60 protein-coding genes (1 of these 60 cut by a window edge) are annotated in these 57310 nt (G+C 37.0%); 34 read left to right on the top strand and 26 right to left on the bottom strand.

Annotated features, from left to right (window positions below; translation table 11 throughout):
- The 4 genes in view from Q0X66_RS09440 to Q0X66_RS09425 are tightly spaced (at most 11 nt apart) and all read left to right on the top strand, a layout consistent with a single transcriptional unit that may run on beyond the window.
- Window positions 1-577: the end of a gluconate:H+ symporter gene (locus tag Q0X66_RS09440; protein ID WP_297705675.1), read on the top strand. The gene continues 740 nt to the left of window position 1, outside the view; the window shows 577 of its 1317 coding nt (coding positions 741-1317); its start codon lies off the left edge, out of view; its stop codon occupies window positions 575-577.
- A 9-nt stretch (window positions 578-586) separates the two neighbouring features.
- Entirely contained in the window at window positions 587-1051 is a 465-nt protein-coding gene (locus Q0X66_RS09435) for a RidA family protein (protein ID WP_297705673.1), read from the top strand.
- 11 nt (window positions 1052-1062) lie between these two features.
- Entirely contained in the window at window positions 1063-2175 is a 1113-nt protein-coding gene (locus Q0X66_RS09430; RefSeq protein ID WP_297705671.1) for a D-TA family PLP-dependent enzyme, read from the top strand.
- A gap of 8 nt (window positions 2176-2183) precedes the next feature.
- Window positions 2184-3251 carry a membrane dipeptidase gene (locus Q0X66_RS09425; protein WP_297705670.1) on the top strand — a complete coding sequence of 356 codons (1068 nt, stop codon included), beginning with the start codon at window positions 2184-2186 and terminating at the stop codon, window positions 3249-3251.
- A gap of 68 nt (window positions 3252-3319) precedes the next feature.
- Here Q0X66_RS09425 and Q0X66_RS09420 read toward each other — a convergent pair whose 3' ends face one another.
- The 4 genes from Q0X66_RS09420 to Q0X66_RS09405 form a co-directional block, all read right to left on the bottom strand.
- Window positions 3320-4099 carry a hypothetical protein gene (locus Q0X66_RS09420; protein ID WP_297705667.1) on the bottom strand — a complete coding sequence of 260 codons (780 nt, stop codon included), beginning with the start codon at window positions 4097-4099 and terminating at the stop codon, window positions 3320-3322.
- A 129-nt stretch (window positions 4100-4228) separates the two neighbouring features.
- The gene (locus Q0X66_RS09415) at window positions 4229-4606 is read right to left on the bottom strand and encodes a HEPN domain-containing protein (RefSeq protein WP_297705665.1); all 378 of its coding nucleotides are present in this window, start codon (window positions 4604-4606) and stop codon (window positions 4229-4231) included.
- Between the two features lie 69 nt (window positions 4607-4675).
- On the bottom strand, window positions 4676-8203 hold the full coding sequence (gene nifJ / locus Q0X66_RS09410) for a pyruvate:ferredoxin (flavodoxin) oxidoreductase (protein ID WP_297705663.1): 3528 nt from the start codon (window positions 8201-8203) through the stop codon (window positions 4676-4678).
- A gap of 307 nt (window positions 8204-8510) precedes the next feature.
- Window positions 8511-8861, bottom strand: a complete 351-nt coding sequence (locus Q0X66_RS09405) for a 4Fe-4S dicluster domain-containing protein (RefSeq protein ID WP_297705661.1) — start codon at window positions 8859-8861, stop codon at window positions 8511-8513.
- Between the two features lie 166 nt (window positions 8862-9027).
- On the opposite strand from Q0X66_RS09405, the gene Q0X66_RS09400 reads away from it, so the two are divergent.
- From Q0X66_RS09400 to Q0X66_RS09330, 15 genes are all read left to right on the top strand, one after another.
- Complete coding sequence (locus Q0X66_RS09400; RefSeq protein WP_297705659.1) at window positions 9028-10884, top strand: 2-oxoacid:acceptor oxidoreductase subunit alpha; 1857 nt, start codon at window positions 9028-9030, stop codon at window positions 10882-10884.
- 2 nt (window positions 10885-10886) lie between these two features.
- Entirely contained in the window at window positions 10887-11900 is a 1014-nt protein-coding gene (locus tag Q0X66_RS09395; protein ID WP_297705657.1) for a 2-oxoacid:ferredoxin oxidoreductase subunit beta, read from the top strand.
- A 13-nt stretch (window positions 11901-11913) separates the two neighbouring features.
- Entirely contained in the window at window positions 11914-12264 is a 351-nt protein-coding gene (locus Q0X66_RS09390; protein ID WP_297705655.1) for an NADH-quinone oxidoreductase subunit A, read from the top strand.
- Window positions 12255-12836 carry an NADH-quinone oxidoreductase subunit NuoB gene (gene nuoB / locus Q0X66_RS09385; protein WP_297705653.1) on the top strand — a complete coding sequence of 194 codons (582 nt, stop codon included), beginning with the start codon at window positions 12255-12257 and terminating at the stop codon, window positions 12834-12836. Before Q0X66_RS09390 ends, nuoB begins: the two co-directional genes overlap by 10 nt.
- 7 nt (window positions 12837-12843) lie before the next feature.
- A complete protein-coding gene (locus tag Q0X66_RS09380; protein ID WP_297705651.1) occupies window positions 12844-13305 on the top strand; it encodes an NADH-quinone oxidoreductase subunit C in 462 nt (153 codons plus the stop codon).
- Window positions 13306-13311: 6 nt separating this feature from the next.
- Window positions 13312-14433, top strand: coding sequence for an NADH-quinone oxidoreductase subunit D (locus Q0X66_RS09375; RefSeq protein ID WP_297705649.1), 1122 nt, complete (start codon window positions 13312-13314; stop codon window positions 14431-14433).
- A gap of 9 nt (window positions 14434-14442) precedes the next feature.
- The gene (locus Q0X66_RS09370; RefSeq protein WP_297705647.1) at window positions 14443-15384 is read left to right on the top strand and encodes a complex I subunit 1 family protein; all 942 of its coding nucleotides are present in this window, start codon (window positions 14443-14445) and stop codon (window positions 15382-15384) included.
- Between the two features lie 4 nt (window positions 15385-15388).
- Window positions 15389-15865, top strand: coding sequence for a 4Fe-4S binding protein (locus tag Q0X66_RS09365; RefSeq protein ID WP_297705645.1), 477 nt, complete (start codon window positions 15389-15391; stop codon window positions 15863-15865).
- Between the two features lie 2 nt (window positions 15866-15867).
- Window positions 15868-16392, top strand: a complete 525-nt coding sequence (locus Q0X66_RS09360; protein WP_297705643.1) for an NADH-quinone oxidoreductase subunit J — start codon at window positions 15868-15870, stop codon at window positions 16390-16392.
- Window positions 16389-16706: an NADH-quinone oxidoreductase subunit NuoK gene (gene nuoK / locus Q0X66_RS09355; RefSeq protein ID WP_297705641.1), complete on the top strand. Its 318-nt coding sequence runs from the start codon at window positions 16389-16391 to the stop codon at window positions 16704-16706. Before Q0X66_RS09360 ends, nuoK begins: the two co-directional genes overlap by 4 nt.
- An 11-nt stretch (window positions 16707-16717) precedes the next feature.
- Window positions 16718-18637, top strand: a complete 1920-nt coding sequence (nuoL, locus tag Q0X66_RS09350; RefSeq protein WP_297705639.1) for an NADH-quinone oxidoreductase subunit L — start codon at window positions 16718-16720, stop codon at window positions 18635-18637.
- 9 nt (window positions 18638-18646) lie between these two features.
- Complete coding sequence (locus Q0X66_RS09345) at window positions 18647-20134, top strand: NuoM family protein (protein ID WP_297705637.1); 1488 nt, start codon at window positions 18647-18649, stop codon at window positions 20132-20134.
- Between the two features lie 22 nt (window positions 20135-20156).
- A complete protein-coding gene (locus Q0X66_RS09340; protein ID WP_297705635.1) occupies window positions 20157-21584 on the top strand; it encodes an NADH-quinone oxidoreductase subunit N in 1428 nt (475 codons plus the stop codon).
- Between the two features lie 5 nt (window positions 21585-21589).
- Complete coding sequence (locus Q0X66_RS09335) at window positions 21590-21922, top strand: hypothetical protein (RefSeq protein ID WP_297705633.1); 333 nt, start codon at window positions 21590-21592, stop codon at window positions 21920-21922.
- A 121-nt stretch (window positions 21923-22043) separates the two neighbouring features.
- On the top strand, window positions 22044-22691 hold the full coding sequence (locus Q0X66_RS09330) for a hypothetical protein (protein WP_297705631.1): 648 nt from the start codon (window positions 22044-22046) through the stop codon (window positions 22689-22691).
- Between the two features lie 11 nt (window positions 22692-22702).
- Here the strand turns inward: Q0X66_RS09330 and Q0X66_RS09325 are convergent, their stop codons facing one another.
- Together Q0X66_RS09325 and Q0X66_RS09320 are read right to left on the bottom strand one after the other, a co-directional pair.
- The gene (locus Q0X66_RS09325; RefSeq protein WP_297705629.1) at window positions 22703-22873 is read right to left on the bottom strand and encodes a hypothetical protein; all 171 of its coding nucleotides are present in this window, start codon (window positions 22871-22873) and stop codon (window positions 22703-22705) included.
- 110 nt (window positions 22874-22983) lie between these two features.
- On the bottom strand, window positions 22984-23193 hold the full coding sequence (locus Q0X66_RS09320; RefSeq protein ID WP_297705627.1) for an alkylphosphonate utilization protein: 210 nt from the start codon (window positions 23191-23193) through the stop codon (window positions 22984-22986).
- A 151-nt stretch (window positions 23194-23344) separates the two neighbouring features.
- Between Q0X66_RS09320 and Q0X66_RS09315 the strand changes: the two genes are divergently transcribed.
- Window positions 23345-25081 (top strand): ABC transporter ATP-binding protein, encoded by a 1737-nt coding sequence (locus Q0X66_RS09315; protein ID WP_297705625.1) that lies wholly within the window; start codon window positions 23345-23347, stop codon window positions 25079-25081.
- A 59-nt stretch (window positions 25082-25140) separates the two neighbouring features.
- Here the strand turns inward: Q0X66_RS09315 and Q0X66_RS09310 are convergent, their stop codons facing one another.
- The 7 genes from Q0X66_RS09310 to Q0X66_RS09280 all read right to left on the bottom strand — a co-directional run bounded on the left by Q0X66_RS09310 (window position 25141) and on the right by Q0X66_RS09280 (window position 30137).
- On the bottom strand, window positions 25141-25380 hold the full coding sequence (locus tag Q0X66_RS09310; protein ID WP_297705623.1) for a NifU family protein: 240 nt from the start codon (window positions 25378-25380) through the stop codon (window positions 25141-25143).
- 2 nt (window positions 25381-25382) lie between these two features.
- Window positions 25383-26522, bottom strand: coding sequence for an Mrp/NBP35 family ATP-binding protein (locus Q0X66_RS09305; protein ID WP_297705621.1), 1140 nt, complete (start codon window positions 26520-26522; stop codon window positions 25383-25385).
- A gap of 157 nt (window positions 26523-26679) precedes the next feature.
- Window positions 26680-27027 (bottom strand): MGMT family protein, encoded by a 348-nt coding sequence (locus tag Q0X66_RS09300; protein WP_297705620.1) that lies wholly within the window; start codon window positions 27025-27027, stop codon window positions 26680-26682.
- Between the two features lies 1 nt (window position 27028).
- On the bottom strand, window positions 27029-27658 hold the full coding sequence (locus tag Q0X66_RS09295; protein ID WP_297705618.1) for a LysE family transporter: 630 nt from the start codon (window positions 27656-27658) through the stop codon (window positions 27029-27031).
- Window positions 27659-27661: 3 nt separating this feature from the next.
- Window positions 27662-28333, bottom strand: a complete 672-nt coding sequence (gene trmB, locus Q0X66_RS09290) for a tRNA (guanosine(46)-N7)-methyltransferase TrmB (RefSeq protein ID WP_297705616.1) — start codon at window positions 28331-28333, stop codon at window positions 27662-27664.
- Window positions 28334-28389: 56 nt separating this feature from the next.
- Window positions 28390-29451, bottom strand: a complete 1062-nt coding sequence (locus Q0X66_RS09285) for an ATP-binding protein (RefSeq protein ID WP_297705614.1) — start codon at window positions 29449-29451, stop codon at window positions 28390-28392.
- Window positions 29451-30137: a response regulator transcription factor gene (locus Q0X66_RS09280; protein ID WP_297705612.1), complete on the bottom strand. Its 687-nt coding sequence runs from the start codon at window positions 30135-30137 to the stop codon at window positions 29451-29453. Before Q0X66_RS09280 ends, Q0X66_RS09285 begins: the two co-directional genes overlap by 1 nt.
- Window positions 30138-30392: 255 nt before the next feature.
- Between Q0X66_RS09280 and Q0X66_RS09275 the strand changes: the two genes are divergently transcribed.
- From Q0X66_RS09275 to Q0X66_RS09265, 3 genes are all read left to right on the top strand, one after another.
- Window positions 30393-30704, top strand: a complete 312-nt coding sequence (locus Q0X66_RS09275; RefSeq protein ID WP_297705610.1) for a T9SS type A sorting domain-containing protein — start codon at window positions 30393-30395, stop codon at window positions 30702-30704.
- A 190-nt stretch (window positions 30705-30894) separates the two neighbouring features.
- Window positions 30895-31218 (top strand): T9SS type A sorting domain-containing protein, encoded by a 324-nt coding sequence (locus Q0X66_RS09270; RefSeq protein ID WP_297705608.1) that lies wholly within the window; start codon window positions 30895-30897, stop codon window positions 31216-31218.
- Between the two features lie 78 nt (window positions 31219-31296).
- The gene (locus tag Q0X66_RS09265; protein WP_297705606.1) at window positions 31297-32274 is read left to right on the top strand and encodes an acyl transferase; all 978 of its coding nucleotides are present in this window, start codon (window positions 31297-31299) and stop codon (window positions 32272-32274) included.
- A gap of 24 nt (window positions 32275-32298) precedes the next feature.
- Here the strand turns inward: Q0X66_RS09265 and Q0X66_RS09260 are convergent, their stop codons facing one another.
- Window positions 32299-33057: a sterol desaturase family protein gene (locus Q0X66_RS09260; protein WP_297705604.1), complete on the bottom strand. Its 759-nt coding sequence runs from the start codon at window positions 33055-33057 to the stop codon at window positions 32299-32301.
- 13 nt (window positions 33058-33070) lie between these two features.
- On the bottom strand, window positions 33071-34369 hold the full coding sequence (gene tyrS, locus Q0X66_RS09255; RefSeq protein WP_297705602.1) for a tyrosine--tRNA ligase: 1299 nt from the start codon (window positions 34367-34369) through the stop codon (window positions 33071-33073).
- Between the two features lie 100 nt (window positions 34370-34469).
- Between tyrS and Q0X66_RS09250 the strand changes: the two genes are divergently transcribed.
- Window positions 34470-35489, top strand: a complete 1020-nt coding sequence (locus Q0X66_RS09250; RefSeq protein ID WP_297705600.1) for an NAD-dependent epimerase/dehydratase family protein — start codon at window positions 34470-34472, stop codon at window positions 35487-35489.
- Here the strand turns inward: Q0X66_RS09250 and Q0X66_RS09245 are convergent.
- From Q0X66_RS09245 to Q0X66_RS09235, 3 genes are read right to left on the bottom strand one after another with little or no spacing between them, the layout of a single operon-like run.
- Window positions 35468-35851, bottom strand: coding sequence for a DUF4296 domain-containing protein (locus Q0X66_RS09245; protein WP_297705599.1), 384 nt, complete (start codon window positions 35849-35851; stop codon window positions 35468-35470). The genes Q0X66_RS09250 and Q0X66_RS09245 overlap by 22 nt on opposite strands.
- Window positions 35851-37185: a dihydroorotase gene (locus Q0X66_RS09240; protein WP_297705597.1), complete on the bottom strand. Its 1335-nt coding sequence runs from the start codon at window positions 37183-37185 to the stop codon at window positions 35851-35853. The genes Q0X66_RS09245 and Q0X66_RS09240 overlap by 1 nt, the downstream gene beginning before the upstream one ends.
- A gap of 3 nt (window positions 37186-37188) precedes the next feature.
- Window positions 37189-37911 carry a polyprenol monophosphomannose synthase gene (locus Q0X66_RS09235; protein ID WP_297705595.1) on the bottom strand — a complete coding sequence of 241 codons (723 nt, stop codon included), beginning with the start codon at window positions 37909-37911 and terminating at the stop codon, window positions 37189-37191.
- A gap of 133 nt (window positions 37912-38044) precedes the next feature.
- Here Q0X66_RS09235 and Q0X66_RS09230 point away from each other — a divergent pair, with 133 nt between their 5' ends.
- From Q0X66_RS09230 to Q0X66_RS09220, 3 genes are read left to right on the top strand one after another with little or no spacing between them, the layout of a single operon-like run.
- A complete protein-coding gene (locus Q0X66_RS09230; RefSeq protein ID WP_297705593.1) occupies window positions 38045-39709 on the top strand; it encodes a glycosyltransferase family 39 protein in 1665 nt (554 codons plus the stop codon).
- Window positions 39709-40365, top strand: coding sequence for a DUF4271 domain-containing protein (locus tag Q0X66_RS09225; RefSeq protein ID WP_297705591.1), 657 nt, complete (start codon window positions 39709-39711; stop codon window positions 40363-40365). The genes Q0X66_RS09230 and Q0X66_RS09225 overlap by 1 nt, the downstream gene beginning before the upstream one ends.
- 5 nt (window positions 40366-40370) lie before the next feature.
- Complete coding sequence (locus tag Q0X66_RS09220; protein WP_297705589.1) at window positions 40371-41117, top strand: uroporphyrinogen-III synthase; 747 nt, start codon at window positions 40371-40373, stop codon at window positions 41115-41117.
- 40 nt (window positions 41118-41157) lie between these two features.
- Here Q0X66_RS09220 and pckA read toward each other — a convergent pair whose 3' ends face one another.
- Entirely contained in the window at window positions 41158-42753 is a 1596-nt protein-coding gene (pckA, locus tag Q0X66_RS09215) for a phosphoenolpyruvate carboxykinase (ATP) (protein WP_297705587.1), read from the bottom strand.
- Window positions 42754-42845: 92 nt separating this feature from the next.
- Window positions 42846-43229 (bottom strand): DUF423 domain-containing protein, encoded by a 384-nt coding sequence (locus tag Q0X66_RS09210; RefSeq protein WP_297705585.1) that lies wholly within the window; start codon window positions 43227-43229, stop codon window positions 42846-42848.
- 81 nt (window positions 43230-43310) lie between these two features.
- Here Q0X66_RS09210 and Q0X66_RS09205 point away from each other — a divergent pair, with 81 nt between their 5' ends.
- Both Q0X66_RS09205 and Q0X66_RS09200 read left to right on the top strand, forming a co-directional pair.
- Window positions 43311-44684, top strand: a complete 1374-nt coding sequence (locus Q0X66_RS09205; RefSeq protein WP_297705583.1) for a saccharopine dehydrogenase family protein — start codon at window positions 43311-43313, stop codon at window positions 44682-44684.
- 48 nt (window positions 44685-44732) lie between these two features.
- Window positions 44733-45203, top strand: a complete 471-nt coding sequence (locus tag Q0X66_RS09200) for an Lrp/AsnC ligand binding domain-containing protein (protein WP_297705581.1) — start codon at window positions 44733-44735, stop codon at window positions 45201-45203.
- A gap of 27 nt (window positions 45204-45230) precedes the next feature.
- Here Q0X66_RS09200 and Q0X66_RS09195 read toward each other — a convergent pair whose 3' ends face one another.
- The 3 genes from Q0X66_RS09195 to leuS all read right to left on the bottom strand — a co-directional run bounded on the left by Q0X66_RS09195 (window position 45231) and on the right by leuS (window position 50192).
- A complete protein-coding gene (locus tag Q0X66_RS09195; RefSeq protein WP_297705579.1) occupies window positions 45231-45935 on the bottom strand; it encodes a zinc metallopeptidase in 705 nt (234 codons plus the stop codon).
- Window positions 45936-46027: 92 nt separating this feature from the next.
- The gene (gene ald, locus Q0X66_RS09190; RefSeq protein WP_297705577.1) at window positions 46028-47128 is read right to left on the bottom strand and encodes an alanine dehydrogenase; all 1101 of its coding nucleotides are present in this window, start codon (window positions 47126-47128) and stop codon (window positions 46028-46030) included.
- 229 nt (window positions 47129-47357) lie between these two features.
- On the bottom strand, window positions 47358-50192 hold the full coding sequence (gene leuS, locus Q0X66_RS09185; RefSeq protein ID WP_297705575.1) for a leucine--tRNA ligase: 2835 nt from the start codon (window positions 50190-50192) through the stop codon (window positions 47358-47360).
- 80 nt (window positions 50193-50272) lie between these two features.
- Between leuS and Q0X66_RS09180 the strand changes: the two genes are divergently transcribed.
- Genes Q0X66_RS09180 through Q0X66_RS09160 form a run of 5 tightly spaced genes read left to right on the top strand, consistent with a single transcriptional unit; the run spans window position 50273 to window position 53741 of the window.
- Window positions 50273-51151, top strand: a complete 879-nt coding sequence (locus Q0X66_RS09180) for a permease-like cell division protein FtsX (protein ID WP_297705573.1) — start codon at window positions 50273-50275, stop codon at window positions 51149-51151.
- 9 nt (window positions 51152-51160) lie between these two features.
- Window positions 51161-51433 (top strand): DUF3098 domain-containing protein, encoded by a 273-nt coding sequence (locus tag Q0X66_RS09175; protein ID WP_297705571.1) that lies wholly within the window; start codon window positions 51161-51163, stop codon window positions 51431-51433.
- Window positions 51434-52228 carry an undecaprenyl-diphosphate phosphatase gene (locus Q0X66_RS09170; protein ID WP_297705569.1) on the top strand — a complete coding sequence of 265 codons (795 nt, stop codon included), beginning with the start codon at window positions 51434-51436 and terminating at the stop codon, window positions 52226-52228.
- 37 nt (window positions 52229-52265) lie between these two features.
- Window positions 52266-52958: a tRNA pseudouridine(55) synthase TruB gene (gene truB / locus Q0X66_RS09165; RefSeq protein ID WP_297705567.1), complete on the top strand. Its 693-nt coding sequence runs from the start codon at window positions 52266-52268 to the stop codon at window positions 52956-52958.
- Between the two features lie 57 nt (window positions 52959-53015).
- A complete protein-coding gene (locus Q0X66_RS09160; protein ID WP_297705565.1) occupies window positions 53016-53741 on the top strand; it encodes a hypothetical protein in 726 nt (241 codons plus the stop codon).
- On the opposite strand, the gene Q0X66_RS09155 is transcribed toward Q0X66_RS09160, so the two are convergent.
- The 3 genes from Q0X66_RS09155 to Q0X66_RS09145 all read right to left on the bottom strand — a co-directional run bounded on the left by Q0X66_RS09155 (window position 53724) and on the right by Q0X66_RS09145 (window position 57291).
- Window positions 53724-54350, bottom strand: coding sequence for a thioredoxin family protein (locus Q0X66_RS09155; RefSeq protein WP_297705564.1), 627 nt, complete (start codon window positions 54348-54350; stop codon window positions 53724-53726). The two genes, Q0X66_RS09160 and Q0X66_RS09155, sit on opposite strands and share 18 nt — an antisense overlap.
- Before the next feature lie 183 nt (window positions 54351-54533).
- The gene (locus Q0X66_RS09150) at window positions 54534-55937 is read right to left on the bottom strand and encodes a TolC family protein (RefSeq protein ID WP_297705562.1); all 1404 of its coding nucleotides are present in this window, start codon (window positions 55935-55937) and stop codon (window positions 54534-54536) included.
- 1 nt (window position 55938) lies between these two features.
- Window positions 55939-57291 carry a biotin/lipoyl-binding protein gene (locus Q0X66_RS09145; protein ID WP_297705694.1) on the bottom strand — a complete coding sequence of 451 codons (1353 nt, stop codon included), beginning with the start codon at window positions 57289-57291 and terminating at the stop codon, window positions 55939-55941.
- Window positions 57292-57310: the final 19 nt, after the last annotated feature.

Here is a 57310-nt window from a genome sequence, read left to right as displayed (position 1 = left end):
CAAAGATTTCTATCTTAAGCCGATTATAGATTTTCTTGGCAATCCTGTAATAGCGATGCTTATCTCTGTACTGGTTGCAATCTACACCCTGGGATTAGCACGTGGTAAAAAAATGCCCGAAATCATGGGGTCTGTAGGCAGTTCCATTTCAGGAATTACAATGGTACTTTTGATTATAGCAGGTGCTGGTGCTTTAAAACAGGTCCTGGTAGATAGTGGTGTAAGTGATTACATAGCCTATATGCTGAGTGGATCTACGATTTCTCCATTAATATTGGCCTGGTTCATAGCAACGGTGATCAGGGTCTGTGTGGGATCTGCCACGGTGGCAGGATTAACTGCTGCGGGAATAATATTACCCCTCGTATCCAATACAGGTGTTAGTCCGGAATTAATGGTACTGGCCATTGGATCAGGAAGTTTAATGTTATCACATGTCAACGATGGAGGCTTCTGGTTGTTTAAAGAGTATTTTAATTTGTCTGTTAGAGATACACTTAAAACATGGACTGTTATGGAGACTATGGTTGGAGTAATGGGACTTATTGGAGTATTGATCTTAAACACATTCATTTAAAACAAGCATATGAACAATTTACCTTCACAACGAATAGCATCATTGGGGTTAAAATTACCTCCTGCTCCACCTCCTGCTGGACTATATAAACCCATCCTGGTAGTAGACAACTTTCTTTATGTATCCGGACAGGGACCTATGCAATCAGATGGAACATTAATCACCGGGAGGGTTGGTGAAGATCTTACCCTGGGGCAGGCCAAACTAGCTGCAGAACAGGTTGGTTTAACTATGCTCTCTACGATACAAACACATTTTGGAGATTTAGACAAGATTAAAAGAGTCGTAAAGGTATTGGGGATGGTGAACTCTACACCTGATTTTGGACAACACCCTTTAGTTATTAATGGTTTTAGCGAGTTAATGGCAGATGTTTTTGGTACCGATAATGGAGTAGGTGTCCGAAGTGCCGTGGGTATGATGTTGCCGGGTAATATCCCGGTTGAAATTGAAGCCATGTTTCAGCTGCATTAAACAGATTCAAAATGGCAGGTAAAAATTGGTATGAACTTAATAATCCCGAGGAAATTGTTTCTCCCACCTTGTTGGTATATCCGGATAGAATTGAAAAAAACATTGCATTGATGATTTCAATTATAGGAGATGTAACCAGGCTTCGTCCGCATATAAAAACCCATAAGACGGCCGAGATTATAGAGATGCAAATGCAACATGGTATACAAAAATTTAAATGTGCCACTATTGCAGAAGCGGAGCTTTTAGCACAATGTGATGCCAAAGACATTCTATTGTCCATGCAGCCTGTTGGTGCTAATTTAAACAGGTTCTTTAAACTGATTGCCACTTATCCCAATTCAGTATTTTCTACTATTGTGGATAATGAATTTACTGTTGGCCTTATTTCAGAAATGGCCGCTTTCAACAAGATAATTGTACCATTATTCCTGGACCTCAATACCGGTATGAACAGAACAGGGATAGAACCCAATGACAATGCCGTTAAATTGTTCAAGCAAATTGCAGTAGACCCAAACCTATATGCCCGTGGAATGCATGCATATGATGGCCATATCAGGAATACAGATATAAAACTTCGAAAACAGGCTTGTGATGCTGCTTTTGATTTGGTTATTAGTCTTAAAAACAAAATTAAAGCTTGTGGTTTAGAAGTAGAAACACTAGTTATGGGAGGATCGCCTACATTTCCAATTCATGCGGCAAGACAAAATATCGAAACCAGTCCCGGAACAACAGTGCTTTGGGATGAGCGCTATGGAACTTCTTTTAGGGATATGCCATTTTTACCGGCGGCGGTGTTACTTACCAGAATTATCAGTAAACCCAAAGAAGGAATTATCTGTTTAGATCTGGGGCATAAAGCCATAGCTCCTGAGATGGATTTACCTAGGGTGAAAATCTTTGGATTGGAAGATGCAGAACAAATTGGTCAAAGTGAAGAACATTTAGTACTTCGTTATTCCAAAAGTGAAAACTTAAGAATAGGTGATGTCTTTTATGGCATTCCCATGCATATTTGCCCCACTGTGGCTAAATATTCAAAAGTTCTGACGGTTGAGGACTCTCAGATAACAGGAGCATGGCAAATTGCCGCAAGAGATCATCAAATCCAAATATAAAAATACATATGTTTATTTTTGACGCACATCTTGATTTGGCAATGAACGCAATGGAATGGAACCGGGATCTTAGCTGGTCCGTTGAGGATATCCGTGCAAAAGAGACAGAGATGACGGACAAACCGGATAGGGGTAAAAATACAGTTTCTTTTGACGCTATGAGAAAGGGCAATATTGGCATTTGCATGGCCACTCAGATTGCGCGTTTTGTAAAAAAAGATAGTCATCTACCCGGATGGAATTCCCCTCACCAGGCCTGGGCGCAAACTCAAGGTCAACTCGCGTGGTACCGGACAATGGAAGCTATTGGAGAATTGACCCAGATTACGAACAAAGAAGAATTGAACAGGCATCTGGATCTCTGGAATTCTCCCGCTAAGCATAAAAAACCTATCGGATATATTTTAAGTCTCGAAGGAGCCGACTCTATTATTACACTTGATCATCTGGAGAAAAGTTATCAGCAAGGCTTACGGGCCATTGGGCCTGCTCATTATGGGCCCGGAACCTATGCTCACGGCACAAATTCCATTGGGGGAATTGGCAATAAAGGAAAGGAGCTTTTAAAAGAGATAGCACGATTAAATATTATTTTAGACACTACCCATTTATGCGATGAAAGTTTTTGGGAAACCATGAAGGCCTACCAGGGTCCACTTTGGGCCAGCCATAATAATTGCAGGGCTTTGGTAAACCATAACAGGCAATTTTCAGATGAACAAATCATTGAACTTATAAAAAGGGATGCAGTTATTGGTATTGCCCTGGATACCTGGATGATGGTTCCAAACTGGGTACGCGGTAAATCGACCCCTGAAGCCATGGGGGTAACCTTAGAAATAATGGTTGATCATATAGACCATATTTGTCAACTTGCAGGGAACGCCTTACATGTGGGGATTGGGACCGATCTCGATGGCGGATTTGGCAAAGAGCAAAGTCCGGCAGATATAGATACCATTGCCGATTTACAGAAACTCCCGGATTTGCTTCATAAAAGGGGTTATAACACCGGGGATATTGAAAATATTATGCATGTGAACTTCATTCGATTTCTTAGAAAAACCTGGAGTTAATTACAAAAAAATCCTCCCGGTAATTTGGGAGGATTTGAATCAAATAATAGTTAAGCTAATCTAAAAATTTAACGAACTTTTCTAACTAAAGTGGCCATAGTCACGGACTTAAGGTCCCTGAGCGCAGTCATTTCCTCATATGCTTTTTGTTGTGCGTCGGATGCTGGTGCATTGTTACCTGCATTAAAGAATTGATCATAACCCGTATACATATCCACTGTAATATGGGTGGCATATGACTCTGTTCCATAACCTAACATATTTCTTAACAATCCCCAGTTAGCCCTGCCTCCCGAATCCACATCACTTTGATGCATTGGCTTAAAAACTTCTGATTCCATTTTTTCATAGGCTGCTGCCTGCCCGGGTTTTGCCTTCATGAAGTTGATAATCGCTAAAGTTCCAATAGGCATATCAAAAGTATCATTAGTCTTATCTATTTCACTAAGATATACCACATGTGTAAGATCCCGGCTTTTTACTGTCATGGCCATTTTTTCCTCGCTTTCTGAATCTGACAGATTAGGGTAAGCATCATTCCACGCCTTCATAAAATCGCCTCCATCCATCATTTTAACCGGGTCATTGTACAGACTTACTGTCAAAAATTGAGCCCCCTGTTTTTGTCCACTCGGTTCAAGACGCCAAAGATCCCAACCTATACAGTCCCCATTTTTAACCCTTTGTTCGTGAACTTTTTCCCAAAATGCCTCTGTTTCCGCATATGCATCTTGCTGGTCTTCATCTACATGCATAAACCCGAATTGAAGGAACAGGGGTTTTTCATCCTGCCCGATTGCGATGGTAGTGAACAGGGCCATTACCATAATCATAAATAATTTTTTCATTTTCTTGAATATTAATGGTTTATTACAAGTAATGAAAAGATTATGGCAATATGAAGTATTCTAGGACGAATAGCGCATATTGTTGTCCCAAGTATAGGTTCTTTTTATCGAAAGAAATTACTATAGCTCTTAACTAATGATTTTTTCCTCCCTAAGAAATGTATCCAGGCTATCTGCAATGTCAAAACATCTACTAACGTTGGATAGACCACTGCAGAATCTTGAATCTAATTGATGAGCCTCGCATTCAAAGCCGGATAAATTTACTTTTTCAAAATTCCTGTTCACAGCTTTACATTGTTCATATAACTTATCAACAGATGCGCTTGCGTCCGGCTCTATATCATTTTCAATTAAAAACCCCTTTAGGTAATTATCGATGGCAATATGAGAATTCTGGCATACCATAAAAGCAACAACGTCTTCCTCAGGTCTGCACAATTCATCATTAGCCTCTTTCAGTTTTTGAATGGCAGTCTCATAGAGTCTTTTTGCTTTGTCTTCCATAAACTGTGTTAATTTAGAATTGACTTTAAATACTACATTTATATTTATTTAAATTTCTGAATAACAGAATTACATATCTCTAAAAAGTTCCAGGCGTTCCCATTTGGTTTCTACCTCTTCCTGAGCCTGCTTCAGGAGTTCTGCACCTAATTCTGCATTTTCTTTTACTACCCTTGTAAAACGGGTTTCGTTATACATAAAATCACTTAGCGGAGCAGTAGGTGCCTTCGAATCTAATCTAAACTTTTTTCCTTTAGGTTTAGAAGGATCAAACCTGAACAATGGCCAATATCCGGTCTCAACCGCTTTTTGCTGCTGCGTTGCCCCATCTTTTAGATCATATCCGTGTTCACCACAGTGCGAATAAGCTACAATTAGCGATGGCCCCGGATATGCTGCAGCTTCTTCAATGGCTTTGAGTGTATGAAGATCCTTTGCACCCATTGCTACCTGAGCCACATATACATTCCCATAAGAAACCGCCTGAAGTGCCAGACTTTTTTTACCTGTTCGTTTTCCGGATACCGAAAACTTAGCACTTGCCCCTAAAGGAGTAGCTTTAGATGTCTGACCTCCTGTATTAGAATACACCTCGGTATCAAGAACCATAATATTCACATCTTCACCTGATGCCAGGACATGATCAACGCCTCCAAACCCTATATCATAAGCCCAACCATCGCCACCAAGTATCCAGACTCCCTTTTTACGGAGATATTCTGTAAGTTGACTTAGTTTAACAGCAGCGGGATTATCTTTTTTCTTTGACAATACTTCTTCAAGTTTATCAATATCAGCAAATTTCTGGCTTCGTTCCGCTTCCGTTTCTTCCGGATTGTTAAGAATGGCTTCTGTTAATTCAACCCCTACTACATCTTTAAGCTGCTTTAACATATTAACTGCAATTTCCTGCTTCTTGGTTAAGGCCAGTTTCATTCCAAAACCAAATTCGGCATTGTCTTCAAATAAGGAATTTGCCCAAGCAGGACCTCTTCCCTCCTTGTTGGTTTTATAAGGAGTTGTTGGAAGATTCCCTCCATATATTGAGGAACAACCTGTTGCATTGGCTATGAGAATACTATCACCGTATAATTGGGTTAGCATTTTAATATAAGGAGTCTCACCACATCCAGAGCAGGCACCTGAAAATTCAAACAGCGGCTCTAAAAACTGAGAACCTTTGACATTGGTGATTTGTAAGGCCGTTCTGTCATAGTCCGGCATATTGATAAAATAATCCCAGTTTACATTTTCCACCTCATCAAAATCGAGTTTCTTCCTCATATTGATGGCTTTAAAATTCTCGATTTCCTTACTTTCAGCAGGACAAACAGCTACACAAAGGTCACACCCTGTGCAATCTTCAGGAGATACCTGTAATACATAAGATTCTGTATCTGCGGTAAATGGCCTTCCCTTGGCAGGAACTGATTTCAAACTACCCGGAGCATCTGCCATAACCTTATTAGGGACGACTTTGGCTCTAATTGCAGCATGTGGACATATGGCCACACACTTATTACACTGAGTACACAGTATTTCATCATCCCATATAGGAATAAAATTAGCTATTCCGCTCTTCTCATATTGCGTAGTACCGGTCGGGAAGGTTCCATCTACGGGAAATGCACTGACTGGCAATTCGTCTCCATGCCCTCCTAATATTTTTTCAAGTACATTCTTAACAAAACCATCCGGCGCATTTGTCATTGCGGAAAGTAAACCTTTCTCACTACTCACTTCTTTTGGATAGTCTACCTGATATAAATTCTCTAGTGATTTATCAACTGCATTAAAGTTCATCTGAACTACAGCATCACCTTTGTGAGCATATGATTTAACAATGGCATCTTTTATTTTCTGAATGGCCTCATCCTTTGGCAGGATACCAGATATTGCAAAGAAACAAGTTTGTAATACCGTATTTGTCCTTTTGCCAAGATCGGCTTCTTGCGCCACTTTTGTAGCATCTACTACATAAAATTTTGCCTCTTTTTCAATGATTCCCTCCTGCATCTTTTTGGGAAGTTTGTCCCAAATTTCCTCTTTGGAAAAAGGAGAATTTAACAAGAAGGTTCCTCCGGGTTTTAAATCGGCAAGCATATCATATCTTTCAATAAAATTAAATTGATGACTTGCTATAAAATCGGCTTTATCAATTAAGTAGGAGGAATATATTGGTTCCGGGCCAAAGCGCAAATGCGAAATAGTTTGTGCACCTGCTTTTTTTGAATCATAGACAAAATAGCCCTGAACATAATTATCCGTGGTATCACCAATTATTTTAATGGAGTTTTTGTTTGCTCCAACCGTACCATCTGATCCAAGACCATAGAACATACAATTGAAAGTTGTACTTTTCACTTTAAAATTATCATCGGATTCCAGACTGGTATGAGATATATCGTCATTTATACCAACGGTAAAATGATTTTTGGGTTTTTCCTTCGTTAGTTCATCAAATACACCTTTTACCATCTGAGGTGTAAATTCTTTAGAAGACAAACCGTATCTGCCTCCTGTAACCGCTATATTTCTGTCGCTCTCTGCAAGGGCAGTAATCACATCCTGATACAATGGTTCCCCGATGCTTCCCGGCTCTTTAGTTCTGTCCAGAACTGCAATTTTCTTTACAGATACAGGTAGACTTTCTATAAAATGAGTTACAGAAAATGGTCTGTATAAACGAACAAACACTACGCCAACCTTCTCATCTTTATTTGCCATTGCCTCAACAGCTTCTCTTACAGCCCCCTGGCCAGATCCCATAATTACAATAACCCGCTCGGCCTCAGGGTGTCCCAAGTAATAAAATAGGCTGTACCTTCTTCCGGTATGCTTGTAAAATTCATCCATTACTTCCTGAACAATTCCAGGCACTTTTTCATAGAAGGGATTAGATGCCTCCCTGGCCTGAAAGAAAACATCAGGGTTTTGAGATGTTCCTCTTATAACAGGATGATCTGGATCTAAAGATCTTTTTTTATGTTCCATGATCTTATCCTCAGGCATCATTGCTACAATTATATCATCCGGAATTGCATCAATCTTGGATATTTCGTGTGAGGTCCTGAAACCATCAAAAATATTTAAAAAAGGAACCCTAGTGCGCAAAGACGCTATTTGAGAAATTAGAGCAAAGTCCATGGCTTCCTGAACAGACCCTCCAAACAGCATGGAAAAACCAGTTTGTCTTGTTGCCATTACATCAGAGTGATCACCAAAAATAGACAGGGCATGGGTTGCAACTGTTCTAGCTGCCACGTGAATTACAGAAGGCAACAATTCACCTGCAATTTTATACATATTGGGAATCATTAGAAGTAAACCCTGGGATGCAGTAAACGTAGTGGTTAATGCCCCTGCCTGCAAAGAGCCGTGTACCGCACCGGCAGCTCCCCCTTCACTTTGCATTTCAACTATGCGGGGAATATTACCCCAAATATTATTTTGCCCTTTAGAACTATAAACATCTACATGTTCCCCCATAGGCGAAGCCGGGGTTATAGGATAGATTGCACATACTTCATTGGTTTTATGAGCAACACGCGCAACAGCCTCGTTAGCATCACAAATTAACTTTGGAAATTTTTTCATCATCGTGATTTTATTAATGCAGAAACTAGCAGATTAGGAAAATTTAAGTGCATTTATAACAAATTTTTGTTCCTACAACTACAAGTAGTATTAGTTTTAGATTTTGGATAAAATTAGGGCTATTACCAAAGGTATTCTATGACAAATGTCAGGTATTATTTTACCAAAAAAAGTAGATTTAAGAATGTGAATTCTGAGAAGAAAAGGGCGAGCGCTATCTCAGATGATTTGATTAATCCATTAAATGAGAAACGCCCGATTGAAATTCAATCGGGCGTTTGTTTAGATTTATGTTAGAAACAAAGTGTTATTCACCATGCATCCAAACTTTTTTTGCTAATAGTTCTTCTTCAGTTTCAACGTGGTCCTCATCAGGAACACAACAATCCACCGGACAAACAGAAGCGCACTGAGGTTCGTCATGAAAACCTTTACACTCTGTACATTTATCGGTAACAATAAAATAAAACTCGTCCGAAACAGGTTCATTTTCGGCATCAGCATCAACTTCTTGTCCTGCTGGAGTTTTTATCATCCCACTCAAAGCGGTTTCGTCTGAATACGACCACTCCTGATCTGGTTCATAAATTGCGTTATTAGGGCATTCTGAAACGCAAGCATCACAGTTAATACATTCATCGGTTATGATAATAGCCATAATTATATGTTTTTGAAATAATTGTCCGTAAATTTAATGTACCACAAATACCCGTCTAATGATAAAAGTCATATTTCTTTATAAATGTCCAATTTATATTTGGCACCAATATTTTTGATAAGACGGCATTGTAGGTTAAAAATAAGCAAAAAATAAACATGTATAGATGATTGCTACAAAAACAAAACAAAAACAAGAGGTACTGGAAGCCGTAGTTGTAAGATTTGTTGGTGATTCCGGCGATGGTATGCAATTGACCGGAACTCAATTTTCTGACACATCTGCGATGTTCGGTAATGATATTGCCACTTTCCCTAACTACCCGGCAGAAATTAGAGCCCCTCAAGGGAGCCTTTATGGTGTATCGGGTTTTCAGGTCCATATTGGCAGTGTTGAAATAAGTGCCCCCGGCGAAAATGTCGACCTTTTGGTTGCCATGAATCCTGCAGGGCTCAAAACTAACTTACATGCGTTAAAACCAGGTCATACCGTAATAGTTGATACAGATGCCTTCTCCAAAAAGAATTTAGAAAAAGCGCAGTATGAATCCAACCCCTTGGAAGATGGAAGTTTGGAGAATTATGTGGTCATAGAAGTTGCCATGACCTCACTCACAAAAGAAACGCTAAAAGAGGTTGAGGGACTAGACAATAAAAGTATCACCAGGAGTAAAAATATGTTTGCCCTGGGAATAGTCTATTGGATGTACAACAGATCTACAGAGCATACCATAGAATTTTTCAATAAAAAATTTAAATCCAAACCAGAATTAATAGAAGCGAATACAAAGGTGTTAAATGCAGGTTTCTTTTTTGCGGAAACCCTTGAATTAATTCCCAATTCGTATACAGTTGCTCCTGCTAAAATGGCGGCAGGTACTTACAGAATAGTAATGGGAAATACGGCCACTGCCTGGGGATTTTTAGCTGCTGCTGAAAAATCTGGTCTGGAACTATTTTTGGGTTCATACCCCATTACTCCTGCTTCTGATATTCTTCATGAACTGGTAAAGCATAAACACTTTGGAGTTAAAACCTTACAAGCGGAAGATGAAATAGCCGGAATCACATCTGCAATTGGTGCGGCTTTTGCTGGTGATTTAGCGATCACGACAACTTCTGGCCCGGGTTTGGCTTTAAAAGGTGAAGCTCTGGGATTGGCCATGATTCTGGAATTACCATTAGTTGTGGTTGATGTTCAAAGAGGAGGGCCATCTACGGGCCTGCCTACTAAAACTGAACAGTCAGATTTATTCCAGGCGTTGTATGGTAGAAATGGTGAGAGTCCGGTTATTATTATAGCAGCCAGTACTCCGTCTAATTGCTTTAATTATGCATATGAAGCAGCAAAACTGGCTATTGAACATATGACTCCGGTAATCCTATTGACCGACGGTTATATTGCCAATGGTTCTGCACCCTGGAAAATACAATCTGTATCTGAAATGCCCGAGATAAAAAGCAAGCTGATAAAAGAAGCAAAAGAAACATGGAATCCTTATGAAAGAGATGAAGAAACTTTAGCACGCGACTGGGCAATTCCGGGAACATTTGGATTGGAACACAGAGTAGGTGGCCTGGAAAAAGATAAAGTGACTGGTCAGGTTTCTTATAACCCCGAGAATCATGAACACATGACCAGTGTCAGAGCTGAAAAGGTAAAGAGAGTTGAAAATTATATCCCAAAACTGAAAACTGAATTTGCTGATGAAGGCGATTTACTGGTAATTGGATGGGGTGGCACTTATGGCACCTTATATTCTTCGATAAAAGAGTTAAAGCAGGAAGGCTTTTCTTCTGTTGGGCTTGCACATTTTAACTATATAAATCCCTTACCTAAAAATACGGAGGAGGTCTTAAAAAGATTTAAACGAATAATCGTGTGCGAATTAAATACAGGCCAATTTGCTTCAGTTTTAAGAATGAATTTTCATGGCATTGAGTTTTTACAATATAATAAGGTTCAAGGATTACCTTTTGGCAATAGTGAACTTATAGAGGAATTTAAAAAAATAATGAAATAGAAATGGAGACAACAGCGACAAAGAAATATACATTCAAAGATTTTTCGAGTGACCAGGAAGTAAGGTGGTGCCCGGGTTGTGATGATTATGTCATTCTCCGTGCCATGCAAAAAGCGCTTCCCGAAATGGGACTTAAAAAAGAAGATGTCGTATTTATTTCGGGAATAGGATGCTCCTCCCGTTTTCCATATTATATGGATACCTATGGGATGCACAGTATTCACGGCAGGGCTCCGGCTATTGCCTCTGGTGTTAAACTTGCCAACCCGGACCTAAGCGTCTGGATCATTACGGGAGATGGAGATTCAATGGCCATAGGTGGTAATCATTTTATTCATGTATTAAGACGAAACCTGGATCTAAATATTGTATTGTTCAACAATGAAATTTACGGATTAACCAAGGGGCAATTCTCCCCAACTTCGCTGGTAGGGCAAAAGACAAAATCATCGCCTTATGGCAATACCCAACCACCATTTTTACCGGGTGAATTGGCTATTGGTGCACAAGCTCGTTTTTTTGCCAGAATTGGGGGAAATACTCCAAAAGAAATGACAGACATGTTCATTAAATCCGAAAAATTTAAGGGTACTTCTTTAATCGAAGTCCTTCAAAATTGTCCAATTTTCAATGATGGATGTTTTTCCAAATATACGGACAAGGCAGTGCGAGAAGACAAACAATTATTTGTTGAACATGGAAAACCAATGATATTTGGTAAAGAACGAAACAAGGGTCTGGTCTTAAACGGTTTAAAATTAGAAGTGGTGACCCTGGGAGAAAATGGAATTACCGAAGCGGATTTGATTGTTCATGATGCTGAAGAACAAGATCCAACCTTACATCAAATGTTGGTAAGGTCTGAATATCCGCTGATAACCGGTATCATTAGAAGTTTTCCTGATGTTACTTTCGAAGAACGGGTTGATGAATTAACGGCAGCCGTTAAAGCTGATTCGAGCTTTACAAAGACTGATGATTTATTCTTCTCCGGAGAAACTTATGAAGTGAAATAACGTAAATTAGCCTATGGGTTCTGAAGCCATTATTGTATTTTTTCTTGCTGGAATTGTCCTGGTTGCAGGGGCGAATTTTTTATCAAATTTAATTTCTCACAAGTCTGATAACCCTCAGAAACGGGAACCTTACGAGAGTGGCATGACCACTATCGGCCCAACATGGGTTCAGTTTAAGGTGGGATATTATTTATTTGCTATACTATTTTTAATTTTTGATGTTGAAGTTGCCTTTTTAGTTCCATGGGCTGTAGTGTTTAAAGATATTGGAGCAATTGCATTTTTTGAAATATTAATCTTTCTTGTCATTTTAGGGTTGGGCTTATTATATGCATGGAAAAAAGGAGCATTAAAATGGGAATAGATAAGACAAATGAGCCAATGAGTCAACCGGGCAAAGTTCCTGAAGACTTTCCGGGCAAAGTAATCCCGGCAGGCAACGGTGCCAATGTTATCGTAACCTCTTTAGATAAAATAATTAACTGGGGCAGATCCAATTCCTTATGGTCTTTATACTTTGGAACAAGTTGTTGTGCAATTGAAATGATGCAGACCGGTGCATCGCGCCATGATTACTCCAGATTTGGATTTGAAGTTGCCAGGCCTTCACCCAGACAAGCCGATTTAATAATAATAGCAGGGACAATAGTTAACAAAATGGCCCCTGTACTAAGACGCTTATACGATCAGATGGCTGAACCAAGATATGTTATTGCTATGGGAGCCTGTGCAATTTCTGGAGGCCCTTTTTTCTATAACACTTATTCAGTGGTAAAAGGTGCAGATCATGTAATCCCTGTTGATGTATATGTGCCTGGTTGTCCTCCCAGACCTGAAGCATTGTTGGAAGGTATGCTGATGCTGCAGGACAAAATAAGAACAGAAAATATGAAACATAAAATAAATCCAATTGATGGGTTTGATGAAGGCTTATAAAAAATAGATGAAGAACGAAGAATTACAGGAATTAATAGGCAGTTGGAGTCCCAATTTGGTATTTACTGAAGAAGGGTCCCAATACCTCAATGTAACGGTTCCTATAGAAGAATTGCATTCAATTATGTCTAAACTAAAATCGAATGATCAGACATGTTTTGATTATTTATTTTGCTTAAGCGGTGTTGATTGGGGTGAAGAACTGGGTGTAGTTTACCATTTGGAATCTACAAACTTCAGACACAGTCTTGTAGTAAAAACGCAAACCGCAGAAAGAGAAAATCCTGTTATAGATTCAGTTTATGATATTTGGGCAACTGCTGAGTTTCACGAACGTGAAGTATTTGATTTTTTTGGAATAAAATTTACAAATCATCCTAACCTTAAACGACTTTTCCTAACAGATGATTGGGATGGTTTCCCATTGCGAAAGGATTATGAAGACAACATTAATATGATTATCAAATAATCAGTTATGGAGACAGTCACCGTAAATAGCAACTTTAAATCTGAAGAATATTTCATAAACATGGGGCCGCAACACCCCGCAACGCATGGCGTTCTCAGACTTTTACTTACAATAGATGGTGAGATTATAAAGAAAGTTGAACCGGACCTGGGTTATATTCATCGTTCTATTGAAAAAATGTGCGAACGCGATAGTTATCAGCAAATAGTTCACTTAACGGATAGAATGGATTACTTGTCCGCTAACATTAACAATGAAGCTGTTTGCCTTACCGTTGAAAATGCCTTACAACTGGAAATCCCGGAAAGGGTTAAAGTAATAAGAACTATTATTGGTGAACTTACAAGAATATCCTCACATTGTTTATGGTGGGGAGTTATGGGCATGGATGTAGGTGCTTTAACCACTTATTTTTATGGATTTAGGGACCGCGAACTCCTTAATGATATATTTGAAGAAACCTGTGGTGCCCGCCTCACTATGAATTATAATGTCCCTGGTGGATTAATGTTCGATATTCATCCGAATTTTGTAAAAAGGGTTAAAGAATTTATTACACATTTCAAGACCAAACTTCCGGAATACGACCGTCTGCTCACAAATAATATCATTTTTCAAAAAAGAGCCATTGGTGTAGGTGTCCTAAGCAAGGAAGACGCTATATCTTACGGAGCCTCAGGGCCTGTAGGCAGAGCTTCCGGGTATTCCTGTGATGTAAGAAAACACCATCCATACAGCGCTTTGGATAAGGTTACATTCAATGAAGCATTGAGAACAGAGGGCGATACATATGCACGCTATCTGGTAAGGATTCAGGAAATGTGGGAATCTATGTCAATTGTGGAGCAATTAATAGACAACATCCCGGAAGGAGAGCACAGGGTAACAACAAATGCGGTAATAAAATTACCAAAGGGAGAATATTACCAAAAAGTGGAAACAGCAAGAGGTGAATTAGGTGTTTATATAATAAGTACCGGAACTAAAAGTCCGTATCGCTTAAAATTCAGATCCCCCGGATTTTCAAATCTTTCATTACTCAACCATATTGCGGTTGGTGGTAAAATAGGAGACCTGGTAGCGACTATGGCAACACTAGATCTTGTTATACCGGATATAGACAGATAAAAGAATAATATGAATAGTGCTTTAAGTATCACAAAAAATATTCACGATTGGCTCTTTAGCATTATGCCCGAAGCGGCAGCCAGTATTGCTGAGATGGTATTGATCGCGCTTGTTTATGATGCCATAAAGCTTCTTTCCAAGGAGTTAACCGGTACTACCAGGGCAGATAAATTCCTCTATAATTTAGCGCCGTACTTTGTGATAATTTCTTCGTTAATGGCCTTGAGTGTATTTCCTTTTACCAAGGAGTTTCAGGCATTCGACATTAATATTGGACTCTTTTTTTTAATAGCTGTTTCATCCATAGGAGTTATTGGTATTTTATTAGGTGGATGGAGTTCCAACAACAAATTTGCTATGATCGGTGCAATGAGAAGTGGAGTACAAACTATTAGCTATGAACTCTCAATTGGGCTGTCACTCCTAACCATGGTTTTATTAACTGGAAGCCTTCAGCTTTCGGAGATTGTAGAAGTTCAAAAGTCGGGTTGGTTAATTGTCCAGGGGCATATCCCTGCAATTATAGCCTTTATGATATACATGATTGCTGGTACTGCTGAAACCAACAGGGCGCCTTTTGATATGGTTGAAGCCGAATCAGAATTGGGGGCCGGATTTCATACGGAATACTCAGGAATGAAGTTTGCATATTTCTTTTTAGCCGAATTCATTAATATGTTTATTATTGCTGCCATTGCTACTACTGTATTTTTTGGTGCCTGGTTGTCACCTTTTGGTATAACAGAATCTATTCCTATGTTGGGAGTATTTTGGTTTTTACTTAAAGCTCTTATCCTGGTTTTCCTAATGATGTGGTTTCGGTGGACGTTCCCCAGGTTAAGAATAGATCAACTTCTTACATTGGAATGGAAGTATCTATTGCCCTTAAACCTGGCAAATATCGTAATAATGGCCTTATTGGTATGGCTCAATTTAACTATAAGTTTTTAAGATTATGAGTTACTTTTCAGATATCTACAGAGGCATAAAAACCTTGCTCACTGGTATGAGTGTTACCGGGAAATATTTTTTGACATCCAGAAAAGGTGCCATTACTCAACAATATCCCGATAACAGAGAAACTCTTAAGATGTTTGATCGTTTTCGCGGTGAGGTGATTATGCCCCATAATGAAGATAATGAACATCGATGTACAGGCTGTCAAAAATGTGAAATAGCCTGTCCAAATGGAACCATTGAAATCATATGGGACAGAGGTATTAATGAAAATACTGGTAAAAAGAAGAAAAAAATAGATCAGTTTGTATATCATTTAAGTATGTGTACCATGTGCGGACTCTGTATAGATGTCTGCCCTACAGATGCAATTAAATGGGGTCAGAATTTTGAAAATTCCGTATATGACCGAACTGCACTTACAAGAGTTTTAAACGAACCGGGATCCGAATTACAAGCCGGTGTAGAAGATTAAGTATGGAGAGAATTATTTTTTATTGCCTGGGCGCAGTAATCATCGCATTTGGCATAGCTTCAGTAACGAGTAGAAAAATGCTTCGTTCTGTGATTTACCTATCTTTTGTTCTCGTAAGTATCGCGGGGATTTTCTTTTTAATAGATTATAACTTTCTTGCTGCAATTCAACTCACAGTCTATGCAGGTGGAATTGTTGTACTCATTATATTTTCAGTATTACTCGTACATCATATTGAAATGGAATTGGAAATGGCCAAAGCAACAAAAAAAATAGTTACAGCTATTGCGTGTTTAATTGGGTTGGGCGTTTTTTTAACAGCTATTTACTCCTATGATTTTAATGTGATCAATATGGCTTTAACCACCACCACTGCCGATATTGGCACCGGACTACTAAGCTATGAGGCCGGCGGATTTATATTGCCGTTCGAGTTAATTAGTGTGCTCTTATTGGCAGCAATGATAGGAGCCATAGTAATTGCCAAAGGGAAAAAATTAACCGAGAAAGATAATCAACCACAATGATAACAGGAATAAGCATATATGAAATTCTTACGGTAACTTCAATCCTATTTTTTATAGGAGTATATGGCTTTATCACAAGAACCAATCTGATCTCCATTTTAATTTCCGTTGAATTAATTCTGAATGCCTCAGTAGTAAACTTCGTGATCATCAATAAATATTTGTTTCCTGAAGTCCTTCAGGGCGTTTATTTTTCAATTTTTATTATCGCCGTAGCAGCCGCGGAAACAGCTCTTGCCGTCTCTATTATCATTAATCTGTACAGGCAAATTAGCTCAGTGGAAGTCAAGGACATTGAAACTATGAAATACTAATACGACCGAGTATGAATCTGAATCACATCATCTTAATTCCACTAATACCTCTGGCGGTATTTTTGATCCTCGGGCTTTTTTATAACAAAATTAAACCAGCGGTTTCCGGATATGTAGGAGTTTTAGGTTTACTTATCTCTACCTCCCTGGCTTTTTATTCAGCCTATAATTACTTTTTTATAATCGGAAAAACAGACGGGGTCTTTCAAACTATTGTAGAAAAAACAGTTTGGATGAACTTTACAGATAGCCTTCATATTGATATGGGAATTCTGGTAGATCCCATTTCTGTAATGATGCTGATTGTAGTTTCTGTAATATCCTTAATGGTTCATATTTATAGCAGAGGATATATGAAGGGCGATCCGGGTTACACCAAATACTTTGCCTTTCTATCCTTGTTCACATTTTCCATGTATGGCTTGGTTTTAGCAACCAATCTATTTCAAATCTATATCTTCTGGGAATTGGTTGGCGTATCCTCATATTTATTAATAGGTTATTATTATACCAAGGAATCAGCCGTTGCCGCAGCTAAAAAAGCCTTTATTGTTACTCGTTTTGCAGATCTGGGCTTTCTCATTGGAATCTTGATTATTGGCTACTATACAGGAACATTTGATTTTGAAACTTTGAACAATCCTGAAGGAGCCAGTATTTTAAACTGGGCATCCACTTCGTTCATGGGACTATCTGCACTTACCTGGGCGCTGATTTTGATCTTTATTGGAGGAGCCGGAAAATCGGCCATGTTTCCATTACATATCTGGTTACCGGATGCTATGGAAGGACCAACCCCGGTTTCGGCATTAATCCACGCAGCAACTATGGTCGTTGCAGGTGTTTATCTGGTAGCTCGTTTATTCCCTATGTACTATTTTATTGAAGATGGCTTTGCATTAAATATTGTGGCCTTTGTGGGAGCTTTTACTGCTCTTTTTGCCGCTGTAATTGCAATCACGCAAACAGATATCAAACGGGTCCTGGCATTTTCAACCATGTCACAATTGGGCTATATGATGCTGGCTCTGGGAGTTTCGGGATACGAAGGCCATGAAGGTTTGGGCTACATGGCATCTATGTTCCACTTGTTTACCCATGCCATGTTCAAAGCATTGCTGTTTTTGTGTGCTGGTTCTGTGATTCATGCTATCCATAGTAATTTCCTTAAGGACATGGGGGGATTGCGAAAATACATGCCAGTTACAAATATTACATTTTTAATAGCGGCCCTGGCCATTGCCGGGGTACCTCCTTTAGCCGGGTTTTGGAGTAAAGATGAAATTCTCGTAGCAGCTTTTGAACACAATAAGTTCTTATATATAATTGGATTATTCGTTGCCGGTCTTACAGCATTTTACATATTTAGAATCTATTTTGGAATATTTTGGGGAAAAGAAGGTGCTTATAAAAATAAACCACACGAATCTCCATGGTCTATGACTACTCCCCTTTTAATATTAGCCTTTTTAAGTATAGTTGGTGGGTTTATTCCATTTAGTGAGTTTATAAGTGCAGATCAGGCTGGATTTGAAACTCATATGAATTATCCGTTAGCTGCCATTGCAGTGTTTGCGGGACTCATTGGAATTGGTCTTTCCTGGCTATTTTATAAAAAAGAAAATGAACTGGCAGATAAATTTGCAAATCGTTTAGGAGTACTCTTTACATGGGCTTTTCATAAGTTCTATTTTGATGAACTCTATCTGTTTGTCACCAAAAAAATACTGTTCAATATTATTGCAAGGTCCGCGGCAAGATTTGACAAAAAATATGTGGACGGGACAATGGTCGGAATTGGAAATCAAACTGTTAATACATCTGAGAATATTAAAGGTCTGCAGTCTGGTAAGGTCCAGGATTATGCTTTCGCATTTATTGCAGGAGCTGTCGTAATTGCTATAATATTCATTTATATATGGACCAAATAAATTAATAATATGGATATTTTATCCCTTTTCATTGTAATGCCCGCATTGACTGTTTTGGTTTTGATTTTTACAAAAAATCTAAAACAGGCCAGAATAGTTGCTTTGGCAGGAAGTCTGGTTCAACTCGGAATGGCTATTAACTTATTGTTTTCTTATATCAAAGAGAGGGAGATAAATGAAGCCATTATGGTTTTTACAAAAGATGTGATTTGGTTCAAGAACTTCAATATTCATTATAATATTGGGGTCGATGGGATTTCGGTGGCGCTTTTGTTATTGACAGCGATTGTAGTATTGGCCGGAGTCTTTATTTCCTGGAAAATGGAAGACTTACCCAAGGAGTTTTTTATATCACTACTCGTGCTTTCCATTGGTGTTTATGGCTTCTTTATTTCCATTGACCTCTTTACAATGTTTGTATTCTTTGAGATCGCGGTTATCCCTATGTATTTACTAATAGGCATATGGGGTACCGGCCCAAGGGAATTTTCTGCAATGAAACTAACGCTCATGCTAATGGGTGCGTCTGCTGTACTTCTGGTTGGGATATTGGGTATTTACTTTAACTCAAATGCAGATGGAGGTGCATTAACCTTTAATATCCTGGAAATAGCTAAAGTGAACATTCCTGTAGAAGCACAAAGATTATTCTTCCCGATTACTTTTATCGGATTTGCGGTAATTGGAGCCTTATTTCCGTTCCATACCTGGTCTCCGGACGGTCATGCATCGGCGCCTACTGCGGTCTCTATGTTACACGCGGGTGTCCTTATGAAACTTGGCGGATATGGTGTATTTAGAGTGGCTATCTTCTTGTTGCCGGAGGGAGCATTACACTGGTCATGGTTCTTTATTATTTTGTCTGCCTTTGGTGTCATTTATGGAGCATTTGCAGCTATTAAACAGACAGATTTAAAGTACATTAATGCGTATTCCTCCGTGAGCCATTTAGGACTGGTACTATTTGCATTGCTTATGTTGAATAAAACTGCCTGGAATGGTGCCATTCTGCAATCACTCTCACATGGTTTTATGACAGCACTTTTCTTTGCCTTAATAGGGATGATTTACGGAAGAACGCATACTCGTGATGTTACCAAATTAGGAGGACTATTAAAGGTAATTCCTTTTATATCGGCGGTTTATGTTGTTGCCGGTTTAGCCTCATTGGGATTGCCTGGCTTTAGTGGTTTTGTCGCTGAAATGAACATCTTCGTTGGTGCCTTTGAAAAGGACGATATCTTTTATAGAATTGCTACTGTGGTAGCTGTCTCTGCTATTGTAGTGACCGCCGTATATATATTACGTGTCGTGGGCATCATGTTAATGGGCCCTGTAAAAAATGAAGCATACTTAAATCTTGAAAGAGTACGATGGTATGAAAAACTAGGTATTTTATTACTCCTTTTACCAATAATAGCCATTGGCGTTGCGCCACTATGGTTAAGCGAAATGATCCTGAAAAGTCTGGATCCGTTTTTAAAAGGAGTTTTATAACCTGTAAATTAAATAACCAATAATGAATTTTAGCAGCCTTTTATTAATGAGACAAGAAATTGCTTTGCTGGCAATTATTCTGGTCCTGGTTATAGCCGAGATTTTTATCCCTCAAAACAGAAAAACAAGCATTGTGCACCTTGCCATATTTTTGTTTGGTATACACACAATTGTCGGATTTTTTGAGATTGAGGAAAGTAATTTATTTGGAGGAATGTTTCGCACCAACCACCTGATTCATTTTTTCAAAAACGTATTGAACATCGGAGTCCTTATCCTGTTGCTGCAGTCTGCAGACTGGATAAAGGAAAAAATAATGAATCAAAATAAGGGTTCTGAATTCTTTATCTTATTGTTCTCCTCGTTGCTGGGAATTTATTTTATGATATCTGCAGGTGATTTTTTAATGTTCTATCTTGGGCTTGAGCTATCCACACTTCCTATAGCTGCTCTTGCCGCTTATGAAACAACGAAAAGGATTTCAAGTGAATCAGGGATTAAACTAATACTTTCGTCCGCTTTTGCTTCCGGCATTACGTTATTCGGTATTTCAATGCTCTACGCTACCACAGGCTCTATCTATTTCAGTGAAGTTGCACAGATGCTCACTTCAGCAGACCTAACCCTTCTGGGTGTTGTATTGTTGTTTGCTGGAATTAGCTTCAAGATTTCTCTCGTACCATTTCATTTTTGGACTGCCGATGTTTATGAAGGAGCCCCTATTAGTGTTGCCTCTTATTTATCTGTAATATCAAAAGGTGCGGCCGTTTTCATTTTAATGATATTATTATTTACAGTTTTGCAGTCATTGGTTCATTTTTGGGAAAACATAATTTATGTAATTGCCATCGCCACAATGTTCATTGGAAATTTATTTGCCTTGCGGCAAGAAAATATGAAGCGCTTCTTGGCATTTTCATCTATAGCCCAGGCCGGGTTTATTTTACTTGGATTAATAGGTGGATCTCAATTGGGCACAGCCACAGTGGTTTACTTTGTACTTGTTTATATTTTCTCAAATTTAGCAGCATTTGGCGTGGTACAGGCCATTTCTTTGCAAACGAATAAAGAGAACATAAAAGATTACGAAGGATTATACAGAACTAATCCAAATCTGAGCTTGGTACTCATGCTTGCACTTTTTTCATTGGCTGGTATCCCTCCGGTAGCTGGGTTTTTTGGGAAATTCTTCCTATTTACAGCAGCAGCTAGTAAAGGGTTCTACTTTCTTGTATTTTTAGCTGTAGTGAATGTAACTATTTCCTTGTATTACTATTTGTTGGTGGTAAGGGCAATGTTTTTACGTAAAGGTGATAATCCAATTCCCTTTTTCAGAAATAAAATTTATATGAGAATTGGGCTGGTAATTACTGTCCTTGGTATTTTGTTACTTGGAATATACAGTCCTTTATACGATTATATTTATGAACTAAGTAGTGCTTTTAATTAATGGTTATGAGTTTAGGAGGTAAACATTTATTCGGTAGTATTGATGAAACGAGGGTAACTTTTGTTGAAAAGAAAGTAACTGCAGATCGAGTAGAATTTTTAAAAAAACTATTGGAACATAACGGGTTTGAGGTCCTTATTCAGGAGGAAAAACGCATTTCGGAAGAAGTTCCACAATTGTATACGATAGGAGTAACCGATATGGTATTCAATCCTACTATTTGGATATATCAACGTAAACTCAAGACATTTGACGGACACAAAGTTTCACCCGATTATTGGAATCAACGCACAGAAATTACGCCACCACAATATTGGAAAACCCCTAAAGATAATTAGCATATCTAGCAGTTTAATTGATGATTCCCGCCGTACCAAAATCTTCATTTCATCGATTTTAACAGCAAATTAAGCCCCTATGGCAAGGTATTTGCTAAATTTACCCTGTAGAACTAGGGTTATGAAACACCAATATTTACTAACATTATTTCTTTTATCAGTTATTTGCGTGAAGGCTCAATCTGATTTTCCAAAAACCCAGCCTTTAAAAATAGAGGCTGATAATAATTTGGATTTAAAGAGTAATCCCAATAGTGGAACAGCCCTGAAAATGCCATCACTGCTGGATTATAACCCCAATGCAAGTATTAAAGAAACCAAAAATTCGAGGAATGTAAAAATGCTTCCTGAAAAGGAATTGAAACAAGCAGGCTTTGATTTAAAATTGGACACTAAAGTTGGTGAACGTCAGAATACCAAATCCAAAAAGCACTTTGGCAATATGTATTTGGGTGATGTTAAAACTGGCGGTAATTTTGTGGGGATAGTTTGTCGCGATCATGAATATGTTGATGGTGATCGCGTAAGAGTCTATGTAAATGGTGAAGTTGCTGAGCACAATATCCTTCTTACCGGAGGTTTTAAAGGGATAAATATAGACCTGGAAAAAGGCTTTAACCGATTAGACTTTGAAGCTTTAAACCAGGGCTCTTCCGGGCCAAATACAGCTCAGGTAAATGTTTATGATGATAAAGGGGCATTAATTCATTCTAATCAATGGTTACTTTCAACAGGCTCTAAAGCGTCTTTAATTGTTGTCAAGGAATAAAATTCTGGTCCTTATCTTATCCCCGGCTTATATGAAATCCTTGCTCTTTTAAGTACATCTTCTTTGTAATATGCCGTTCCTTTAAACTTTACCTTTGCGTAAGGAATTGCCTGATCATTAAAATGTAGTGATTTGGGATTACCGCTTTTATTCCTTAGCAGTTCAATGGCATAAATGCCCATTTATAGTTTTACAAGAATTGTTAAGTACCAGGAATAGAATTAAAGCATATTTAATCAGAGGAAATTTCAAAGACATTTTCTGTATTATTTTAGAGAAAATAAAAGCACATTTAAGCTTTTTTCAAAAACTGGGTTTTAAGTACAATTTGACTTTTACCTATTCTACATTCCACTGCTTGTGGATCGTTTGTTAGCCTTATATTCTTTATGATGTTACCTCGTTTTAGAGTTTTAGACATCCCCTTAATCTTCAAATCCTTGATAACATGTACATTATCTCCATCTTCAAGAATATTTCCGTTGCTATCTTTTGATTCCATAATTTAATTTAAGTATTTGTGAAATTAAAAGTATTAAAACTTATATGCTAATACTTCCTTAAAATATGACCAGGGCTTATCGAATTGGCTAATGGATGGCAATTTTACTGTAAATTGCACCATTTCGTAATAAAATATAGCTAAATCTCCAATGTCTGATAAAAGAGTAAGTATCCTAAAAGCCTTCAAAACCATCATTTGGCCCAGAAGGAATTTGGTTTTTATAGGTTTGGCATTGATAATAGTGAGCAAGGCTGCCAGTTTTGTTGCACCATTGTCCCTTAAATATTTAATGGATGACATTATTCCGAATAAAGACATGGAATTCCTTAAAATTCTATTGGGGGTAGTCATATTTGCTATTTTAGTACAGGCCGTAACTTCCTTTCTGTTAACCAAAATACTTAGTGTTCAGGCCCAATATATGATCTCTGAATTACGGGCTCAGGTACAAAAGAAAATTTTGTCTTTACCAATTCGATTTTTTGATAATACAAAATCAGGTGAACTAGTATCCAGAATAATGACTGATGTGGAAGGCGTACGAAATCTAATTGGGACTGGGTTGGTGCAGTTGGTAGGAGGAACTATTACTGCAGTGGTTTCATTGATTCTTCTTCTGAATATAAGCCCCAGCATGACCTTGTTCGCATTAGTCCCCCTGGCTATTTTCGCCGTTATAGCACTAAAGGCCTTTAAAATAATTCGACCAATATTCCGCAATCGGGGGAAAATTAATGCGGAAGTTACAGGCAGACTTACAGAAACACTAGGAGGAATTCGGGTTATCAAAGGCTTTAACGCCGAAGCCCAGGAACATGGCGTTTTTGAAGAAGGTGTACTGCGCTTGTTTGAAAATGTAAAAAAAAGTCTTACCGCAACAGCCTTTATGACCAGCTCTTCTACCTTTCTCCTGGGGCTTGCTACCACGGGTATAATGGGTATGGGAGGATATAAAATTATGATCGATGAACTCACAATCGGTGAATTTTTAACGTTTACCTTCCTGTTGGGATTGATGATTGCCCCAATAGTGCAAATGAGCAATATTGGTAGTCAACTTACTGAAGCACTGGCCGGGCTTGACAGAACAGAGGAATTAATGAACATGCAACCTGAATCTAACAAAGAGGTCCGCACTTTGGCATTGAACGGAATTAAGGGAGATATGATATTTGACTCCGTTTCATTCGCATATGAAGAAGAAAAAGAAGTATTACATGACATCAGTTTTTCGGTAAACGCAGGTACCGTTGTAGCGCTTGTAGGAAGTTCAGGGTCTGGTAAGAGTACCATTGCCGGGCTTGCTGCAAGTTTTTTAACCCAGCAGAGTGGTACAATAACAGTAGATGGCAAGGATCTGTCAAAGGTAAACCTTAACAGTTTTCGCAAACACCTGGGCGTGGTGCTGCAGGACGATTTTTTGTTTGAAGGAACCATACGTGAGAATATTTTATTTCCCAGACCCAATGCTTCGGAAGAACAATTACAGGAAGCTGTTAAAGCGGCCTATGTTGACGAATTTACAGATCGTTTTGAAGATGGTTTAGGCACACTAATTGGCGAGCGAGGCATAAAGCTTTCAGGGGGTCAAAGACAGCGAATAGCTATTGCCAGAGCGGTTTTAGCCGATCCCCGCATATTAATTTTAGACGAAGCTACATCAAATCTAGACACAGAAAGCGAAGCTTTGATTCAGAAAAGTTTATCGCACCTTACAGAAGGAAGAACAACTTTTGTAATTGCCCATCGATTGAGTACAATAAGAAAAGCTGATCAGATTTTAGTAATTGAAAACGGCAGAATTGTTGAACAAGGTACACATGAATCACTTATTGCAAAAGAAGGGAGATATTATAATTTATTTACCTACCAGGCAAGAATTTAGTTGTGCAGACTGTTCTGAATATAACTATCATGTTAGTAACATGCTAAAAGGAGCATATTCTAATCAATATTGATAACCTTTTCTATCTGTGGAGCATGTTTTTTAATTGTCATTTCCACCCCGCTCTTCAGCGTCATTTGGTTAACACTGCACCCTACGCAATTTCCTTCCAGTTTTACTGTAACCAAATTACCGTTGTCAATAGATACTAATGAAATATCTCCCCCATCACTTTGTAAAAAAGGACGAATTTCATCCAACGCTTCTTCAACAGTACTTTTGAGTTCATCAGATGTCATGATCATTTCTTTTTAACAGCAGCGCAACCCGCCATTGTAGTTATCTTAATTGCTTCGGTAGGTGGTAAACTTTTGTTTCGTGAAACAACTTCCTGAACCACATTCTTTGTAAGTTCTTCAAAGGCCTTTTCTACCTGAGTAGCTGTTTGAAGAGCAGCAGGCCTTCCAAAATCTCCAGCCTCACGAATACTTTGAACTAAAGGTATTTCTCCTAAAAATGGAACATTCAGATCAGTGGCCAGATTTCTTGCCCCGGCTTTTCCAAAGATATAATATTTGTTGTCCGGGAGCTCCTCCGGAGTAAAGTAAGCCATATTTTCAACAATTCCTAAAACAGGTACATTGATGGCTTCCTGTTGAAACATTGCCACCCCTTTACGCGCATCGGCTAATGCTACCTCCTGAGGTGTGCTTACAACTACAGCGCCTGTAATCGGCATAGATTGCATAATACTTAAATGTATATCACCTGTACCCGGTGGTAAATCGACCAGCATAAAATCTAATTCTTCCCAGTGCGCGTCAAAGATCATTTGATTTAAAGCTTTTGACGCCATAGGTCCTCTCCAGATTACTGCCTGATCAGGTTGAGTGAAAAAACCTATAGATAAAAGCTTTACTCCATAGTTTTCTATAGGTAACATTTTTGAATTTCCATTTACATTAGTTGCCAAGGGCTTTTCACCTGCTACATCAAACATAATGGGCATAGAAGGACCGTAGATATCTGCATCCAGCAAACCAACTTTAAATCCCATCTTTGCCAGCGTTACGGCCAAATTGGCTGTCACTGTAGATTTTCCCACACCACCTTTCCCGGAAGCGACGGCAATTATATTTTGTATTCCGGGTATTGGTTTCCCTTTAATTTCATTAACCTCAGGCTTAACCGGAGCATCGACCTTAATATTTACTGTGATTTTTGCCTTTTCATAAACCTTCCGGTGAATTGCTTTTAAAATTTCTACTTCGGTTTTCTTCCTTGCCTGGAGACTTGGATTATTAATAGTAATATCTACAATAACCTCATCACCAAAAACCTGAATATTATTAACAGCGCCGCCTTCAACCATATTCATCCCCTCACCCGGTACAGTAATAGTTTCAAGGGCTTTTAGTATTTCTTTCTTATCCAACTTCATTAATTGTGGCTTTTATATCTTTATGTAAAATGATTCTAAACAACAAAGATAAGTTATAGGTGTGAAACTTTAAAGTTGTGGTATTGAAAAGGACAATATCAATATAAATTTACCATATATGGCGTAGGAAGTATTCTAAATTTTAGCAGAAACAAAACTAATAGATCTCCGTAGGCAATTCTTTTGCCGGATCCCAGAAGTATTTGTCAAAATTCACAATTTGATTGTCCTTTATTACGAGGCCTTCATTTTCTAACAATTGTTGCATTAAGTTAGTACCGTCAAAGTGATGTTTCCCTGTTAATAAACCCTTTCTATTTACAACTCTATGTGCGGGAACACCTTCAATTGACCCTGCTCCATTCATAGCCCAGCCTACCATCCTTGCACTCCTGGCCGCTCCCAAATACGTGGCAATTGCTCCATAAGAAGTAACCCTTCCAAAAGGAATTTGCCTGGATACCTCATAAACTTTCTGAAAGAAATTTTTGTTTTCCGGATTCATATTATTTATTAAATATCCTGAAAATTGTAATTACCAATAAAACCATCATTAATGCGCTAAGTATGTAATTCGAATTTTTAGAAAAGCGATCAGTTTTGGCTTCTAATTTATAAAAGTATACGGTGTACAAATACAGTACGGTAAAAGTTCCACTACCTGCTGCTATAATGAACGTTAGAATATCCCAAATTTCAAATTTAATCCAGCCAGATGCATTCCACATGGCGTTAAGCCCACTATAGTAAGGAATGGTAAGTAAATTAAGAGTAGCGAGGAGCATTCCTTTAAAATAACTATTCCTTTTACTAACCTTTACGATTTTTATTTTTTTGGCTTTTTCGCGCTTAGCTGAAATAAAAAAAAATACTGCAAAAAAAGTAAACACAACAAGTGCGATTTTAAGAAGTAAATCTATGACTTCAGGATGTCGGAATAGAAATTTTGAAATCATAACCGCAATGTACGCCTGCATCATGATCATGGTAGCAACCCCCAGACTAAACATAATTCCGTTCAGTTTCCCCTTTTTAACGCTTGTTTGGGCCGCATTCATATTTAGTAAACCCGGAGGAACAGTTGCCATAAAAGCAGCTGAATAAGTCACGAAAAAAAGTATGATTAAATGCGTCATTGGTTAATTGACAGTAAACTTTATGTATGTTATTGGTTTTCCCTTTTCAAGATACTGCTTTTCATAGAAAGTTTGTATATCCATCACTTCTTTTGGACTCCCCTCGTTCTTGTAAATATCATGATTTGCATATAAAATTTCACAATCCAGGCCTTGTAACAGCCCTATAGTGTACCCATGCATAAATTCACTATCCGTTTTTAAGTTGATTACACCTTTATCTTTAAGTATAAACTTGTATTTATCCAAAAAGGTCTTATTTGTAAGCCTGTGTTTTGTTCGTTTATACTTTAGTTGTGGGTCTGGAAATGTAATCCAGATTTCATCTACTTCATTTTCGGCAAAGATTAAATCTAATAGTTCTATCTGAGTTCTCAAAAAGGCAACATTACTTAAATTCTCATCCACAGCAGTTTTTGCACCTCTCCACAACCTGGCTCCCTTAATATCAATACCTATAAAATTCCTCGATCTATCCAGCTTCGCCAGGCCAATGGTATATTCTCCTTTACCACAACCCAGTTCCAAAACTATCGGATTGTCATTATTAAAAAAACTCTTCCATTTTCCTTTTAAAGGAAATTTACCCTCCAGTAATTCTTCCCTGCCAGGTTGAATAACATGGCTAAAAGTCTTGTTTTGTTCAAATCGTTTGAGTTTATTTTTACTTCCCAAAGCAAAGGGTATTGAGTTGTTTCAGCAAAACTAAGGAATTCTTTTGGAGAGCAGGTTTAGCCAGCTTTATGTTTAGTCTTTTCTAAGGTAAATGAAAATTCAGATCCAACATCTACTACACTTTCAACATATATTTTTTCTCCATGTGCCTCAATTATGTGTTTTACAATGGACAAGCCCAAGCCAGAACCACCTTCTTTTCTGCTTCCACTTTTATCAACCCTGTAAAAACGTTCAAAAAGTCTGGGCATATGTTCTACTGGAATACCTTCACCGTTATCAGTGATTCTAACAATCACTTTATTCCTTATAAGGTTTTCCACACTTACTTCGGTAGTACCATCACGATGACCATATTTTATAGAATTCACTATCAAATTGGACAACACCTGCTGTATTTTATCCCTATCGGCCTTTACATAGATGGGAGATTCATAATTCATGTCAAAAGTAAGCGAGATGTTTTTTTTGCCTGCCTTCATCTCTACCAGTTCAAATACATTGTTTATAAGTTCAATTATATCGAAATCACTTAATTCTAAATTGAGGTCTCCAACTTCTAATTTAGTAATCAGATCAAGGTCTTTGATAATATAGATAAGCCGCTCTACACCTTTTTGGGCCCGCTGTAAATATTTTTTCCTAACCGCTTTATCCTCCAAGGCACCATCGAGAAGTGTAAGAATATAGCCTTGTACCGTAAACAGTGGAGTCTTAAGTTCGTGTGAAATATTACCTAAAAAGTCCTTCCGGTATTCCTCACGGATTTTTAATGTATCTATTTCAATTTTTTTGTTCTTAGCAAATTTTTCTATATCCTCTGTCAGAGTTTTCATATCTGTAGTAACAGGATCGGCAGTAAAAGAAGACGCTTCCAACAAAGAAACATCGTCATAAATCTTCTTAATCCTTCGGTAGATATATTTCTGGACACGGACCTGAATTATACTAAAAGCTATTGCAAAAGTCATTATTGTAAAAACCAGTAATACAAACCAAGTGTCTTCTAACTGTTTTTTATACAACAGAAAAAGACCTAAAGATAATGCAAGAATAATCGTAATTAAGAGTGAGGAACGGAATGCAAACTTATATGATTTTTTTAACCTAGTAGACATCACAATACAAACTTATAGCCTACACCTTTAACCGTTTTAAAATGATTGTCACCAATTTTTTCGCGTAGTTTTCTAATATGTACATCAATTGTTCTGCCTCCCACAACTACTTCCTGACCCCAGACTTTATCCAATATAACTTCACGTTTAAATACCTTGTCTGGTTTTGAGGCTAGTAAGGCCAAAAGCTCGAATTCTTTCCTTGGAAGAATAATCTCTTTGCCGTTGTTGATTATTTTGTATTCTTCGCGGTTAATTTCAATATTTCCGACCTTCAGTATATCTTCATCCTCGTTCTTTTCTTCATTCAATCGCCTTAACAAAGCCTTTATCTTACTTACCAATAGTTTTGGTTTTATCGGTTTAGTAATGTAATCATCTGCACCTGCGTCAAAACCTGCTACCTGAGAATAATCCTCTCCTCTGGCGGTTAAAAAGGTAATTAAGGTATTTTCCAATCCTTTTGTATTTCGAATAATATCACAAGCTTCGATCCCATCCATTTCGGGCATCATGACATCCAAAATAATCAAATGGGGAGTTTTTTTCTTTGCTTTTTCTACACCCTCAATTCCATTCTTAGCAGTAAAAACCTGATATCCCTGAGAAGATAGATTATATTTGAGAATCTCCAAAATATCTGGTTCATCGTCCACCAATAGAATTTTAATGTCCTGCTTTTTCATGGGTTTATTCTTTGATCATTCAGACCAAAAGTAAAGATAATACTAATATGCTTTAATTACTTAACGTTGATTTAATGATGATAACATTAAAATAACACCAAAGACTCACCTAATAGAATTTTTAAAAGAGCTATTCCAATTTAACCGCACTTATTGATGCATTTTATCGAATATTAATGATTTAACAAATTCATGGAGCATAATGGAGAACTAAAATTTCTATATTTGTGATAATTACTTTATTGAATAATGTTTATGAAGCAAATCTACTTTGTTTTATTCTTTCTTTTTATCTCTTTTAGTTACGGCCAGGAAGTGCAAAACGTTGGTGGCGAAATAGAGGGTTTTAAGATATATCCAAATCCCGTTTCCAATGGGAAAGTTTATATCCAGACTGCATTGAATGCCCCGAAAAGAATACTCATCTTTGATATTTTTGGCACCCAAAGACTTGAGACAACAATTCTAAGAAAGGAGTTAAATGTCTCTAATTTAGTTGCCGGTGTATACGTACTTCGAGTATTTGAAAAAGATAGGGTAGCGACTAGAAAGTTAATAATTAAATAGATTTACTTCCTAAAAAAATAGCCGCTTAATCCTCCTTATAAAATTTATTATTTATCGATTAAATGCACAATTCATCGATGAATGTTACAGCTATAAAAGTTTACCTACAAAAAGTTAGCTTTCACAACAATTTTTACCAGGAGAAACGCTATTATCCTATATTTACTTAGTTGATCCCAAATCAATGTTGATGCAAAAAGCCTACTTATTCTTTTTACTGGTCTTTACTCTAGCACTTTCCGGACAGGAAAAGGTTCCGGCTATAGATGAAAAGGATCAAGAATCTTCTAATTTTACGCTTTATCCAAATCCGGCTATTGGTGGTATAGTTTACATTAAAACTTTAAATAATCAGAGTAAAGATATAACGGTATACGATGTCTTTGGTAAAATAGTACTTCGGGATCGGATTTCAACACATATGCTCAATATAGGACGGCTTTCACCAGGTGTTTATGTAATTCAGGTAGTAGAGAATAACAAAACGATGACCAGAAAACTGGTTGTAAAATAACATTTCACATATATCCATAATTGTGCTCCCGGGAGGAGCCTTTTTTATTTTAACTATTTTTGTAGTCTTCAAGTCGATATGGATATCAATAGAATTTTTGAGATTAAAACCTCATCTCAGTTCAACAAGCTTACATTGGAAATTTTTAATTTTCAATATGACAACAATCCTGTTTACCAGAAGTTTTGCAATTATTTGGGTAAAACTAAGTCCAACGTAAATGCAGTAGAAGATATTCCATATTTACCAATTGAATTTTTCAAATCCAAAAAGGTGCTGGCTAAGAACCAAAAACCACAGATCGTTTTTGAAAGTAGCGGGACAACGGGACAACTTGTTAGCAAACACTATGTGGCCAGACTGGCTATTTATGTAAAAAGTTATTTGAAAACCTTTGAATATTTCTATGGGAATATTGAAGATTATTGTGTGTTGGCATTATTACCTTCATATATGGAACGTGAGGGCTCTTCACTTATCTATATGGTAAAAGACCTTATTAAGAAAAGTGGGAATCCGAAGAGTGGATTTTATCTGGATAACAAATCCGATTTATTAAAGACTCTTGAAAGCGTAGATCAATCTGCTGGTAAAGCTATCCTTATTGGTGTTTCATATGCTTTGATAGACTTTTCTGAAAATCATTCATTGAATCTAAAAAATACCATTTTTATGGAAACAGGTGGGATGAAAGGGAGGAGAACTGAATTGGTGCGTGATGAGTTACATAGTATCCTTAAAAATAGCTTTTGCCTTGATGCCGTTCACTCGGAATACGGCATGACTGAACTTCTTTCTCAGGCTTATTCCAAGGCTAACGGAATTTTCAATTGTCCTCCCTGGATGTCCGTCTCTATCCGCGAAACAGAAGATCCTTTGACAACTGAACCTTTTGGCAAAATAGGAGGTATAAACATAATAGATCTCGCCAATATTTATTCCTGTTCGTTTATTGCAACCCAAGATCTTGGCAGGGTTTATAAAGATGGAAGTTTTGAAGTATTAGGCAGGTTTGATCATTCAGACGTTCGCGGTTGCAATTTAATGGTGCTTTAGTTTCGTGGATAAAAATTACTCAAATCACTTTCCAATACTTTCAGGACTTTCTGTTCCCATCCACTTATCCCAAAATGTAAAGTATAGCCCAAAGTTATAATTAAACTTTCTGTGATGCTGATCGTGATGAGTAGCGCCAATGATCCAATGTCCAAACCACTTTCCATATTTTCCTGAAGGGTATATTTCAACTCCGGCATGATTAATTGTTGCTGAAATAGTCATGATCAATAGCATAAAAAGTAAGGCGTAATAATGCATAGGTATAAACAAAACTATTAAGGGAAGAATAATAGCCTGTAACACTGTCTCCAACGGATGAAATGAGAAAGAGGTTAATACTGAAGTGTGTACACTTTTATGATGAATCTTATGAAAATACCTATAGACAGATGGCTTGTGCATCCAACGGTGTATCCAATAATAATAAGTGTCCTGAATAAATAGTGTTAATAATACACTAATTGGCAAATACCACAATGAGTAGGCGTTTAAATCCACATAGATTGCCGTAACCCCTTTAGACCATAAAAAATATATCAATATTCCAAAAATCGCAAAAATCAACCCGCTTATTGCCGACCAATACAATTCCTTGTATAATTGCTTCTTCTTTAATGCAGTATGATCTAATATCCTTTTATCAAATCTTTTTCGGAACAAAAAGAAAAATGCATAATGATATGCTCCTGACACAATCAAAAAGCGAATAAATATAATCAGAAACAGAACAAAGGTTAAAAGCAGTACTGCACTGAAGTCAAAAAAGTTAATTTCCTCCATTTATATTCCCAAGTTATGATTTTACAACCAGGATAAAATAATTCTTTTTACCACGCTGAAGTAAAACATATTTGTTGTTTATCAAATCTGTTTCCGTTATCAAATAATCTTCTTTTACCTTTTCCTTATTAACGGAAATAGCATTTTGCTTTAGTTCCCTCCGCGCTTCACCATTAGAACCTAAAAACCCTGTTTTGGCAGCCAATGCTGCAATCATATCCAATCCGTTGTCCATTTCAGATTTGGAAATTTCTGCTTGAGGGACTCCGATAAAAACATCTAAAAAAGTATTCTCATCTAAGCTCCTAAGATCTGTAGAAGTTGATTTTCCAAAAAGAATAGCACTAGCAATCACTGCATTTTCGTATTCTTCTTTGGAATGAACCAGAATGGAAATTTCTTGCGCCAGGCGTTTTTGCAGTATTCTTAAATGTGGTGCCTGAGACTGTTCTATAATCAAATCTTCAATTTCATTTTTAGACAAAAAAGTAAAGATTTTAATGTATTTTTCTGCATCTTCATCTGATGTATTTAGCCAATACTGATAGAATTTATAAGGCGAGGTTCTATGCGCGTCCAACCAGATATTACCTCCCTCAGTTTTTCCAAATTTAGTTCCGTCGGCCTTAGTAATGAGAGGACAAGTGAGTGCATATCCTTTACCCCCTCCAATTCTGCGAATTAGTTCTGTTCCGGTCGTAATATTTCCCCATTGGTCACTCCCACCCATTTGAAGTGTACAATTATAATTCTGAAACAGATATAAAAAATCATACCCCTGAACAAGCTGATATGTAAACTCAGTAAAAGACATACCTTCTTTTTCATCTGGTGAAAGCCTTTTCTTGACAGATTCTTTGGCCATCATATAGTTTACTGTAATGTGTTTCCCAACATCACGAATAAAATCCAGAAAGGTGAAATCTTTCATCCAATCATAGTTGTTAACCAGTACCGCAGAATTTTCTCCCAGGCTATCAAAATCAAGAAAGCGGGACAATTGCTCCTTAATTGCCTCCTGATTTAATCGCAACGTAGTTTCGTCCAATAAATTTCTCTCAGTTGATTTGCCGGAAGGATCGCCTATCATCCCTGTTGCTCCACCAATGAGAGCGTAGGGTTTATGTCCTGCGAGCTGAAAGTGTCTTAGCATCATTACACTCACCAAATGACCAATATGAAGTGAATTTGCGGTTGGGTCTATCCCAACATAGGCAGATTGCATCCCGGTTAATAAATGCTCTTCGGTTCCCGGCATAGCATCGTGTACCATTCCCCTCCATTTTAGTTCCGAAACAAAGTTTGAAGTCATTTTGTAATCTATTAATATAGTTGCTGCAAATATAATAGAAATAGCCAGCAGCTTGACTCACTGAACAAATTTATCCAACCGAAATGAGTAAATTAGGCCCATGGTTTTAGTCACAGGAGGAACTGGGCTTGTTGGGTCCCATCTATTACTGAATTTGCTCACTCAGGGGGCATCTGTCAAGGCAATTCATCGAAAAAATAGCGATATCCAAAAAGTAAAGGAGATATTCTCTTATTATCATGATAATTCTGAGGTATTATTTAATAAGATTCAATGGATAGAAGCTGATATTAACGATATCCCTGCTCTTGAATTGGCATTTAAAGAAGTTACTCTGGTTTATCATTGTGCAGCCTTAATTTCATTTGACCCCGGCGATTTTAAGTCGTTACAAAAAATAAATAAGAGAGGTACGGAGAATATTGTAAATCTATGTATTGATAAGAATATCAAAAAATTGTGTTATGTCAGTTCTATTGCAACAATAGGTAAATCTACTACAGGTGAACTGGTCAATGAAGAAAATGAATGGAATGACACCTATGCAAATGTATATGCAACTTCAAAACACTTTGCCGAAATGGAAGTTTGGAGAGGTGCTCAGGAAGGTCTCTCTACGGTAATCGTTAATCCTGGTTTTATCCTGGGTCCCGGATATTGGGAAAGTGGTAGTGGGTTACTTTTTAAAACGGCTGCAAAGGGTATGCGCTTTTACTTTCCGGGTGGTACAGGATTTATTTCAGTGGGTGATGTCGTTAAAATAATGGTTCAACTTATGGATTCTCCCATTAAAAATGAGCGCTTTATTGCTGTAGCAGAAAATTTGTCCTATAAAAGTATTTTGGGGACAATCTCGCTCGGGTTAAACAGACCAACCCCCAAGATAGGTCTGAAATTTTGGCAATTAGAAGTTTTCTGGAGAGTGGAATGGGCTTTAAATAGGTTTACATCTAAAAAAAGGAAGTTGACTAAAAAAGGGCTAGAATCTTTACGTTATCCACAAAAATATGACAATTCAAAAGTAAACGAAGCACTCAATATGGAATATGAATTAATACAATCATGTGTAAATTATTCATGTGAAAAATATCTGGAAACTCATTTCACAACTTTGTCCTGATTAAGACTGTTCATTTTTTCCTCTTTCACTTTTTCAAAATACTCTTTTTCTATTTTAATCCTATTTTCTATTTTTCTGTAAATATCTTCATATTCCAAGGGTAGTGAAGCATAGTATAGATCACTTGATATAAATTGTATACTGTCAATATCATATTTGTCGTAAATAAATTGCATGGGAACAAAATTCCTATTTTCCAATTCCTGGGGCTTGGTAGCCTTAGCTGAATTTATAATAGCCATATCGTAAAGGACATCAATCATTTTCTCTTTAGAAATAAGATTAACGGGCTTTTCTATTACCTCCTCTCCACAAGAGATAAAAACAATAAATTGTATTATGAGGAATATTTTACGCATCATTATCTATCAAAAGTAAGTCTTTTAGCATTCCTTAAACTGGAAAATTGTCCTTGATCATAGGCCAAATGTCCATTTACAAAAGTGTGAGTCACTTTTGTCCTAAACCTATTACCATCAAAAGGTGACCATGCACATTTATAAATAATATTGTTTTTATCAACCGTCCAGGGTAAGTTCATATCTACTATTGCCAAATCTGCATAATAGCCCTCCTTTATATAACCCCTTTTCTCAATTTGAAACAATTTAGCAGGATTGTGGCACATTTTTTCAACAACTTTCTCTATGGTAATTTTTCCTTCCAAAGATTTTTCCAGCATAGCCATTAATCCATGCTGAACGAGGGGACCTCCAGAGGGTGCCTTCATATAATTGTTCTTCTTTTCTTCCAAGGTATGTGGAGCATGATCTGTTGCCACAACATCAATTCTATCATCCAGTAGTGCTTGCCATAATTGATCTCTGTCTGCAGAGGTTTTAATAGCAGGATTCCATTTAATCAGGGTTCCCTTTTCCGAATAATCTTTGTCTGAAAACCAAAGGTGATGAATACATACTTCTGCCGTGATCTTTTTTTGTTCTAATGGAATGTCATTTCTAAAAAGATGGGTCTCTTTGCCTGTCGACACATGAAAAACGTGTAATCTGGCTCCAGTCCTCTCTGCAAGGGCAATCGCTCTGGATGAAGAAAGGTAACAAGCCTGTTCAGTTCGTATTAATGGATGTAATTCCACAGGAATATCATCGCCATATTGGGCTCTATATTTCTGCGTGTTTTCTCTAATGGTTTTTTCATCTTCACAATGCACCGAAATAACCAGTTCTGTATTTTTAAATATTCGCTCCAGGACTTCTTCATTATCCACCAACATATTTCCAGTAGAAGATCCCAGAAATAATTTTATGCCAGAACAAGCATACTTATCAAGTTTTTTTATTTCCTCAAGGTTGTCATTTGTGCCGCCAAATAAAAAGGAATAATTAGCGTATGATGTCCTGGAAGCTAATTCAAATTTTTGCTCCAATCTTTCTATAGTAGTAGTTTGCGGATTCGTATTAGGTTGTTCCATATAAGAGGTTATTCCTCCTGCAATGGCCGCCCTGCTTTCTGAAGCTATATCCCCCTTATGGGTAAGTCCGGGCTCTCTAAAATGTACCTGATCATCTATTATTCCGGGTAAAACAAAACTCCCGGCTGCATCTAGAATTTCCGCTTCATTCGTAGAAAGATTACTGCCAATTTTTGTGATAATCTCATCTTGAATTAAAATATCCGACTCAAATCTTACCCCTTCATTTATGATAACAGCATTTTTAATGAGTGTTTTACCCATAACTTAATCTTTAGTAAATAAACTTCTAAATTTCATTGTGATAACACCAAATATTGCTTCCCAGATAATTGAAGAACTCATTTTAGATTTGCCTTCCTCCCGATCTGTAAAAATGATGGAGACTTCTTCAATTTTAAATTTTTTAAGGGATGCCCTAAATTTCATTTCTATCTGAAAAGCATATCCCACAAATTTTATGGTATCCAGGTTTATCGCCTCTAAAACGCTCCTATTATAGCAGACAAAGCCTGCCGTAGGATCATGAATTCGCATTCCAGTAATTAATTTTACATAAAAAGAAGCTCCATAGGACAATAAAACCCTGTAAAGTGGCCAATTAACTACATTTACTCCTTTTTTATAACGCGACCCAATGGCCACATCTGCACCATTAAGGCACGCTCTGTATAATCGTAGTAAGTCTGATGGTCTATGAGAAAAATCGGCATCCATTTCAAAAATGTATTCGTATTTTCTCGCCAATGCCCATTTAAAACCATGAATATAAGCAGTCCCTAAACCAGATTTACCTTTTCTTACTTCGAGAAACAAGTGCTTAGGAAATTTATTTTGTAATTCAATGACCTTATTTGCAGTACCATCCGGGGAATTATCATCAACAATTAAAACATCAAATTCTTTTTTAAGTTGAAAAACAGCATCTATAATAGCTTCAATATTCTCAATTTCATTAAACGTTGGAATTATTACTAAGCTATCTGTCATTTGCCTTTTGGTAATTTTGACAAAAATACTACTTTAAAAGGTCTGGCAGAAAATACAAAAGTAATTTTATCGTTTCTTTAAAGGAATTAATTAGTGCTATTATTTGTAATTTTGAAGAGAATCGGCAACCCTAATGAAACTTAAACTACCTGGAATTTTCCTATATTTATTAGCGGCAATTTTTATAATAAACCTATTACAAGGTAATTTTACTGAGCTAATTTTTGACGAAGCTTACTATTGGTATTATGCTCAGCATATGGCCTGGGGCTACTTTGATCATCCACCAATGGTTGCTTTGACCGTCAAGTTAAGCAGCCTGTTTTTTAATGGAGAACTAGGAGTTCGCTTTATAAGCATTATTCTTTCTGCTTGCACCTATATAGTCCTTTGGTTTTTAATAGATGACCATAGAAAGAATAAATATATACTTCATTATTTTATATTGATTTTCTCAATGACCCTTATTAATGCCTATGGATTCTTAACACTACCCGATACACCATTACTTTTCTTTACCGCGCTATTTTTATTGATATATAAGAAGTTTTTAAAGTCCCCTTCCATTGGTTTATCGGTTCTTTTGGGACTTGTCATGGCTGCACTAATGTACAGTAAGTACAATGCTGTTCTGGTAATACTGTTAGTATTGATATCTAATCTACGCCTCGTCTTTAACAAATATGCCTGGCTTTCTGTATTAATTGCCCTAATGTGCTATACCCCCCATTTTATATGGTTAATTGATAATGACTTTGTTTCTATTAAGTATCATTTATTTGAAAGGCCAAACAGGGCCTACGAATTTGGCGATTTTACTTTTGGGTTTTTTGTTAACCTGATTGTACTTTTCGGCTTAACATTTCCATGGATATACAGAGCTTTATTAAAAACAAAAAAATCCGATACATTTAACAAAGCCCTTTTGTATTTAATTTATGGAATAATTGCATTCTTTTTTATTTCCAGTTTTAACAGACGCATTCAAACACAATGGTTAGTTGTTATTTGTATTCCAATGATTGTAGTGGTATACAATCAAATATTGCAGGATAGAATTACCAGAAAATGGATCTTTATTCTTGGTACATCTAATATCATAATTTTAATTTTCCTCAGAATAGGTTTGATTTATGCTCCTCTTTTTCCCATAGTTTATGAAACACATGGAAATAAAGATTGGGTAAACGAAATAAGATCAAAAGTTGGGACAATTCCTGTAGTTTTCGAAAATTCCTATACCGACGCATCCATGTATACTTTCTATTCAGGTAATACCTCCTATTCAATAAACAATATCTGGTACAGGCCAAACCAGTTTTCGATTGATGAGTCTGAAGATCAGGTACAAGGTCAAAAAATAATTTATATCTCCAAATTTTTAGAAGAGGGAGACATCTCCTATTACGATGCAAAAGGGGTTCCATATTATGGTGTCTATATAGAGAATTTTGAATCTTTTAGAAAGTTGAGAACTATTATTGATACCTCTGGTGAATTATTGGAAGACGGGCATTTAAACTTTAAAATATACAATCCATACATGACTGCTATAGAAATATCTAAATTGGAATTTGGGGTGGTATTTCTGAACAAATACAAAAACTTCAGAGAGGTTCAAAAAATTCAAGCCAGCCCATCTCAAGAAGGGATAAATGTGCTTAAATCCAAAGATACAACGAGCTTTAATCTATCAATACCAGAACCGAAGATAAATGATGCGTACTATTTTCAGATAAGTATTTCTGAAAACGGACTTTATTGGGGTTTAAATGGGGAAAACATTAAATTGCCATAATGGAGCCTGTTCAAAGAGTAATCAATAATATAGATTGGATAACAGTAATTATCTTTTCCAGTATACTGTTTTTGGTTATTGCTAAGAATTTATTTTACAACAGGTTTTTAAATTTTATTATACTCCCTTTTAATAACAAGTATATTTTTATGTACAATAAAAAGGATAAACTATTAAATTGGTTCAATATCTTTTTTACAATATTCCAACTTCTAAATTTTTCACTCTTCATCTATTTGTCGTCAACTATTTTATCCAATTCAGGAAGTGACCTATATCCTGTTATTTTTTTAATTATTCTAGGGTTTTTATTCTTGTTTTTATTTGGTAAAATATTTGTGCAAATGGGGGGTGGATTTGTCTTTAATAATAATAAGATAATATCCGAATTCATTTTTAAAAAGCTTTCCTACCTTAACTACAGCAGTATCATCATGTTAGCGGCCAATATTATCATTGCTTATGTACTTAAAGATTCGAAAACAGTAGTGTTTGTTAGCATTTTTCTAATAGTAGTGGTAAATGTTATTGGCTGGATAACTATTATAAAAAACTATCAAAAATTAATCTCAAGCTACTTTTTCTATTTTATTTTGTACCTTTGCGCTCTCGAAATTGCACCCTTTATAATCATTGCAAATTATCTAAAAGATTAAGATACATGAAGGTAAAAACGATTTTGGTGTCTCAACCAGAACCAAAAATGGAAAATTCTCCATACCTGAGGCTAATTGAAAAGGAAAAAGTAAAGGTAGACTTTAGGCCTTTCATACATGTTGAAGAAGTAGACGCCAAAAGCGTAAGGCAGCAAAAGATTGATCTTATAAATTATTCCGCTATAATCCTTACCAGCAGAAATTCTGTTGATCATTTCTTTAGAATAGCTGAAGAAATGCGTTTTAAAGTTCCGGATACCATGAAATATTTCTGCCAATCTGAGGCAGTAGCTTTTTATCTCCAGAAATATGTTGTTTACAGGAAACGAAAAATTTATGTAGGCAAAAGAAATTTTAGTGAATTACTTCACTTATTTAAAAAATATAAAGAGGAATCTTATTTACTGCCCTCGTCAGATGTTTTAAAACCATCTATTCCCGATGCCTTAAATGAACTGGGTATTAACTGGGATCGAGGTATTTTCTATAAAACTGTTATAAGCGATCTCTCGGATTTAAGAAATGTCTATTACGATGTTCTGGTATTTTTTAGCCCATCAGGTATAGAATCATTACTTAAAAATTTTCCTGACTTTGAGCAAAAAGATACGAGAATAGCAGTATTTGGAAATTCAACCGTTTTAGCAGCAACTAAAGCCAGCCTGCGAATTGATATAAAAGCTCCGACACCGGAAAATCCATCGATGACAATGGCTTTACAGAAGTACATAACCAGTGTCAATAAAAAATAAAATCTCAACAAAAAGGTCTCATTTACTGAGACCTTTTTGATTAGTAATTATAACGCTGGGGTCCCCCTCTCCTTATTTCTTCACTGGCATAAGCCTCGAATTTTTTAAAATTCTCACGAAAAGCATTGGAAAGTTTAAATGCAGTATCATAATACGCTTTATCGTTATTCCAGGTTGCTCTCGGGCTCAAAACATCAGTAGGGACACCCGGACAAGTTCGTGGTTGTGCTACACCAAAAACAGAATGAATATGGTAGGCATCATAGGTATATAACCCTAATTCGCCATCTAGTGCAGCGCGAATCATGGCTCTTGTGTATGCTAATTTCATTCGCGTTCCAACCCCATATGGCCCACCCGTCCATCCGGTGTTAACTAACCAAACATTAACCTGAGATTCTTTCATTTTTCTGCTTAATACTTCTGCGTATTCTGCAGGATGCAAAGGCATGAACGGCGCTCCGAAACAAGCGGAGAATGAAGGTATAGGTTCTACTACCCCTGCCTCTGTCCCGGCCACCTTAGCGGTATATCCGGACATAAAATGATATGCAGCCTGGCTTGGAGTTAATTTTGATATAGGGGGTAACACTCCAAAGGCATCCGCTGTAAGGAAAAAAATGTTTTTAGGGTCTTCTCCAATTGAAGGTATTTTTATATTGGAAATATGATCAATAGGATAACTTACCCGGGTGTTTTGAGTTATTGACGTGTTTTCATAATCGACATTTCCTCTTGAATCCAAAATAACGTTTTCCAAAATTGCCCCTTTTTTAATAGCTGCATAAATCTCGGGTTCCTTTTCGGCACTAAGATTAATCACCTTGGCATAACAACCACCTTCAAAATTAAAAACTGTATTTTCTTCGGTCCAGCCATGTTCATCATCTCCAATCAATTTTCTAAATGGATCTGTAGACAAAGTTGTCTTACCGGTACCTGAAAGTCCAAAAAACAGGGCCGTATCTCCATCTTCCCCAACATTGGCCGAACAATGCATAGGTAAAGTATTTTTATATAAAGGGAGGATAAAGTTTAAAGCAGAGAAAATTCCTTTCTTAATCTCTCCAGTATAACCTGTACCCCCTATTAAAGCAATTTTTCGGGTAAAATTCAGAATAGCAAAATTGTGTTGTCTCGTACCATCAACCACACTATCTGCCCTAAACCCAGGTGCATTTATTACAGTCCATTCCGGCTCAAAATTCGCTAATTCCTTTTCCTGGGGCCTAAGAAACATATTATATGCAAATAAATTGGACCAGGGGTATTCATTAATAACCCTTAAATTTAATTGATAATTAATATCTGCACAGGCATGACAGTCCCTTACAAATAGATCCTTGTCCTTTAAGTAAGTGATCACCTTAATATAAAGCGAATTAAACTTCTCGGGGGAGAAGGGAATATTTATATTCCCCCACCAGACTTTGTCCGCTGTTATATTGTCTTTAACAATAAAACGATCCATTGGAGAACGCCCGGTGAACTCACCGGTGTTAACGGCCAAGGCTCCGTTTGATGCCACCTTGCCCATTCCTCGTTCAAGGGTAATCTGATGAAGTTGTTCAGGATCTAATTGGTAAAATATCCGATTGGTTTCCAGCCCGTACTCTTTTAACGAAATTGAATTCATTGAAATGCTCTTTATTGTCATTTATATTGTGTTCTAGTTGCTAAAAACATATCAAATCGTCGATCATTCATTTAAGCAATTCTCCTTGATTATTAGAATTTTCTATAAGCACGATAGCCCAAAAATAACCATCCCAAAATCAAAAGAAGCCCACCAATTGGAGTAATAAAGCCTATCGTGGTAAAATCAAAGCCTGTGAGGCTGTTGGTAGCCAGCAAATAAATGGAAAATGAGAAAAAAACTATCCCTGAAACAATGAAATAATAAACCAGTTTCTTCTTTTCTTCGGGAATGCTTTTCACATTGCCAAGGATAAGTAATAATAGGGCGTGATACATTTGATAGGTCACTCCGGTCTTAAAAGTTTCTATCTCACCTGAAGATAAGAGATTCCCCAGCCCATGAGCCCCAAAAGCACCTAAAACCACGGCCAATACTCCAAAGAAAACTCCTGTACAGAAAATTGTTTTGTTCATAACTTAAATGACCATATTTTTGACAAATGTAACAATTTGATACCTTAGTCCCAGCAATACTTCGAACAGAAAATAAATTTAATGTCACGAAAAATACTAGTCATAGGGGCGGGTAAATCTACCTCGTATTTATTGGATTACTTTCTGGAAAAAGCAGATTCAGAAAAACTACAATTAACTATTGGCGATCTCAATACCGACATAATTCCTGATGAAATAAAAAACCATCCTTCGTGTAAAGTTATAAAGTTGGATATTTTAAAGGATGATGAAAGAGGGATGGCTATTAAAAACTCAGATATTGTTATTTCTATGCTTCCGGCACGCTTTCACATAAAAGTGGCCGAAGATTGCATTCGTTTTAAAAAACATTTGGTTACTGCATCCTATGTAAGCAAAGAAATTAAAGCATTAGATGCTGCAGCTAAAAAAAACAAATTAATTTTTATGAATGAAATTGGTTTAGACCCTGGTATAGACCATATGAGCGCCATGCAACTTATTAATAAAATAAGGGACAAGGGCGGTAAAATGTTGCTATTTGAATCTTTTACAGGTGGCCTTGTTGCCCCTGAAAGTGATAATAATCTATGGAATTACAAAATTACCTGGAATCCAAGAAATGTTGTAATTGCCGGACAAGGGGGAGCTGCAAAATTTATACAGGAGGGCACCTATAAATATATACCCTATCATAAACTTTTCAGAAGGACAGAATTCATGAATATAGAAGGGTATGGAGCATTCGAAGCCTATGCAAATAGAGATTCTTTAAATTATAGGGAAGCCTATGGCCTGAATGAAGCCCTAACTCTTTACAGGGGCACTATGAGACGTATTGGATTCTCAAAAGCCTGGAATATGTTTGTTCAATTAGGTATGACAGATGATAGTTATACTATAGAAAATTCTGAAGGTATGTCCTACAGGGAATTTACTAATCTTTTTCTTCCCTATTCACCAACTGATTCTGTTGAACTTAAACTCAGACACTACCTAAAAATTGATCAGGACGATATCATGTGGGGTAAACTGCTGGAATTAAATTTGTTTGATTCAAAAAAAACTATTTCTATAAAAAATGCTTCCCCCGCTCAGATGTTGCAAAAAGTATTGGAAGACAGTTGGACCATGGAGCAAGACGATAAAGATATGATAGTAATGTACCATAAATTTGGATATGAAATGAATGGGGAAAAACAACAGCTTGATGCTAATATGGTGGTTATTGGCGAAAACCATACTCATACTGCAATGGCCAAAACTGTTGGTTTGCCTGTGGCTATTGCGACCTTACTGATACTTAACAAAAAAATCTCAACTCCGGGGGTACAGATTCCTATTTCAAAGGAAGTATATGAGCCTATCTTAAAGGAGTTAGCCACCTATGGCGTAGTGTTTAAGGAGTATAATGTGCCTTATTTAGGGTATAATCCTGATTCTGTGGCAGGTTAGCATTTGAAACTAATTTGGTATCTTTAGTCATTATATGAAAGCTCGTACATGAAAACTGGTAATGAAAATGTAAAAATTGATGGGATTGATAAGAAAATCCTAAGGTTCCTTATGGAGGATGCAAGAAAGCCAATATTAGAAATTGCCAGAAATATTGGAATCTCAGGAGCTGCTATTCATCAAAGACTTCGAAAACTGGAAAAATCCGGTCTTATTTCCGGATCTAAATTCATTGTGAATCCAAAAGTTTTGGGTTATACGACCATGGCGTATATTGGTATTTTCCTGGATAAGGCCATGAGTAATCCGATAGCTGTGAAGCAATTGGAGAAAATACCTGAAGTTCTGGAATGCCATTATACTACTGGTAATTGGTCTATCCTTATCAAAGTTTTATGCAAAGACAATGAACATCTTATGTATTTGTTAAACAAAAAAATTCAGCAGATTGAGGGTGTTTCCAGGACAGAAACCTTTATATCTCTGGATCAACAAATAGACCGTCAAATTACTATTTAGCAGTCCAAAAAAAATTCTGGACAGGAACTAATCTCTTCCACCAAATACCTGAAAGCCCCAGTAAACCAAAGATGCCAGAGAGCCAATTGCTGCAACAACATAAGTTCTTGCCGCCCATTTTAAGGAATCCTCAGAACCCTTGTATTCTTCCTGTGAAACAATATTCTTCCTTTTTAACCATGCCAAAGCCCTATTACTGGCATCGTATTCAACAGGGAGCGTGATAAAACTAAATAAGGTAGCAAAGCCCATCATAATTAGCCCTGCTACTGCAATATAAAACCCGAATTGGCCACTCGCACCTTCTGTTGAAGCCGCCAATATAAGCCCTCCAAAAACTACCCATGTAGACATCCCCGATGTAACGCTCACTACAGGAACCAATTTAGACCGAATTGAAAGCCATTCGTAGGCCTGTGCATGCTGAACTGCATGTCCACATTCATGGGCTGCAACAGCAGCTGCGGCAGCATTGCGCTGGTTATATACCCCTTCGCTTAGATTAACTGTTTTGGTTTTCGGGTTATAATGATCTGTAAGCATTCCAGAAGTGGAGACTACTTTGACATCTCTTATACCATGATCACTCAACATTTGTTCTGCAATTTCTGCACCACTCATACCATTGCGCAAATGTATTTTGGAATAATAATTAAACTTGCTTTTTAGCTTTCTGCTTACCAACCAGCTTACAAGAGCAATGGCACCGAGTAGTATATAATAAATTGTCATAATTTCGTTTTTTGCTATTTTAAAAGTACTTAATTAATAACAAAAACCCGGCCAAGACAAAGCCGGGGTTTTTATACTGACAAAATGTACATTTATACTGCTATCTCAGTCCAATCAAAAGCTTCTAAAATCTCTTTGTAAACCACTTCTCCGTGCACGATGTTAAGCCCTTTATGTAAAGAGGAGTCTATTTCACAAGCCATTTCCCAGCCTAAATTTGCAAGCTTCAGAACATATGGCAATGTTACATTTGTAAGAGCCATAGTAGAGGTATAAGGCACTGCCCCAGGCATATTGGCTACAGAATAATGTACTACATCATCAATTATATAAATGGGGTCTTCATGTGTGGTAGGCCTCGTAGTCTCAACACACCCACCCTGATCTACTGCCACATCAACAATTACAGTTCCTTTTCGCATATCGCTTAGCATATCCCTGGTAATTAGTTTAGGTGCTTTGGAGCCTTTTAATAGTACACCACCAATAATAAGATCATGAGTTTTTATATGTTTTCTTATATTGAATTCATTAGAAAATTCCGTTACCACATGGCTGGGCATCACATCATTTATATAACGAAGTCTCTTCATATTAACATCTAAGATGGTAACATGAGCACCAAGGCCGGCTGCCATTTTTGCAGCCTGAGTACCGACAATGCCAGCTCCCAAAACCAGAACTCTCCCGGGTGGAACCCCCGGAACACCACCCAACAAAACTCCCCTGCCCTTTACTGGTTTCTCCAGATATTTTGCCCCTTGTTGTATGGCCATCCTACCTGCTACTTCAGACATTGGGGTCAATAAAGGAAGAGTTCTGTCTTTATCCTCAACAGTTTCATAGGCTATACAAACTGCCTTTTGCGCTATCATTGCTTTTGTCAAAGTTTCACTGGAAGCGAAATGAAAGTAGGTAAAAATAACCTGCCCTTTTTGTATAAAATTATATTCCTTTTCTATAGGTTCCTTTACTTTAACAATCATTTCTGCCATTGCATAAACCTGCCCTATGGTATCTAATATAAGTGCCCCCGCTTTTTTATAATCCTCATCAAAAAACCCGCTGCCTTCACCGGCACCGGACTGAATGTAAACCGTGTGATTGTACTTAACAAGTTCAAATACTCCGGCAGGTGTCATTCCTACCCTACTCTCATTGTTCTTGATTTCTTTTGGTACACCTATAATCATTGTATTATATTTTTAAGTTCATGTCAAAAATGTAACAATAAATACTGATAATGAAATAAAATCGACAAAATGTAGGGTAACAACTCTGTAAATATGCCTTTTTTAAATTGTACCCCTATAATAATAGGGGCTTTTTCTATAAAATAATGCTTTCTTATATTATTAATTGTTTTTTAGGGGGGGTAGGCGATAGCATTGTTTAGCAAAGATTTTGCTTCTTAGATAAGCATCAGCCTACGATATTCACTATTTTACCGGGAACTACAATAACTTTTTTAGGGATTCGCCCCTGAAGTTGTGCCTTCGTTTTTTCATGAGACATAACTGCGGATTCTATTTCTTCTTTGACCATATCCAAGGGAAGTTCGATTGTAAAACGCATTTTCCCATTAAAAGAAATTGGATACTCTTTACTATTTTCAATGAGGTGGTCTGCATTAAATTTTGGAAATGGCTCTGTTGAAACAGATTCTGTATGCCCTAACTTCTCCCACAGTTCTTCAGAAATATGAGGTGCGTAGGGTGAGATTAAAATTGCAAGAGGCTCCAGTATTTCCCTGCTGGTACATTTTTGGGTGGAAAGTTCATTTACACAAATCATAAAGGTTGCTACGGAAGTATTGAATGAGAAATTTACAATATCCTCTTCCACTTTTTTGATTGTTTTATGAAGTGATTTCAGGGCTTCTTTTGAAGGTGACTTCTCCGAAATCTGAAATCCGCCTTCAGGCCCTGAATGATAAAGCCGCCATAGTTTTTTTAGGAAAGCATATACTCCTGAGATACCAGCTGTATTCCATGGTTTCGCCTGTTCCAGCGGCCCAAGAAACATTTCATACATGCGTAAGGCATCTGCGCCATATTCCTCACATATTTCATCCGGGTTTACCACATTGTATTTAGATTTGGACATTTTTTCAACCTCCCGTCCTACAATGTATTTACCATCTTCCAAAATAAAGTCAGCATCTTTAAACTCCGTCCTCCATTTTTTAAAGGCTTCAATATCCAATTCATCCGAAGAATTAACTAAAGAGACATCGGCATGTAATGGACTTACATTTAGGCCATTAATTAATCCTTTGGATATCAATTTATTTGTTCCTTCTTCTCTGTACACAAAGGCACTTGTACCCAAAATCATTCCCTGGTTAATTAATTTTTTAGCGTATTCTTCATGTGGAACCAGTTCCTTGTCGAACATAAATTTCTGCCAAAAACGGGAGTACAATAAATGGCCCGTAGCGTGTTCAACACCTCCAATATACAGATCAACCTGCTGCCAGTAGTTAATAGCATCCTTAGAGAAGATTTCTGTATCATTTTCCGGATCCATATATCGATTAAAATATTGTGAGCTCCCTGCCCAGCCAGGCATTGTATTGAGTTCTAAGGGGAAAACTTTTACATGGTCAATTAAACTATTGTTTACCACCTTAGATTTCTGTGTATCCCAGGCCCATTCTGTTGCATTCCCCAATGGTGGTTCTCCAGTATCTGTGGGCAAATACTTTTCTACTTCCGGCAGCATCAAAGGAAGACAGTCCTCATCGATCATTTTGGGCATTCTATCAACATAATATACCGGAAAAGGTTCTCCCCAATAGCGTTGGCGGCTAAAAACTGCGTCTCTAAGCCGATAGTTAACTTTCCCTCTTCCCTGACCGATATTTTCCAGTTCGGAGATTACTTTTTTAGTGGCTTGCTTATAGTTTAATCCATTTAAAAATTCAGAATTTGCAATTATGGTCAATTCCTTATCTGCAAATGCTTCTTCGGATATATCTATACCCTCAAAAATATTAGGAATACGGATATTAAAATGCTTTGCGAAATCATAATCGCGTTGGTCGCCACTTGGCACAGACATAACCGCTCCGGTTCCGTAGCCGGCTAAAACATAATCTCCTATCCATATTGGTATTGATTCTTTAGTAAAAGGATGTTCTGCAAATGCGCCGGTAAAAACACCAGTAATTGTTTTTACATCTGCCAACCTATCTCGCTCTGATCGTTTGGAAGTGATTTGAACGTAGGTCTCAACTTCCTCTTTTTGTTCTTCTGTGGTTATTTTTGATACCAATTCATGCTCTGGAGCAAGAGTCATAAAACTAACCCCGAAAATTGTATCCGGACGGGTTGTGAATACCTCAATGGGATAGGAGATATTGTTATTACCCGAAGGTATTGTCTTAAAAGTAACCGAAGCGCCTACAGATCTGCCAATCCAATTTGCCTGGGCGTCTTTCAGAGACTGAGGCCAATCTACTTTTTGTAAATCATCGAGCAGGCGTTGTGCATATGCCGTAATACGCATGCTCCACTGGGTCATTTTCTTCTGTACTACCGGATGTCCTCCACGTTCAGACACTCCATTGACAATCTCATCATTTGCAAGAACAGTTCCAAGGGCAGGACACCAATTAACCTCTGTATCTGCTAAATAGGTCAATCTGTACTTTAATAATAATTCTTCCTGTTTTTTTGAATTCAGCTCATTCCATTCTGCGGCAGTAAATAACGGGGTATCTTCGTCACAGGATGCATTAATTTTGGTATTACCTTCTTTTCTGAAAATTTCTATAAGTTTTTCTATTTCTTCAGCTTTATCCTTGCTTTTATTGTACCAGGAATTAAAAAGTTGAATAAATATCCATTGTGTCCATTTGTAATAATTTGGGTCAGAAGTACGAACTTCCCTGTTCCAGTCAAAAGAGAACCCTAGTTTATCCAGTTGCTCTCTGTACCTGGCTATATTAGTCTCCGTTGTAATAGATGGGTGTTGTCCGGTTTGTATGGCGTATTGTTCTGCCGGAAGTCCAAAGGAATCATAGCCCATTGGATGCAAAACATTAAATCCTTTATGTCTTTTATAACGGGCATAAATATCACTGGCAATATAACCCAAGGGATGCCCAACATGAAGGCCGGCCCCTGAGGGGTAAGGAAACATATCCAGCACGTAATACTTCTCCTTCTCCGAGCCATTAATCGCTTTAAATGTGTTTTTCTGCGCCCAATAACCCTGCCATTTGGCCTCAATCTCCCTAAAATTATAATTCATAATTTTTGTTTATAACCGATACCGCGCAAAAATAAGTTTATTCAATTTACTTTCCTATTTTTACGTATTCATATGCCACTATGAGCAAATCTTTTGAACGCTATCAAAAACGCAAATTGATCTCTTCCTACTTTTCAGTGGTTTTGAGTATTGGGCTTGTGCTTTTTTTATTGGGTGTATTAGGACTTTTAGTACTAAACACCAAAAAATTAGCAGATCATTTTAAAGAACAAATTAAAATATCAGTTTTCTTAAAGGACAATGCCAAGGAAGTTGAAGTTGATCAATTGCAGAAAAGCCTGGTAATGTCAGATTATACCAAATCTGCTGTCTACGTCTCCAAAGAAGAAGCAGCTGAGGTGCACAGCGCGGAAATTGGTGAAAACTTCCTCGACTTTTTGGGCTATAATCCTCTAAAAAATTCAATTGATGTGGCTTTAAAGGCTGATTTTGTGTCTACTGAACAAGTAGAGGAAATTGCATCAGAATTGGCCAAAAAGGACTATGTGGAAGAAGTAAGTTATGACAAACCTCTTATTGCGCTGCTTACAGATAATGTAAAAAAGATTTCCTTCTGGATATTAATAGCTAGTGCCATATTTACGCTTATAGCTGTTTTATTAATTAATAGTTCTATACGCCTATCCATATATTCCAAACGTTTTATTATAAAAACAATGCAAATGGTTGGCGCTACTAAAAGGTTTATCAGAAGGCCTTTTATTTGGACAAATATTAAATTAGGAATGCTGGGTTCATTATTAGCACTCATTGCATTGGGTATTGTTCTCTATTATGTTGACATGAATTTCCCCGAATTAAACCTTTTACAGGACTTTATGATATTGAGTATCCTTTTTGTTGGTGTTTTTATTTTAGGTGTACTTATTTCATTAATAAGCACATATTTCGCAACCCAACGTTTTCTTAATCTCAGAACAGATGATTTATATTATTAAATTTGCAGCATGAGTCAAAAAACAAAAAATAAACAGGGTCAACCTCCAAAGCCTGAATTTATATTCCAGAGAAGAAATTATCTCTTTATGTTTATCGGGCTCGCATGTATGGCCCTTGGTTTTATATTAATGAGTGGAGGTGGTAGCGATGACCCCAATGTATTTAACCCCGATATATATAACTTCAGAAGAATTCGATTGGCACCAACACTTGTCCTTATAGGTTTAGGGATTGAAGTATATGCCATCTTACTAAATCCACATAAGAAGAAAAACAAGTAATTGGAAATCTTAGACGCAATTATCCTTGGTATCGTACAAGGATTAACAGAATTTTTACCCGTATCTTCCAGTGGTCATCTGGAATTGGGGAAAGCCATATTGGGCGATAACTCTATCCCTGAGGAAAGTCTCTTGTTCACTGTTGTGTTACATTTTGCCACGGCCCTAAGTACAATTGTGGTCTTTAGGCAAGATGTATGGGAAATTATCAAAGGATTATTTCAATTTAAGTGGAACGAAGAAACCCGATTTTCTTTAAAAATTGTTATATCTATGATCCCTGCTGCAACTGTGGGACTACTGTTTGAAGAGCAGCTGGAAGGTTTTTTTGGTGGTAATGTTGCATTTGTAGGATATATGCTTCTCATTACAGCGCTACTCCTGTACCTAGCCGATAAGGCTAGAGAAACTGATAAAAAAGTAACATATTTAAATGCTTTTGTAATTGGCGTTTCTCAGGCAATTGCCATATTACCGGGTATTTCCAGGAGTGGGGCTACAATATCCACTTCCGTATTGCTGGGAGTAGATAAGACTAAAGCAGCCCGATTTTCATTTTTAATGGTTGTACCCCTTATAATAGGTAAAATGGCCAAGGATATTATTGGTGGAGAACTCCAATTTCAAAGTGAGCAAACTATTGCTATGGGCGCAGGTTTTATAGCTGCTTTCATAGCAGGCTTAGCAGCATGTACCTGGATGATTCAACTAGTAAAAAAAAGTAAGTTAAGTTACTTTGCTATATACTGTTTTATTGTAGGATGTATTGCCATAGGTTTTGGTCTTTGGGGTTAAGTCCTTAATTATGTGTTTTTTTACTTAAATTATTGTCTTGAAAACCAAAGAAGATTTTTTAGAGGGACAACTTATTCTAATTGACAAGCCTTTAAACTGGTCTTCTTTTCAGGCCGTTAATGCTGTAAAATGGGCAATTAGAAAAAGGTTCCAATTAAAAAAAATTAAGGTAGGCCATGCCGGAACTTTAGATCCACTCGCCAGTGGACTTTTAATTATTTGTGCAGGGAAATTCACTAAACGAATTCATGAATTTCAAGATATGCCAAAAGAATATGAAGGTACTATAACATTGGGCAGTTCAACCCCTTCTTACGACAAGGAGACAGAGGTAGATAATGTATATCCAACAAATCATATCACCCACGAACTGATTCATAAGACAAAAGAATTATTTCTTGGACAGATCGCTCAAAAACCTCCTGTTTTCTCAGCTTTGAAAAAAGATGGAAAGCGTATGTATGAATATGCAAGAGAAGGTAAAAAATTGGAGATCAAAGCCCGGTTTGTTGAAATTTTGGGATTTGAGATTTTGGATATAGATCTGCCCGAAATACGATTCAGGATACAATGTAGTAAAGGCACATATATAAGATCTATTGCCCATGATTTCGGAAAAGCATTGAATTCCGGGGGCCACTTATCATCCCTTAGAAGAACCAAAATAGGCGATTACAACGTAAATAATGCGGTGACACCGGCAAATTTTAAAGAAGTGATGAATGTTTAACTCCTTTAATATAAGGTATTGTGTGAAATATATTATTAAAAAGTTGGTTATAGAAATATGGATCTGAATCGAAGTCAGCTTTCTCTTATAATTACCTTCTTCTCTCTTTCGATAGTGATATTGTTACTCTTTAATATTCACTTGGGATCTAAGGAACAGGAAGAGTATATAATTGAAATAAGTTTGGCCGATGAGGAGCTTGAAAAAATAATTGAAGAGTTGGAAAGGCAGGAAGAGCTAGCTAAAGCAGATCCAATAAAAAGTCATATGGCTTTTAACGAAACAGCCAAATCCAGCCTGGAAGAACCGGAACCTCTAAAAACACTCGAAGAACTATTAGAAGAAAAAGAAGCTTCGATGAATGAAGATGAATTCAAAGAATTTTTGAATTCAGATTCGGGGTATGCAGCCAGCCTTAAGGATCTCGTAAAAAAAAGAGAAGAAAAAAAACAACAATTAGAGGAAGTTGAGGCAAAGAAAAAAGAATTCACAAATAAGCTTGAAAAGAGGAAGACTTCCATTTCATATTCGTTAGTTGATCGTTCTAATTTTTTACTTCCACCACCAATTTACACCTGTATTGAGGGTGGGAGAGTTGTGGTGAATATTGAGGTAGATGATTCAGGCAATGTTATTGACGCTCATTTTAATTCAAAAAGCTCTAATACATCCAATGGCTGCCTTGTTGATAACGCCATTTCCTATGCCCTAAAGGCAAAATTTAGTTCAGCCTCAAGAGTTACACAAAAAGGAACTATAACCTACCTATTTCAAAGTAAGTAATTCCATTAGATCATCCAGGATATTTTGCCCTTTATCTTTATTATACCAAAGCTGTAAATCTTGCTTAAATTCGGGTGTAAGTGCCCCGTTTTCTTTTTTATAAACTTCAACCATTTTAGTTGCCTTTGTGGGTCTTGGACCCCAGGAATTTAAAACTTCCAAACGTTGTTCATCAAGCATGATCAGTTTGGGGATAGACAATGTTCCATTTGTTCGAAAAAGATTCATGAGCTCCGGGTTTTGATCCCGAAGCAAAATTTTAAAATCTATTTTATTGGAAGTTTCAGCTATTTTATTCATTACCGGTATTGAAGGAGCTGCATCGCCACACCAACTTTCTGTTAAAACGAGCCATAAAACTGGTTCGCCCCATTTTTCAATTCTTTTTTTTGCAGAGACTGGCAATTTAAATGTTTTATCCCATCGCTTCATACGCTTACTATTTAATTGCGTATAGTCTATAAGAGAATCTGTTTGTTCAGCGCCTGTTGTTTGACCCTTTGAGGCCAATTCGTCTATAAGGTCTCGGTATTCTTTGTAATTATATGTGCGGGTTAAAGCAGATTCAATTATTTCTTCTTTTATGTTGTGATTTACGCTATTATTCATTTGCACATAGTCGTCTAAAGTTTAAAAAACCTACAGTTTTTTGCTTCATATTGATTTTTTTTCATTCCTCAACTAATATCAAAAATAATACTAATTACCACACTGCGATAGGAGGAATTTAGACGCACCCTATAATTAATTTACGGCTTGTCTTCTTCATAAGGATTTTTTCAAATTTAAAAGCTATAAGTTTTCTGGATTAATTGCGAGGCTTCTAAATAACTTAGCTTTAGTGCTAAGGAATTTGTTTTGTACTTCATTTTGCTTGAGTTCAGAATCAATGAGTTTACTTTCCCTGCTAATTATCAAAAACAACGAACTTTCTCCAAAATCAAATTTCCTTTCTTCTGCAGCCAAAAGCGTATTATAATCACTAACAATATTCTGTATAAGTGAATTCTGTATCTGATAAGAATCCAAGGCATTATAGATTGCCAAAACTTTATTTTGAATTTCGATTTCAGCATTGTCCAATTCAAATTGAGTATCGTTTAGTTTAAACTTTGCTAATTTTAAATCCCCTCTTTCTTTTCTTAAAAACAATGGGAATAGGAAGTTAACACCTCCTTTATATTGTTGTGAATCATAAGAACTCAGAGTTCCCGGTGTTTCTGTAAGGAAGTTATACTCAATATCAATTCTCGGCAGTAGTTTATTGGCTTTTAATCTCTTATCTACCTCCAGGCCAGCCAATTTAAACCCCAAAGACTTAATCTTAGGGTGATTTTCCAATGAAAAACTATCCAAAGGTTTTCCCATGATTTCCAGCGTAATATCCACTTCCCTGTTTATATCGATATTTGGAATGACATTTGGCTGCAACTCTATAGGAATATTATTCTCCATCCATAAAAAATTGGAAAGCTCCAAAGTCTTATTGGTAAGCTCAACCATGGCCTGTTCGAGACGAAGTTGCCTATCCTGAAATGCTATTTTGGCTTCCACAACATCTATTGATGCAATATCACCTGCTTCTGCACTACGCTTAATTCCTTCCAATCTAGAACTGGCATTATCAACAAAATCGTCATAAACGGTTTTGTTTCTGTATGCCTGTAACCAATCAAAATAAGCTACTGACGCTTTAAAAAGAATCTCATTAACTAATAAATCTCTATCAGCCAGAGTCTGTTCTTTAAAATATTTAGCCCGTTTTAAGGTTGCCATTCTTTCATTGATCCATATTCCCTGAAGCACAGAAACAGAGATTCCCGCACTAAACAATCCGTCCTCTGGCAATAATTCATCCGGATTTAAAAATTCTCCTTCATTCTGCTGAAAGTTACCTTTTAATTCTATCCCATACCAAGTAGGGACTTTGAAAGTAGCGTTAAAACGGTCATAATACTCAACACCCTTAAACTGCTTTCTTTCGTAATCTACTTCAATTTTTGGATCAAATCCTCCTCTTGAGCGCATTAGATTTGCTTGCCCAATACCGATTTGTAATTCAGCCTGACGAGCAATAGGATGATATTTTTTTACATATCCTAAAAACTCATAAAAGCTTAAAACGAGGGTGTCGTTCCCCTGAGCGTTTAATGAAAGTGAAACGAAAAGAATAAGTATGAACCAATGCTTTTTCATATTACTTTTTCTCAGATTTAGACATATCCCCATTCGGCTGATAGTAATTAGGAGGGAAACCATTTAGCTGTCGCCACAATTCAAACCAAATCGGTACGTCTTCTAAAAGTGCTATAGTATAGGCTCCCGAACCAACTCTTAAATCCTTTGGCCATTTATGGTCATTAGGATCAGGGGCTAATAGTATTCTATATTTTCCATTGTCACTTATAAAAGTTTCAATGGCTACTACCTTTCCTCCATAAGTACCATAAGAGACATTTGGCCACCCGCTAAATACAATTGCCGGCCAACCATCAAATTGTATTCTAACCTCCTCCCCCAGATGCATTAAGGGCAGATCTATAGGTCTTACATAAGTCTCGACGGCCATGTCGTAATCGGCCGGCATTATACCAACTAATTGTTCTCCTTCCTTAAAGGTCTCACCAACTCCTGCTTTAATCGCCTTGTTTATAAACCCGTTTTGAGGAGCCTTTATAAAGTACATATCACTGCGCATAGAGTAATTAGTAAATTCGTTTTCCAGTTTAGTTACCTGAGCCTCAGAATCGAACTGATTAGACTGTGCGGTGAACATATCACTCTGTGCTTTTGATATTTTATCGGTGTATTCTGCCTGTACCCTATTTATTTCCACTTCGGCATTGATGACTTCGTTTATCGCAGCGAGAAGTTTGTTTTCCTGTGAGATAAGTTTGGCCTGAGTTTCTTGTAACTTTAACTTCTTTTCTTCTACATCTGTCACCGCCTTTAAGCCCTCATTTTCAAGCTGAAGTACTCGATTGTATTGTCTTTGTGCAATGGTAATATTTGTCTTAGCCGCTTCGAGGTCGATACTATCACTTTCTACTTTAAGGTTAGCTTGAATAAGTTTGTTTTTAGCCTGAAGCAATTTTAATTCCCTTTCTCTACTCAATGCCGCTATTTGATTGTTAAGCGCTTTAACCTTGCCTTCATAAGATGTAACAGCACCTGATTTGGCCCTAATTTGCTGCCCGGTTCTTTCTACTAAGTTGGGATCAAAATACTCATTCTTTATCTCTGATATAAAAAGAATTGTATCTCCTTTTTTTACATAATCCCCTTCCTGCACATACCATTTTTCAATTCTACCCGGAATTGGCGATTGTATGGTCTGAGGTCTTTGACCCGGACTTAAGGTGGTTAAAAAACCACTTCCTGATACATTCTGTGTCCAGGGTAAAAAAAGTACAATCAAAGCAATACCGGCAAATATCAATAGGAACCGATTAAAGTGTTTATAATACTTTGTATGAAAAACTTTCTGGGAAGAGGTATAAACACTCAGATCTACTTTCTGATTTAGTTTATTAGGTGAAATGTTTAGCATGTCTTCTAACTTTGGTTTT

The sequence above is a fragment of the uncultured Eudoraea sp. genome, assembly GCF_947260015.1.
Taxonomy (GTDB): domain Bacteria; phylum Bacteroidota; class Bacteroidia; order Flavobacteriales; family Flavobacteriaceae; genus Eudoraea.
This window is presented reverse-complemented; position numbering and strand designations above follow the sequence as displayed.

What these genes read in the sequence shown, in the direction of transcription:
- Q0X66_RS09250 (WP_297705600.1), top strand. Translation starts at nt 34,470, where the DNA reads ATGGTTTTAGTCACAGGAGGAACTGGGCTTGTTGGGTCCCATCTATTA.
- Q0X66_RS09200 (WP_297705581.1), top strand. Translation starts at nt 44,733, where the DNA reads ATGAAAACTGGTAATGAAAATGTAAAAATTGATGGGATTGATAAGAAA.
- Q0X66_RS09280 (WP_297705612.1), bottom strand. Translation starts at nt 30,137, where the DNA reads ATGAAAAAGCAGGACATTAAAATTCTATTGGTGGACGATGAACCAGAT.
- Q0X66_RS09345 (WP_297705637.1), top strand. Translation starts at nt 18,647, where the DNA reads ATGGATATTTTATCCCTTTTCATTGTAATGCCCGCATTGACTGTTTTG.
- Q0X66_RS09325 (WP_297705629.1), bottom strand. Translation starts at nt 22,873, where the DNA reads ATGGGCATTTATGCCATTGAACTGCTAAGGAATAAAAGCGGTAATCCC.
- Q0X66_RS09390 (WP_297705655.1), top strand. Translation starts at nt 11,914, where the DNA reads ATGGGTTCTGAAGCCATTATTGTATTTTTTCTTGCTGGAATTGTCCTG.
- Q0X66_RS09300 (WP_297705620.1), bottom strand. Translation starts at nt 27,027, where the DNA reads ATGAATCCGGAAAACAAAAATTTCTTTCAGAAAGTTTATGAGGTATCC.
- Q0X66_RS09295 (WP_297705618.1), bottom strand. Translation starts at nt 27,658, where the DNA reads ATGACGCATTTAATCATACTTTTTTTCGTGACTTATTCAGCTGCTTTT.
- Q0X66_RS09395 (WP_297705657.1), top strand. Translation starts at nt 10,887, where the DNA reads ATGGAGACAACAGCGACAAAGAAATATACATTCAAAGATTTTTCGAGT.
- Q0X66_RS09435 (WP_297705673.1), top strand. Translation starts at nt 587, where the DNA reads ATGAACAATTTACCTTCACAACGAATAGCATCATTGGGGTTAAAATTA.
- Q0X66_RS09245 (WP_297705599.1), bottom strand. Translation starts at nt 35,851, where the DNA reads ATGATGCGTAAAATATTCCTCATAATACAATTTATTGTTTTTATCTCT.
- Q0X66_RS09230 (WP_297705593.1), top strand. Translation starts at nt 38,045, where the DNA reads ATGAAACTTAAACTACCTGGAATTTTCCTATATTTATTAGCGGCAATT.
- Q0X66_RS09260 (WP_297705604.1), bottom strand. Translation starts at nt 33,057, where the DNA reads ATGGAGGAAATTAACTTTTTTGACTTCAGTGCAGTACTGCTTTTAACC.
- nuoL (WP_297705639.1), top strand. Translation starts at nt 16,718, where the DNA reads ATGAATCTGAATCACATCATCTTAATTCCACTAATACCTCTGGCGGTA.
- Q0X66_RS09235 (WP_297705595.1), bottom strand. Translation starts at nt 37,911, where the DNA reads ATGACAGATAGCTTAGTAATAATTCCAACGTTTAATGAAATTGAGAAT.
- Q0X66_RS09420 (WP_297705667.1), bottom strand. Translation starts at nt 4,099, where the DNA reads ATGAAAAAATTATTTATGATTATGGTAATGGCCCTGTTCACTACCATC.
- Q0X66_RS09195 (WP_297705579.1), bottom strand. Translation starts at nt 45,935, where the DNA reads ATGACAATTTATTATATACTACTCGGTGCCATTGCTCTTGTAAGCTGG.
- nuoB (WP_297705653.1), top strand. Translation starts at nt 12,255, where the DNA reads ATGGGAATAGATAAGACAAATGAGCCAATGAGTCAACCGGGCAAAGTT.
- Q0X66_RS09360 (WP_297705643.1), top strand. Translation starts at nt 15,868, where the DNA reads ATGGAGAGAATTATTTTTTATTGCCTGGGCGCAGTAATCATCGCATTT.
- Q0X66_RS09335 (WP_297705633.1), top strand. Translation starts at nt 21,590, where the DNA reads ATGAGTTTAGGAGGTAAACATTTATTCGGTAGTATTGATGAAACGAGG.
- ald (WP_297705577.1), bottom strand. Translation starts at nt 47,128, where the DNA reads ATGATTATAGGTGTACCAAAAGAAATCAAGAACAATGAGAGTAGGGTA.
- Q0X66_RS09225 (WP_297705591.1), top strand. Translation starts at nt 39,709, where the DNA reads ATGGAGCCTGTTCAAAGAGTAATCAATAATATAGATTGGATAACAGTA.
- Q0X66_RS09365 (WP_297705645.1), top strand. Translation starts at nt 15,389, where the DNA reads ATGAGTTACTTTTCAGATATCTACAGAGGCATAAAAACCTTGCTCACT.
- nuoK (WP_297705641.1), top strand. Translation starts at nt 16,389, where the DNA reads ATGATAACAGGAATAAGCATATATGAAATTCTTACGGTAACTTCAATC.
- Q0X66_RS09265 (WP_297705606.1), top strand. Translation starts at nt 31,297, where the DNA reads ATGGATATCAATAGAATTTTTGAGATTAAAACCTCATCTCAGTTCAAC.
- Q0X66_RS09270 (WP_297705608.1), top strand. Translation starts at nt 30,895, where the DNA reads ATGCAAAAAGCCTACTTATTCTTTTTACTGGTCTTTACTCTAGCACTT.
- Q0X66_RS09405 (WP_297705661.1), bottom strand. Translation starts at nt 8,861, where the DNA reads ATGGCTATTATCATAACCGATGAATGTATTAACTGTGATGCTTGCGTT.
- Q0X66_RS09180 (WP_297705573.1), top strand. Translation starts at nt 50,273, where the DNA reads ATGAGCAAATCTTTTGAACGCTATCAAAAACGCAAATTGATCTCTTCC.
- Q0X66_RS09275 (WP_297705610.1), top strand. Translation starts at nt 30,393, where the DNA reads ATGAAGCAAATCTACTTTGTTTTATTCTTTCTTTTTATCTCTTTTAGT.
- Q0X66_RS09210 (WP_297705585.1), bottom strand. Translation starts at nt 43,229, where the DNA reads ATGAACAAAACAATTTTCTGTACAGGAGTTTTCTTTGGAGTATTGGCC.
- pckA (WP_297705587.1), bottom strand. Translation starts at nt 42,753, where the DNA reads ATGAATTCAATTTCGTTAAAAGAGTACGGGCTGGAAACCAATCGGATA.
- Q0X66_RS09430 (WP_297705671.1), top strand. Translation starts at nt 1,063, where the DNA reads ATGGCAGGTAAAAATTGGTATGAACTTAATAATCCCGAGGAAATTGTT.
- leuS (WP_297705575.1), bottom strand. Translation starts at nt 50,192, where the DNA reads ATGAATTATAATTTTAGGGAGATTGAGGCCAAATGGCAGGGTTATTGG.
- Q0X66_RS09370 (WP_297705647.1), top strand. Translation starts at nt 14,443, where the DNA reads ATGAATAGTGCTTTAAGTATCACAAAAAATATTCACGATTGGCTCTTT.
- Q0X66_RS09220 (WP_297705589.1), top strand. Translation starts at nt 40,371, where the DNA reads ATGAAGGTAAAAACGATTTTGGTGTCTCAACCAGAACCAAAAATGGAA.
- Q0X66_RS09400 (WP_297705659.1), top strand. Translation starts at nt 9,028, where the DNA reads ATGATTGCTACAAAAACAAAACAAAAACAAGAGGTACTGGAAGCCGTA.
- Q0X66_RS09425 (WP_297705670.1), top strand. Translation starts at nt 2,184, where the DNA reads ATGTTTATTTTTGACGCACATCTTGATTTGGCAATGAACGCAATGGAA.
- Q0X66_RS09145 (WP_297705694.1), bottom strand. Translation starts at nt 57,291, where the DNA reads ATGCTAAACATTTCACCTAATAAACTAAATCAGAAAGTAGATCTGAGT.
- Q0X66_RS09240 (WP_297705597.1), bottom strand. Translation starts at nt 37,185, where the DNA reads ATGGGTAAAACACTCATTAAAAATGCTGTTATCATAAATGAAGGGGTA.
- Q0X66_RS09155 (WP_297705564.1), bottom strand. Translation starts at nt 54,350, where the DNA reads ATGAATAATAGCGTAAATCACAACATAAAAGAAGAAATAATTGAATCT.
- Q0X66_RS09320 (WP_297705627.1), bottom strand. Translation starts at nt 23,193, where the DNA reads ATGGAATCAAAAGATAGCAACGGAAATATTCTTGAAGATGGAGATAAT.
- Q0X66_RS09150 (WP_297705562.1), bottom strand. Translation starts at nt 55,937, where the DNA reads ATGAAAAAGCATTGGTTCATACTTATTCTTTTCGTTTCACTTTCATTA.
- Q0X66_RS09340 (WP_297705635.1), top strand. Translation starts at nt 20,157, where the DNA reads ATGAATTTTAGCAGCCTTTTATTAATGAGACAAGAAATTGCTTTGCTG.
- Q0X66_RS09205 (WP_297705583.1), top strand. Translation starts at nt 43,311, where the DNA reads ATGTCACGAAAAATACTAGTCATAGGGGCGGGTAAATCTACCTCGTAT.
- Q0X66_RS09315 (WP_297705625.1), top strand. Translation starts at nt 23,345, where the DNA reads ATGTCTGATAAAAGAGTAAGTATCCTAAAAGCCTTCAAAACCATCATT.
- Q0X66_RS09415 (WP_297705665.1), bottom strand. Translation starts at nt 4,606, where the DNA reads ATGGAAGACAAAGCAAAAAGACTCTATGAGACTGCCATTCAAAAACTG.
- Q0X66_RS09305 (WP_297705621.1), bottom strand. Translation starts at nt 26,522, where the DNA reads ATGAAGTTGGATAAGAAAGAAATACTAAAAGCCCTTGAAACTATTACT.
- Q0X66_RS09310 (WP_297705623.1), bottom strand. Translation starts at nt 25,380, where the DNA reads ATGACATCTGATGAACTCAAAAGTACTGTTGAAGAAGCGTTGGATGAA.
- tyrS (WP_297705602.1), bottom strand. Translation starts at nt 34,369, where the DNA reads ATGACTTCAAACTTTGTTTCGGAACTAAAATGGAGGGGAATGGTACAC.
- Q0X66_RS09160 (WP_297705565.1), top strand. Translation starts at nt 53,016, where the DNA reads ATGGATCTGAATCGAAGTCAGCTTTCTCTTATAATTACCTTCTTCTCT.
- Q0X66_RS09380 (WP_297705651.1), top strand. Translation starts at nt 12,844, where the DNA reads ATGAAGAACGAAGAATTACAGGAATTAATAGGCAGTTGGAGTCCCAAT.
- Q0X66_RS09330 (WP_297705631.1), top strand. Translation starts at nt 22,044, where the DNA reads ATGAAACACCAATATTTACTAACATTATTTCTTTTATCAGTTATTTGC.
- Q0X66_RS09285 (WP_297705614.1), bottom strand. Translation starts at nt 29,451, where the DNA reads ATGTCTACTAGGTTAAAAAAATCATATAAGTTTGCATTCCGTTCCTCA.
- Q0X66_RS09175 (WP_297705571.1), top strand. Translation starts at nt 51,161, where the DNA reads ATGAGTCAAAAAACAAAAAATAAACAGGGTCAACCTCCAAAGCCTGAA.
- Q0X66_RS09375 (WP_297705649.1), top strand. Translation starts at nt 13,312, where the DNA reads ATGGAGACAGTCACCGTAAATAGCAACTTTAAATCTGAAGAATATTTC.
- nifJ (WP_297705663.1), bottom strand. Translation starts at nt 8,203, where the DNA reads ATGAAAAAATTTCCAAAGTTAATTTGTGATGCTAACGAGGCTGTTGCG.